Consider the following 57425-nt stretch of genomic DNA (forward strand, 5'->3'; position numbering starts at 1 on the left):
GACTCGCCGTTCAAGACCACCACGACCGCGGCCGACGGCACCTGGTCGTTCAGCAACCTCGATCCCGGCAAGTACATTGTCGAGGAGGTGCTGAGCGGCGGCTATGTCACCAAGGACAATGTCGACGTCGCGATCACGCTGGCGTCGGGCGAGACCCACGGGGTCGATGAAGGCACCACCTTCATGAACTACAAGCCGGCCTCGGTGAACGGCATCAAGCTGCTGGATGCGGACGCCGACGGCGTGCACGACGCCGGCGAGAACACCCCGATCTCGGGCATCACCATCAACCTGTACAAGGATCTGAACGGCGACGGCGTGCTGCAAGCCGACGAGCGCGACGGCGTGCTCGACAACGACAGCCAGGACTCGCCATTCAAGACCACGACCACCGCGGCCGACGGCACCTGGTCCTTCAGCAACCTCGATCCCGGCAAGTACATCGTCGAGGAGGTGCTGAGCGGCGGCTATGTCACCAAGGACAATGTCGACGTCGCCATCACGCTGGCCTCGGGCGAGACCCACGGGGTCGATGCCGGTACCACCTTCATGAACTACAAGCCGGCCTCGGTGAACGGCATCAAGTTGCTCGATGCGGACGCCGACGGCGTTCACGACGCCGGCGAGAACACGCCGATCTCCGGGATCACCATCAACCTGTACAAGGACCTCAATGGCGACGGCGTGCTGCAGGCCGACGAGCGCGACGGCGTGCTCGACAACGATAGCCAGGACTCGCCGTTCAAGACCACGACGACGGCGGCCGACGGCACCTGGTCGTTCAGCAACCTCGATCCCGGCAAGTACATCGTCGAGGAAGTGCTGAGTGGCGGCTATGTCACCAAGGACAATGTCGACGTCGCCATCACGCTGGCCTCCGGCGAGACCCATGGGGTCGATGAAGGCACCACCTTCATGAACTACAAGGCGGCTTCGATCAACGGCATCAAGCTGCTCGACGCTGACGCCGACGGCGTTCACGACGCCGGCGAGAACACGCCGATCTCGGGAATCACGATCAACCTATATAAGGATTTGAACGGCGACGGCGTGCTGCAGGCCGACGAGCGCGACGGCGTCCTTGACAGTGATACGGAAGATTCCCCGTTCAAGACCACGACGACGGCGGCTGACGGCACCTGGTCGTTCAACGGCCTCGATCCCGGCAAGTACATTGTCGAAGAGGTGCTGAGCGGCGGCTATGTGACCAAGGACAACGTCGACGTCGCCATCACGCTGGCCTCGGGCGAGACCCACGGGGTCGATGAAGGCACCACCTTCATGAACTACAAGCNGGCGTCGGTGAACGGCATCAAGCTGCTCGATGCCGATGCCGACGGCGTGCATGATGCCGGCGAGAACACGCCGATCTCCGGGATCACCATCAACCTGTACAAGGATTTGAACGGCGACGGCGTGCTGCAAGCCGACGAGCGCGACGGCGTGCTCGACAACGACACCCAGGACTCGCCGTTCAAGACCACGACGACCGCGGCCGACGGCACCTGGTCGTTCAGCAACCTCGACCCCGGCAANTACATCGTCGAGGAAGTGCTGAGTGGCGGCTATGTCACCAAGGACAATGTCGACGTCGCCATCACCCTGGCCTCGGGGGAAACCCACGGGGTCGATGAAGGCACGACCTTCATGAACTACAAGCCGGCCTCGGTGAACGGCATCAAGCTGCTCGATGCGGACGCCGACGGCGTCAAGGATGCCGGCGAGAACACGCCGATCGCCGGGATCACCATCAATCTGTACAAGGACTTGAANGGCGACGGCGTGCTGCAGGCCGACGAGCGCGACGGCGTGCTCGACAACGACAGCCAGGACTCGCCGTTCAAGACCACGACGACCGCGGCCGACGGCACCTGGTCGTTCANCAACCTCGACCCCGGCAAGTACATTGTCGAGGAGGTGCTGAGCGGTGGCTACGTCACCAAGGACAATGTCGACGTCGCCATCACGCTGGCTTCGGGCGAGACCCACGGGGTCGATGAAGGCACCACCTTCATGAACTACAAGCCGGCCTCGGTGAACGGCATCAAGCTGCTGGACCTCGATGCGGACGGCGTCAAGGATGCCGGTGAGAACACCCCGATCGCGGGGATCACGATCAACCTGTACAAGGACCTCAACGGCGACGGCATCCTGCAGGACGACGAGCGCGACGGCGTGATCGACAACGATGCCCAGGACTCGCCGTTCAAGACCACGACGACGGCAGCCAACGGTACCTGGTCGTTCACCGGTCTCGATCCCGGCAAATACCTCGTCCAGGAGGTGCTGAGCGGCGGCTATCTGTCGGCGGACAAGACGACGATCGCCCTGACCCTCGCGTCCGGGGAATCCCACGGCGTCGATGCCGACACCACCTTCATGAACTACCTCAACGGCTCGATCCACGGCTTTAAGTTCGAGGACGTGAACGCAGATGGTGTGTACGACGCGGATGGCGCCGACAACATCGCGAACACCGCCGACGATGAGAAGCCGATGGCCGGTGTCACCATCCAGTTGCAGGGTGATATTGACGGTAACGGGACCCAGGACACTATTACCACCACGACCGGTGCCGACGGCAAGTTCTCATTCCTGAACCTGCATCCGGGCATCTACACGGTCACCGAGCTGTTCACCGACGGCGGCCAGACCTGGGCGGCAACCGTCGATCACAACAATGACGGGATCGGCGACAATACGACGACGGTCACCATCCAGAGCGGCGAAGAACTGGTGGCCTTCGCGGGCGATGCCGGCCTCGGGGCCAGCGATCCGCAACATGAGGTCGTGGTCGGCGATGACCTGTTCTTCGGCAACCATGCGGTCGGGGCAGTCGGGCTTACGCCCGGCTTCTGGTGCAACCATCTCTACGTCTGGGACGGCATCGCCAACAACGGACCTTCGGACGGGCAGGGCCGGTTCCTTGCCGACAAGCTTGCCGCCGGCGGCACGATCGAGCAGGCAGACATACTCAACCTGCTGCCCAATCATTCCGACGCGAACAGCAACTTCGTCGACGTCGACAATGACGGCAAGAAGGACCTGGTATTCGAGGGTTCGAATGGTAAGTGCCTCGTCATCGAGTGGGATGACGCGCAGGAGGTCGTTTGTGGTTCCAATGGCACCGGCGGCGACAAGCTCGGTGACTTCGCTCGCTATGCGGTCACGACTTTGCTGAACGATGTCGGTGTGCCGGACTTCAACGCACCGGCCGGTCTCCTGACCGATATCGCCGATTGGCTGATCAAGTACGGCGGCACCAAGACGGACACTCTGAGTACGGGTGGGACGACTTGCGAGGTGTTGCAATACAACAACGCGGGCGAGCCCGGGAAGGACGGCTTTACCAAGGTCGTCAAGGCCAGCAGTGCTGCGTGGCAAGTTGGAGAATCCGACGACGGCATCCCGTCCGGCAGCGATATCTTTGCCGCGATGAATGCGCTCACCGATTCAGCTGGCAGTAAGCAGCTCGCGGTGTCGCAGAATCAGTCGATGGTTCTGCTCGGCGTCAACAATGGAGACTATCTCGGTGTCATCGACGCCTGGATCAACAAGGACAGCAGCTACGTGAATCTCGTCTGATTGACGCTGGCTTTCTTCGGACCAAGGCGCCGGCCGGGTAAACGGAGTACCTGGCCGGGTGCCGCGGGCGCAGTGGTAAAGTTTTTCGTTGGAGGGGCGGGTATCCTGCCGGATTGAGTGAGCGTACCGTTGAAGAGGCCGGACGAACTCCGGCAGTTGGTGCAGACCTGCCAAGGATATTTCCTGACCGCCGGGACCTTTAGCCTCGCGATCAACCTGCTGTACCTGGCCGGCCCTCTCTATATGTTGCAGGTCTACGACCGCGTGATCTCGAGCGCCAGCGAGATCACGCTGTTGATGCTCACCATCGCGCTGCTGCTGGCCTTCATGGCGCTCGCCGGGCTCGACGCGGTTCGCGCGCGGGTGCTGACCCGCGCCAGCATCCGGCTCGATCGTAAGATCGCCGCGCGGGTGATGACGGCGATCATCGATCGCTCGGCCGCTGCAGGCGGCGCCCGCAGCCAGGCGCTGCGGGACTTCGATACATTCCGCCAGTTCGTGACCGGCACCGGAATCCACGCAATCTTCGATCTGCCGTGGGCCCCGATCTACATCGCCGTGATCTTCGTGCTGCATCCCGCGCTGGGCGCCTTTGCGCTCGGCGGCTCGATCATCCTGGTGCTGATGGCGCTGCTCAGCGAATGGCTGGTGCGGCTGCCGCTGACGGAATCGAACGAGGCCGCCGCGCGCAGCTACAGCTTCACCGAAATGAGCCTGCGCAACACGGAAGTCGTGCGCGCGATGGGCATGACCAGGGGCTTGCTGCGGCGCTGGCGTCGCGATCGCGACCGGATGCTGGAGCGGCAGGTGGCCGCGAGCGACCGCGCCGCTACCGTCCAGAGCCTGATCCGGTTCCTGCGGCTCGCCATGCAATCGTTGATCCTGGGCCTCGGCGCCTATCTCGTTATCGAGCGGCTCACGACCGTCGGCTCGATGTTTGCCGCCAGCATCCTGCTGGGCCGTGCCTTGCAGCCGGTCGAGCAGATCGTTGGCTCGTGGCGCAGCCTGGTGTCGGCGCGGACTGCATTCCTGCGCATTCAGGAGCTTCTCACCGCCGATCCCGTCCGCGAGACCGGGCTTACCCTGCCGAGACCCAAGGGCCGGCTGTCGGTCGAGGCACTCACTTTTGTGCCGTATGGCAGCTCCAAGCCGATCCTGCGCGGCGTGACCTTCGCGATCGAGGCGGGAGAGGTGCTCGGCGTCATCGGCCCCTCCGGCGCGGGCAAGTCGACGCTGGCGCGTCACCTCGTTGGCGTGTTGACGCCGTCGGCCGGGGCGGTGCGCCTCGACGGCGCCGACGTGTCGACCTGGGTCAGGAAGGCGGTCGGCGACCATGTCGGCTATCTGCCTCAGGACATCGAGCTGTTCGCAGACACCGTTGCCGCCAATATCAGCCGCTTTGATGCGAGCTGCGACACTGAGGTGATCCACGCTGCCCAGCTCGCCGGTGTCCACGAGATGATCGTGCGGCTCCAGAGCGGCTACGACACCCAGGTCGGAGAGGGCGGGGCGATCCTGTCAGGGGGCTTCCGACAGCGCATCGGCCTGGCTCGCGCCGTCTACGGCAATCCGAGCTTCGTCGTCCTCGATGAGCCCAGCTCAAATCTCGATGCTGAAGGCGACAACGCGCTGGCCGATTGCATCGTGCAACTGAAGAAGCGCGGCACCACCGTCGTCATCATCTCGCACCGGCCGGCAACCATCAGCGTCGTCGACAAGATCCTCGTCCTCCGGGAGGGGACCGCCGAGATGTTCGGACCGCGTCTTGAGATCATGTCGCGTCTGACCCGCCCCGTGCCTGTGCACGCGGTGCAAAGCGCTGGCAGTTAGGCGGATCCCATGGACTTGGCCATTCTCGAAGGGAATCTCAGGAAGCTCCTCTCACTTGCCGCGCCCGCGCCGGCCCCCGCACGCGGAGCACTCAGCGATTCGATCGAGCACGTGGCGCTCGCCGGCTGGATCATGATCGCGGTCTTCTTCGGCGGCATCGGCACCTGGGCGGCAACCGCTCCGCTCAACGGCGCCGTGGTGGCGAATGCCGTCGTCAAGGTCGACGGCAACCGCAAGAGCGTCCAGCATCTGGACGGCGGCATCGTTAAGGAGCTGCACGTCAAGGAAGGCGACCAGGTTGGCGCCGGCGACCTGCTCATCGTGCTCGACGAGACCCAGGCGCGTGCGGAATTCGAGGTTCTCACCCAGCAACACGTCGTGCTCCGCGCGACGGAGGTTCGCCTTCTGACCGAGCTCGATCGCGGATCCAGGCTGACGATGCCTCTCGACCTCAAGGCCCGCTCCGAGGATCCGTATTTCAAGAGCGTGTGGAACGGGCAGGTCAGCCAGCTCGAGAGCCGTCTGGCGGCAATCGCGGGACAACGCAGCGTCATTCGCGAAAAGATCAACCAGCTTGGCTCGCAGATCGTCGGAGCCGAGGCGCAGGTCAAGGCATTCACCGATCAGGTCACGTCCGTTCACCGCGAGGCAAAGGATATCGCGCCGCTGGTTGAGCGGGGCCTGATCGCGCGCCCCCGCATCCTGCAGCTGGAGCGCACCGCGTATGGCCTCGAAGGCCAGATCGCCGATGCCAATGCCGGCATCGCCAAGGCGCGTCAGGCCATCGCCGAGCAGGAGCAGCAGATGGCCCAGCTCGACAACGACCGCATGACCGAGGTCACGCGGGATTTACGCGATACCCAGGCCAAGATCCTGGAGGTGATCCCGAAGGCGATGAATGCCAAGGCGGTGCTGGGCCGGATGGAGATTCGTGCGCCCTACAGCGGGCGCGTGGTCGGACTCAACGTGTTCTCGGTTGGCGGCGTCATCCAGCGCGGCGACAAGATCCTGGATATCGTGCCGCTCCAGGACGGATTGACGATCGAGGCCCAGGTCGCGGTGGAGGATATCAGCGACGTGCATCCAAACACCCGCGCGGAGGTGCATCTCACCGCCTACAAGCAGCGCATCGTGCCGATCATCCACGGCGACGTCACTCAGGTCTCGGCGGACCGGCTGACGGATCCCAAGACCAACAATCCCTACTACACCGCCTTCGTGCGGGTCGATCAGGACGAACTCGCGGCGATGCCGAACATTCGCCTCTACCCGGGCATGCCGGCAACGGTGATGATCCCGACCGTGCAGCGCACCGCGCTCGAATACATCGCCGGGCCGCTGATCATGTCGTTCAACCATTCGTTCCGGCAGAGATAGCGCACGGGACGTGGTACCGGTGCTAGAGCATGATGGGATTAGATTGAGCTGTAGCGGCATCGGAAGTTTACCTCTCCCTTGGGAGAGGTCGGCGCGCAGCGCCGGGTGAGGGGTTACGGTCTCTCGTGAGAGCTGCGGCCCCTCACCCGATTTGCTAACGCAAATCGACCTCTCCCCGTCGGGGAGAGGTGGACCGAAGCCGCGGCCATACCGATCAACCTACATCATCGCGCGCTAGCTAGTGGCCGATGCGCAAGATCACGTCATTGACGGCAAAACGCGACGCCACGGATGCGTCGCAACTGCCGCTGCGTGCATAGATGCAGGCATCGGCGTCACCCACGGGGGCGCAACTGCGCTTTGAATAGTTCGCCGGAAGATCACCCGCCGCCGCCGGCCGTGCGATGATGCGGTTGAACGCCGGGCTGGTCGCCTCGGTCAGCGCCGTCAGACGTCCTTCCGTCAACGGGTCTCTCGGATGCAGCAGATAGAGCGGCGCTGAACCGGCCAGTCGCTGTTGTCCGGGGAATGCCTGGAAGCGAATGGCGTACAATGCAAGACCGCAGCGCTGCGGATCGTCGCGCAACTCTGCCGCAAGACGCGCCGCGCCGATACCGCGCGTCCAGTATTCGCGGATGTCCGGGGCGGCGACGGCAACCCCCAGCGAGAGCAGGAGCCACCCGCCGGCGATCACCGGGAACGCCCAGGGCCGCCACCTGCGCCGCGCCCGCAGCGCCTGCAGCCAATCAGCCGATCCCAGCGCGGCCAGGATGATGAACAGCGCCGTCGACAGGAAGATGAAGCGGTCTTCCTTGTGGGCAATCAGGCTGTGAAAGACGAGGTTGACCAATGCCACGTCCAGCAGCAATGGTGCACGCCGCCGGCCGCGCCAGATCGCCGCCAGCGGAAGCACGATCGCCCACGACCAGAACATCAAAAAGTTTTCGAAGTAAGCAAGCGGCGGCGTCGCGCCGAATTCCGCTGCGCGATGTTGCACCAGGTTCTGTTCGATATTTGCGACCAGCCAGCCAAACGGCACGGCGCCGTGCGCAGCATCGATTGCAGCCCCGATCAGCAGTGCGACGAGCCCGCCGGCAACCAGCGGAATCAGATTTCGCCAGTACGATCTGCACGCGCCGACGACAAGGATGGCGATGGCCGGCGCATATTGGAAGCGGCAGACGAAAGCGAGGCCAAGCAGGGCACCGGCGGTGACAAGGCGGTTTCGCGAGGGACGATCGGTCAGCAGCAACGCCGCTGGCATGATCAGGGCGGTCGCCAAGGGTTCGCCCAAGGTGCGCGGCGCGAATATGATGAACTCGAACCAGATCGCGGCGACATAGGCGGCGATGACGGCATGGATTCGCGATACCCGCGCACCAAAGCACCAGGCGCTGATCACGATCGACAGCGACGCGCACACGGCAACCAGACGCGGCACCACGAAGGCGGCCTCGCCGCCGGGCGCGATCCAGTCGCCAAAGGCGACCGGTCCGGCCAACAGGGTCGGCAAAAACCAGCCGCGAATCCCTTCGCGCCACTCCCACGTGACGATGCTGTCGTGGCCGAGCATCCGCCAGGCCGGCTCGAGATACTGGAAGACCTCGTCGGGGTAGACGACGTTGGGCCAGAACGCGGCTGGAATCCGTATCGCCAGCGCCAGCACCACCAGAGCGATCAGCGGATGCAATGATCCGGCCGAAACACCGGCCGCGCGTGCACGGCCGGGCGCGGCACTGGCGCGCGTTCCGGTCACTGTGCCGTCGATCGTGTCGTGCAGCAGCATGCCGCGAACATAGCGCCCAGGCCCTTAAGATACCATAAGAGGACAGCCGCCTGCGGATGGTCGCTCCCCGGCTACAGGGAAATCAGCTTCGCTGCGAGCAACAGAATCGGCTTCGGCCGTTTAGTTCGGCAGCAGCACGGCATCGACGCGGCGGCTGTTTCGCGTGCTGATGATGATCGCGCCGTTGCGGGTCGCAAATCTTGCACCGACCAGTCGCGGCACTTTTTCGGTCAGCGAGGAGGGCAGTGGAATCATTCCGCCGGTGACGGGATCGCCGACCTTGGTTGTCACCGCAGCGGCACCCGCTGACGGGGCGGCCTTGATGTACTCCCTGATCAGCTGGATCTCGTCGCGCGACAGGCCGAGCATCGCCTGCTCGCCGCCGCTCTCGGACGCCTTCCTTTCAGCCTCGGCCTTGGCTTGTTGCGCTTCTTCCTGTTGGGCGGCCTCGCGGCGCGCGGCCTCGCTCTGCTCGAGCTTTGCCAGTCGCTCCCGCAGCGGCGCCTGCTCGCGGCGCAGCGCGGCGAGATCGGCCTTCAGCGAGGAGATCTGACCAAAGGCAATCGCCGCACCGACGCAGGCGATGATCGAAAGCGCGCTGAGGAAGGCCAGAGCCAGGCCGGTTTTTCCGGCCCTGCCTTCGACGTTCCGATCCGGAATATCGGCGATGGCGCGCCGCCGCCGCGCGCGGGCTGTTCCGGGCATCACCTTGCCGAACAGTCCGGCGAGAGCGGATAGCCGGGACTCGTTCCGGCTATCCGGCTGCACGGAGCCGAACGCCGGCGGGAGGACGATCGGGGCATCCCGCGCCGGTGGATCGGGCGCAGGCGGCGAAGGGCCCGCGTGCGACGTGACGCGATTGCCGTGGTCGTGGTCTGTGATCGGGGGGAGCTCAAGATCGATGATCTCGGGCTGTTCAACGATGGCCGCACGGCGCGTGCTGGTGGCAGCGGTGTCCAACGGTCCGGATCGGCGCTCGTCGCGTTGCTTTTCGATGCCGGCGGCCTCGAGCGAGCGCAACAGCGAGAGGCCGGTGTCGGTAATCTGCAGGCCGGCAGGATTGATCGAGGCCCAGCCGGACTGGAAAACATCGGCATTGCCGAGCTGCTCGGCTGATCGATCCAGTTGCGTGGCGGCATCGCCCGCCGCGATCATGCGCTTGACTTCGCGGCTGACCTCTTCAACCGGGATCCGTTGCTCGGGCCTTGCGGCAAGCACAGTCAGGATCGCCAAATTGAATCTCATGCGGCGTTCTCTCGATGCCCCGTCGGCGTGCTGCGGGCCGTGCCGGGCAGGGCGCAGCAGATACGCGGTGCCGGCCTAGGCGCGTCAACCGGAGAGTCGGCCGATTGTAGCTGCTCGTGTACGGGCAAACAATCCGGCGGCCCACGCGAGGCCGACGAGGGAGATCGTTCGCGGACCGCGGGCGTGCTCAAAGGAAATCCCGCAGCCTCGACAGCTCGACGATGTGTTCCGGCGACAGGATATCGCCGACCAGCGGTGCCTGCGGCGTGGTGCGGATTTCATAGAGGTGTCGAGACCGCTCCGGCTTGGCCATGAAGTCGCGGATGCATTCATCCAGCGTTCCCTCGGCAACCATGTATGGCGTACGATCCTCGCGTCGCAGATTGCCGAGCGAGGGCCATTTGTAGAGACGTGCGGCAGCCTCGAAGTTGAGCTGTGATAAGTCGTCAGACATGGGACATCGCAAGCTGGCGATCATCGCGCGGAGCGGCGGCGGGTCGCAGATGCGCTGGCCGGCATCCGATCGCGGGCAACCAGTTGGAGACGGCGAGCCGTCCCATCACGAGGATGAAGGTGGCCACAAGCCTGGCCAGGCGATCATCTGCCAAATTGCAACTCCAATAAGCATTCGCAAACGCAATGAATGAACTCGGGCACCGGGCAATTCGGCGCAGCATCGCCTGAGCGCCAGCGGCCGGACCGACCTGCAATCGGCCGGGCCGGCGACCATGATGAACGCATCTTATTACCAAAGCCCACACCTGCATTGCGTTGCGCAGCAGCCGGAGCGCTGCCCGACCTGCGGCAAACGCCGGTCATTCAAAAGGCTAGCTAAGCTATTGAAAATACAGAATGGCGGAGAGGGAGGGATTCGAACCCTCGATACAGCTTGAGACCGTATGACGCTTTAGCAAAGCGTTGCCTTCAGCCACTCGGCCACCTCTCCGGTGCGAGCCTTATGCATCGATTTTGTCGGCACGGTCAATTTGGAAGGGCGTGTTTGTGCTCGATTATTCTCAGTGATGTTGCAGTGGTGGGCCCTCAGATCGGTTTGCGTCTAGACCGAGAACGGATCGTCAGAAGAACGGACGCGGAACAACGGCCTTTGGCCTGTTCTAAAAGGAGGGTTCCGCGCACGGCAATTGCCGTCGGCTCGCTCAAGCTATTGATTTGACTTGAAGAAATTGGGCCGCCGCCGGCTCATTCCACGCTGGCGCCGCGGCGCAGGTCGGCCTCGATCTGCAGCTTGGTGCCGCCGCCGAAGCGCGCACGGTAGACCTGCAGGTTCTCCATGATCCGCTGCACGTAGTTCCGCGTTTCCGAGAAGGGAATCAGCTCGACCCAGTCGACCGCGTCGACCTTGGGGTCGCGCGGGTCGCCGTAGCGGTCGATCCACTTCTTCACGCTGCCGCGGCCGGCATTGTAGGCGGCGAAGGTCAGGATGTAGGAGCCGCGATAATCCTCGAGCAGGCCGCCGAGCTCGGCGGCGCCGAGCATCGCGTTGTAGACCGGATCGGTCTTCATCCGGTTGAGGTCGAAGCCGATGCCGGCGCGCTTGCAGACGTAGCGGCCGGCCTCCGGCGTCACCTGCATCAGGCCGTAGGCCTGGGCCGGCGACACCACCGCCGGATTGAACGCGCTCTCCTGGCGCGCGATCGCATAGACGATGCTGCGCTCGACCTCCGGCCCGACCTGGGTGAAGGACGGAATGCCGTTGATCGGGTAGGCGTAGTGGTCGAACGGCAGCCCGCGATTGAGCGCGGCTTTGCCCATCAGCAGCATGCCGCGGGCATCGCCGTGGCGCGCGGTCAGCTCGCCGAGGCCGGCCAGCGCCTCCGGATCGCCATTGTCGCCGAGGTCGCCGAAGATCGGGATCGCAAGCTCGCGCGCGCCGATCTCATAGAGCAGCCCCACCGCGCGCACGATCTCGAGCCGCTCGGCGCCGCGGCCGCGCGGCACGCCGTTGAGCTCGATCTGCGGCAGGCCGAGCTTGGCGCGCGCCAGCTGGCCGTAATAGCTGGTCGATTGCTCGGCGGCGCGGGAGTAGGCGGCACGGGCCTCCTGGCCGCGGCCGGCGGCCTCGGCGGCGCGGCCCTGCCAGTAGCCGGCACGCGCCAGCGCGGTCGGGTTGGCGCTGCCGACGCCGATCCGGGCGAAGTGCTGCGAGGCCAGCGCGGGATCGTTGAGGAAGCGCAGCGCGATCCAGCCCGAGGTGAATTCCTGCTCGGTCTTGTAGATGTCGCGGGCCGGCAGCGCCGCGTCGCGCGCGATCAGATAGGCGGTGCGGTACTCGCCGGTGTCGATCATCTTGCGGGCGAGCAGGCGCCGCTCGATCCACCATTCGTCGACATTGAAGAGGCGGGCGGCTTCTTTCGGCGCGCTCAGCATCAGCTGCGCGGCCTCGGTGAATTTCTCCTCGCGGCGGAGCAGCTGGATCTTGGCGAAGATATAGCCGGTGTCGCTCGAGAGCTCGTGCGGCACCGCTTCCAGCAGCGCACGTAAATTGCCGCCCTTGCGGTTGGCGGCGGCGCGCGCCTTCGCCAGCGCCACGTAGCCCGAGCCGAGGCGCTTGGCGGCTCGCATGCCGGCGGCCTCGTTGTCGGTGCCGTAGAGCATGGTCTCCATGCGCGCCTTGTGGTCGCCGCCGGTCAGGAACGAGCCGAACAGATCGAGCGCGGTGGTCTCGGTGTCCTCGCTCATCGGGTCGTTGCGCCAGGCCTCGCGCACCAGGCGCTCGGCATTGGCGCGGTCGCCGCGGCCGATCATCGCCTTGGCCAGCGCCAGCCGGCCCTTGGCCGAGACCGGGGATTCACTCTGGAACCAGGTCCAGACCGCGGAATCGTCGCGGCGGTCATCCCACAGCGCGGCCTCGATACGGCGGCGGAGGAAGGTCTGCGACGGCCAGCTCGGGTTGGCGTCCAGGAAACTCTTGTAGCGCTCGACCGAGGCGCCATTGTCCTCGCTGCGCAGGATCAGCCACTCCGCAAGCTTGCGCGCGACCGGATCGGACATCGAGGCTTCCACCTCGGTGGCATCGGCGGCCTTGCGCTTGCGCAACAGCTCGACGACGTTCTCGAGCGCATCCTTGTCCGCCTGTGGCGTCGACGAGGTCGCGGCGACTGCCGCGGGCGTGACCGGCTTGCGCACGGCCGGCGCGGCGTGCTGGCGGGTGGCGGGCACCAAAGCGGGCGCGATGGCGGTCGCTGGAGCCGGCTTGTGCGACACCGTTCCGGTGGCCTTGGGAGCTGTTGCCTTGGCGGCATCGGTTTTGGCGGTGCCGGCCTTGGAAGCGCTAACCTTGGGAGCGCCAGCCGTATCGCTCGTCTTGGCGTCGCTAGGCTTGGGAGCGCCCATCTTCGGAACGCTGGACTTGGCATCGCCAGGCTTGGCAGCCGTCGTCTTTGCAGCGCCGGGCTTGGAAGCCTCGTTCTTGGAAGCGTCGAGCTTGGAAGCGTCGGTCTTGGGGGCGGTCGTCTTTGCAGCGGTCGTCTTGGCTGGCGTAGTCTTGGCTGCAGCATCCTTGGCTGGTGCGTCCTTGCCCTTCGCATTCTTGGCCGGAGCACCTTTGGCTGCGGCGTCCTTGGCGACCGCGCCGTGCGCAGCCGGCTTCGCTGCTGGAACCTCCTCGGCGGCCCAGGCGCCGGCCGCGATCACGGCAACACCGAGCACGAGCGCCAGGCTCGTTGCCAGCGCTGTCGATCGCAATGTGCCTGCGCGGGCGGAGTGGATCACGAAGGTCCCCTGCGGCGCCGAATCATCCGGTCGTTCGCGCCATCCGTTCTTATTTGAATGAATGTGTGCACAAAATACTAAAGCGTCGGTGGTGCGGCTGTTTGCGCCAGCACCACGGCAAAATCGCGGCTGCCCAATTTCGGCCCGCAGCGGATCTCGGCCCGTGTCGAGAAAGCGCGTGAAAACAAGGCTCTAGGAGCCTCTGTTGTGACCCGGCCGGAACCGCTTCAGGTGCTGAAATGAGGTCGCTGGGAATAGGTACGGTGCGGCCCTTTCACAGCTCGGCCAGACCCGGTATGAATTGCCTTTCATGGTGATTTCGCGCGGGCCGGCCGTCGGTTACGCGGACGAGGAGCACGCCGAAGCGAAGGTCCATCGACCTAGCCTGAAGCCCGAAGCGTTTGGAGGAAGTCCATGGCAGCCAAAACAAAATTCCGGGGGTCATTCACCGCATTGGTGACGCCCTTCAAGAACGGCGCGGTGGATGAGGCGGCTTTTCGCAGCCTCGTGAACTGGCAGATCGCCGAGGGCACGCATGGCCTCGTCCCGGTCGGCACCACCGGCGAGAGCCCGACGCTGAGCCATGACGAGCACAAGCGGGTGGTCGAGTGGTGTATCGCGGAGGCCAAGGGCCGGGTGCCCGTGATCGCCGGCGCCGGCTCCAATTCGACCAAGGAAGCCATCGAGCTCGCCGAGCACGCCGAGAAGGCGGGCGCGACCGCGGTGCTGGTGGTGACGCCGTACTACAACAAGCCGACCCAGGAAGGCCTGTACCAGCACTTCAAGGCGATCAACGATGCGATCGGCATTCCGATCATCATCTACAACATCCCGCCGCGCTCGGTGATCGACATGTCGGTCGACACCATGAAGCGGCTGTTCGAGTTGAAGAACATCGCCGGCGTCAAGGACGCGACCGCGAGCATGGTGCGGGTCTCGCAGCAGCGCGCGGCGATGGGCGAGGACTTCAACCAGCTGTCGGGCGAGGATGCGACCATCATCGGCTACATGGCGCATGGCGGCCATGGCTGCATCTCGGTGACCTCGAACGTCGCGCCGCGGCTGTGCTCGGAGTTCCAAATCGCCTGGCAGAAGGGCGACGTCGCCACCGCGCTGAAGATCCACGACAAGCTGATGCCGCTGCACACCAACCTGTTCATCGAGAGCAATCCGGCACCGGTCAAATACGCGATGTCGCTGCTCGGCAAGCTCGACGAGAAGCTGCGCCTGCCCATGGTGCCGGTTGCCGAATCGACCCGCGCGGCGGTGCGCAGCGCCATGGTGCATGCCGGCCTGATCAACTGAGGCCGGCCGGCGCCGCCGCCGGCGCGACAGCGCGTAACGTCGAACAGTAGGGGATGGGCATGCTGAAGGAATTCCGCGAATTCGCAATGAAGGGCAATGTCGTCGACCTCGCCGTCGGCGTCATCATCGGCGCAGCCTTCGGCGCGATCGTCACCTCGCTGGTCGGCGACATCATCATGCCGATCATCGGCGCGATCACCGGCGGCCTCGACTTCTCCAACTATTTCACCGGACTTTCCAAGGCCGTGACCGCGACCAATCTGGCCGACGCCAAGAAGCAGGGCGCCGTGCTGGCCTGGGGCAACTTCCTGACCCTGACGCTCAACTTCCTGATCGTCGCCTTCGTGCTGTTCATGGTCATTCGCGCCATGAACCAGTTCAAGCGCAAGGAAGCGGTTGCGCCCGCCGAGCCGCCGAAGCCGACCGCCGAGGTCGCGCTGCTGACGGAAATCCGCGACCTGCTCAAGAAGGGCTAACGTGGCTGAGAAGAACGAACGCCCGATCAAGGTTGTCGCCGAAAACCGAAAGGCCCGCTTCAACTACGCAATCGAGGACACGATCGAGGCGGGCATCTCGCTGACCGGCACCGAGGTGAAGTCGATCCGCAGCGGCAAGAGCACGATCGCGGAATCCTATGCGGATTCCAAGAACGGAGAGCTGTGGCTGATCAATGCCAACATTCCGGAATATCTGCAGGCCAACCGCTTCAACCACGAGCCGAAGCGGCCGCGAAAGCTGCTGCTGCATCGCAGGCAGATCAACAAGCTGCTCGGCGCGGTCGACCGCGAGGGCATGACCCTCATTCCGCTAAAACTGTACTTCAACGAGCGCGGCCGTGCCAAACTGCTGCTCGCGGTCGCCAAGGGCAAGAAGCTGCACGACAAGCGCGAGACGGTGAAGAAGCGCGACTGGAGCCGCGAGAAGGGCCGTCTGATGCGGGCGCGGGGATGAACCGGAGCGAGTAGGGAATGGCGAATAGCGAACAGGGCAATTGAGGTTGCCCGCTCTTCCATTCGCTATTGGCCCAGGGGAATTCGACATGACTCAACCCAGCCTCACCGACGTGGACTGGAGCAAGATTCCGGCACCATCGGACGATGGCGGCGCGGCGCATCTGACCGGAATGACAATTCCGCCGGTCCGCCTGCGCGCCACCAACGACACCTCGGTGACGCTGTCCGCGCTCGCGGGCCGCACGGTCGTGTTCGGCTATCCCAGAACCGGCGAGCCGGGCAAGATCGGGCTGGTCGACGATTGGGACATGATCCCGGGCGCCCGCGGCTGCACGCCGCAGACCTGCGCGTTCCGCGACCTGTTCGCCGAATTGAAGGCGGCCGGCGCGTCGCACGTGTTCGGACTGTCGACCCAGAGCAATCAATACCAGACCGAGATGGCGTCGCGGCTGCATCTGCCGTTCCCGGTGCTGTCCGACGAGGCGCTGGAATTGACCGGCGCATTGAAGCTGCCGACGATGTCGGTCGCGGGACTGACGCTGATCAAGCGGCTCGCGCTCGTGATCGACGACGCGCGCATCACCCGCGTGTTCTATCCGGTGTTTCCCCCGGACCGGAATGCGAGCGACGTGCTGGCGTGGCTGAAGGACAATCCGCGGTAGGAGCTAGCCGAGATCCTTCCGCACGTTCGCAAACACCTTGCGGAACATGTCGGTGGTGAGCACGCCCGTGTTCGTGTTGTAGCGCGAGCAATGGTAGCTGTCGTAGAGCTTGATCTGCCCCGACATATGCACGGCACCATGCGCAAAGGGGGCGGCGGCCAGCCGAATCCCCAGCGCCTTCAACGTCGATTCGTGCGCGATGCGCCCGAGCAGCACAATCGCGCGCACGGTCGGCATCGTGGTGATGGTGGCGCGCAAGAATTGCCGGCAGGTGTTGATCTCGGCGGGCAGCGGTTTGTTCTGCGGCGGCACGCAACGCACCGCGTTGCTGATCCGGCAATCCACCAGCTTGAGGCCGTCGTCCGGCCGCGCCCGGTAGACGCCGCTGGCAAAGCCATACTCGAGCAAAGTCGCGTACAGCAGGTCGCCGGCGTAATCACCGGTGAACGGACGGCCGGTGCGGTTGGCGCCCTGAAGCCCCGGTGCGAGCCCGACAATGAGCAGCCGTGCATTGGGATCGCCGAACGAATCAACCGGCGAGTTGAACCAACCGGGTTCGCGCAAGCGGGCCTGTGCGCGGAAGTCGGCCAGCCGAGGACAAAGCGGGCAGTTGCTGTCGGGTAGGGTCGGGGCGGTGACGAGGTTACTCGTCGAAATCGTCATCGGCTCCCCGGGGCGCCACCGTCGTGGTCGTGCGCTGCAGGAACTGCGGCGAGTGGTGGCGCGGTTCGCGCGGTTCACGTGGCGCCGGACGTTCGGACGGATCGCGGCCAAGCTTGGATTGCAACTCGACGAGGTCGGTGAAGACATCGGCCTGACGACGCAACTCGTCGGCGATCATCGGCGGCTGGCTGGCGATGGTCGAGATCACGGTGACGCGGACGCCGCGGCGCTGCACGGCCTCGACCAGGGAACGGAAGTCGCCGTCGCCGGAGAACAGGATCATCTGGTCGATGTGCTCGGCGAGTTCCATGGCATCGACGGCGAGCTCGATGTCCATATTGCCCTTCACCTTGCGGCGGCCGCTGGCGTCGATGAATTCCTTGGTGGCCTTGGTGACGACGGTGTAGCCGTTGTAGTCGAGCCAGTCGATCAAGGGACGGATCGACGAATACTCCTGATCCTCGATGATCGCCGTGTAGTAGAACGCCCGCAGCAACGTACCCCGGCCCTGAAATTCCTTGAGAAGGCGCTTGTAATCGATGTCGAAGCCCAGGGTCTTTGCGGTGGCGTAAAGATTGGCGCCGTCAATGAAGAGCGCGATCTTGTTGGAAACAGGTGACGACATCAAAGTGTTCTCGCGTGGTTGTTAGTGTTCTTAGCGCAGCGGCAACCTACCGCGCGCAATTTTTCTGCGTTGCAGCCTAAAGTTCGGTGAATCTTCCCCACGACAGTCACCAACGCAATTATGGTGAGGCGAGGGCAGAAAGCCTAGTCTTTTGACGTTGCAATGAAGAGATTTACTTGTCTGGGACAGCAACATAGCCATGTCGTCAGACGCGCTCCGGCCGTTCTAGCCCCAGCACACCGGGTTATCAGAGCCTGTTCGGAAGGCAAATCACAAATTTTGCCTTGCGAAACCATGGCTGGGCCTATAACTAACCCTCATAATCAACATGTTCGGTCCATTTTACCACGGAGCGCCTCGACATGGCTCGCGTCACCGTTGAAGACTGCATTGACAAGGTCGACAATCGCTTCGACCTGGTCCTGTTGGCGGCGCATCGCGCCCGTATGATTTCGTCGGGCTCGCAACTCACGGTTGATCGCGACAACGACAAAAACCCGGTCGTATCGTTGCGGGAGATTGCTGATTCCACGATCTCGCCGGAAGACCTGAAAGAGGAACTGGTGCACTCGCTGCAGAAGTTCGTCGAGGTCGACGAGCCCGAGCCCGACACCGTGCCGCTGATCGGTTCCGCCGGCGCCAGCGTCGATGCCGACGACACCGAGGTCGCCGTGGAGCGGATGACCGAGGAAGAGCTGCTGAAGGGCCTCGAGGGCCTCGCTCCCCCGGAGGAGCAGCCCGAGGAAGACGAGTAAGCTCCGCTTCCAGTTTCGGATAAAATCGCCAAAGGCCCGGACATCGCTCCGGGCCTTTGCTTTTGTTGACAATTTCGCGGTTACGATGCGTCCTATGGGGGCGCGGGAAATTGAACGGTTCTGCTCCCGCCGGGGTGCTGCTTCATTCGAAAGCGGACTAGATTGAGTAGGGAGGGGCCATCCGGCTCCGTAAGAGGCATCGAATACATGGCGTACCGACGCCGCAGTTCCAGCCAGATGCAGGCTGCGACCGAGACGGTCGCGGTGGCGCCGGCTTCGTCCCGGGCCGAGAAGCCGGCCAGGCCGCGGGCGCGGATGATGCGGCAATATGACCTTGTCGAGCGCGTCCGCTCCTATAACCCCGACACCAACGAGGACCTGCTCAACCGCGCCTATGTCTACGCCATGAAGGCGCACGGCACCCAGACGCGCGCCTCCGGCGATCCCTATTTCTCCCATCCGCTCGAGGTTGCGGCGATCCTGACCAACCTCAAGCTCGACGACGCCACGATCGTGGCGGCCCTGCTGCACGACACCATCGAGGACACCGAGGCGACGCGGGCCGAGATCGACCACGTGTTCGGCCACGAGATCGGCGCGCTGGTCGAGGGCCTGACCAAGCTGAAGCGGCTGGAGCTGGTGTCGCGCGAGGCCAAGCAGGCAGAGAACCTGCGCAAGCTGCTTTTGGCGATCGCCGACGACGTCCGCGTGCTGCTGATCAAGTTCGCCGACCGCCTGCACAACATGCGCACGCTGGAGTTCGTGCCGCCGGCCTCGCGCCGCCGCATCGCCGAGGAGACGCTGGACATCTATGCGCCGCTTGCCGGCCGCATGGGTATGCATGAAATGCGCGAGGAACTGGAGGACCTGTCGTTCTTCGTGCTCGACCCCGAGGCCTATGCGGTGGTCAAGCAGCGCCTCGATGCGCTGGCCGACCGCAACCGCAATCTGATCGGCGAGATCGAAACCCAGCTTTCCAAGAACCTGCAGAAGAACGGCATCACCGCCCGGGTGTTCGGCCGCCGCAAGCAGCCGTTTTCGATCTGGACCAAGATGGAACGCAAGTCGGTCGGCTTCGAGCAGTTGTCCGACATCTACGGCTTCCGCATCATCCTCGACGACGTCGGCGCCTGCTACCGCGCGCTCGGCATCGTCCACACCACCTGGCCGGTGGTGCCGGGCCGCTTCAAGGACTACATCTCGACACCGAAGCAGAACGACTACCGCTCCATCCACACCACCGTGATCGGGCCGGGCAAGCAACGCGTCGAGCTGCAGATCCGCACCGAGGGGATGAACCAGATCGCCGAGTTCGGCATCGCGGCGCACGCCTTCTACAAGGAGGGCATGGGCTCGCCGAACGAGCGGCTAAAGCACGAATCCAACGCCTTCGCCTGGCTGCGCCATACCATCGGCATCCTCTCGGAAAGCGCCAACCCTGAGGAATTCCTCGAGCATACCAAGCTCGAGCTGTTCCACGACCAGGTGTTCTGCTTCACCCCGAAGGGCAAGCTGATCGCGCTGCCGCGCAACGCCAACGTGATCGATTTCGCCTATGCCGTGCACACCGCGGTCGGCAACAGCGCGGTCGGCTGCAAGATCAACGGCAAGTTCGCGCCGCTGTCCTCCGAATTGCAGAATGGCGACGAGGTCGAGGTGCTGACCTCGAAGGCGCAATCGGCGCCGCCGTCGGCCTGGGAGGCGCTCGCCCGCACCGGCAAGGCGCGTGCCGCGATCCGCCGCGCCACCCGCGATGCGGTGCGCGACCAGTATGCCGGGCTCGGCCGCCGCATCGTCGATCGCCTGTTTGCCCGCGCCAAGATCGAATATGCCGACGACAAGCTGAAGGGCGCGTTGCCGCGGCTGGCCCGCACCTCGATCGAGGACGTGATGGCCTCGGTCGGGCGCGGCGAGATCAAGGCCTCAGACGTCGCGCGCGCGATGTATCCCGACTACAAGGAAGAGCGGATGGTGCGCTACGGCGCCAGGAAGGGGCTCGCCACCAAGCTGAAGACCCAGACCCCGCCGCATCCGGCGCGTGCCGCCTCGGTGATCCCGGTGCGCGGCATCAATTCCGACCTGCCGGTGAAGTTCGCGCCGAACGGCGGCGCGGTGCCGGGCGATCGCATCGTCGGCATCGTCACGCCGGGCGAGGGGATCACGATCTATCCGATCCAGTCGCCGGCGCTGAAGGATTTCGAGGAGGAGCCGGAGCGCTGGCTCGACGTGCGCTGGGACATCGACGACACCATGCCGCAGCGTTTCCCGGCGCGGATCCTGGTCCACAATGTCAACGAGCCCGGCAGCCTCGCCCAGATCGCGACCGTGATCGCCGAGCACGACGGCAATATCGACAACATCCACATGTCGCGCCGCTCGCCCGATTTCACGGAGCTGACCATCGATCTCGAGGTCTATGACCTCAAGCATCTCAGCGCTATCATCGCGCAGTTGCGCGCCAAGGCCGTCGTCGCGCGGGTCGAGCGCGTCAACGGGTGAATTGCTGTCGTTGCCGGGCTTGACCCGGCAACCCATCTCTCGAAGATGGATGCGCGGGCATAGGCAAGCGGAAGCGACGCCGTCCTTCGGACGGCTACGCCCGCGCATGACGAGCTAGATTGTAGGTCAAAGAGATGTCCAAAACTCCTCCGCTGCGCCTCGGCGTCAATGTCGATCACGTCGCGACCCTGCGTAACGCGCGGGGCGGGGCGCGGCCCGATCCGGTGCGGCTGGCGCTGGCGGCGATCGCAGCAGGCGCCGACGGCATCACCGCGCATCTGCGCGAGGATCGCCGCCACATCCGCGACGAGGACATGGCGCGGCTGAAGGCCGAAATCTCCAAGCCGCTGAACTTCGAGATGGCGGCGACCGACGACATGCTGCGGATCTCGCTCGCCACCAAGCCGCACGCGGTTTGCCTGGTGCCGGAGCGGCGCCAGGAAGTGACCACCGAAGGCGGGCTCGACGTGGTCGGCCAGCACAACGCGCTAGCGCCGTTCATCGCCCGGCTGAGCGACGCCGGTATCCGCGTCTCGCTGTTCATCGCCGCCGATCCCCGGCAGATCGAAATGGCGGCCAAGCTGAAGGCGCCGGTGATCGAGATCCACACCGGCGGCTGGTGCGATGCCGTGGTCGACGGCCACAAGGACAAGGCCGAAGCCGAATGGAAGCGCATCGTCGAGGGGGCGAGGCTCGCCCATGCGGCAGGGCTCGAGGTCCATGCCGGCCACGGCCTCGACTATGACACCGCTGAGACGATCTCGGCGCTGCCGGAAATCCGCGAGCTCAACATCGGCTATTTCATGATGGGCGAGGCGCTGTTCGTCGGCATCGCCGAGACGGTGCACACGATGCGCGCGGCAATGGAGCGCGGCCGCACCCGGGCCGAAGCCGCAGGCCGCGCATGATCATCGGGATCGGCTCCGACCTGATCGACATCACCCGGGTCGCCAAGGTGATCGACCGCCATGGCGAGCGGTTCCTCGAGCGCATCTTCACCGATGCCGAACGCGCCAAGGCGGCGCGCCGCGCCAACAGTGAGAAGATGGTGGTCGCTACCTACGCCAAGCGCTTTGCGGCCAAGGAGGCCTGTTCCAAGGCGCTCGGCACCGGTATCCGGCGCGGGGTGTGGTGGAAGGACATGGGCGTGGTGAACCTGCCGGGCGGCCGTCCGACCATGCAGCTCACCGGCGGGGCGCTGGCGCGGCTGAAGGAACTGACGCCCGAGGGCATGGAGGCGCGGATCGATCTCTCGATCACCGACGACTGGCCGCTGGCGCAGGCTTTCGTCATAATTTCGGCGGTTGCCCCGGCCAAATGAGCGGGCGGACGCACTGGTCGCCGCAAAACTTTGGAAAACTAAAAAATCATTGATATTTCAATGAATTGCGAAGTTTTGACGCGGCGATTGATTGCGCCCCCGCGAACAACCGTCTAAAACGCCGCAGGGTTAACATCGAGCGAGACGCGGATTCGGGTTTGCGCCGGAATTTGCCCTCAAGATCAGAATCAAGGCCATTTTCCTCACGCGGGGACCAAGCGCTTCGCGCGAAGAGAACGTTCTGCCACCGCGCGGGCGCCAGAGCCCGCGGGAATTGGGAAAGCAATGAGCGCGACCACCGGCACCAAATCTGAAAGCGGCTTTGGCGAGACCATCCGCGTCGTCATTCACGCTCTTCTGATCGCGCTCGTCATTCGGACCTTTCTGTTCCAGCCGTTCAACATCCCCTCGGGATCGATGAAGGCGACGCTGCTGGTCGGCGACTATTTGTTCGTCTCGAAATATTCCTACGGCTATAGCCACTATTCGATCCCGTTCTCGCCGAACCTGTTTTCGGGGCGCATTTTCGGCTCGGAGCCGAACCGCGGCGATATCGTGGTGTTCCGGCTGCCGCGGGATGACTCCACCGACTACATCAAGCGCGTGGTCGGGTTGCCCGGCGACCGCATCGAGGTCAGGCACGGGATGCTCTACATCAACGACGAGCCGGTCAAGCGCGAGCGGTTGAGCGACTATGTCGGCGAGGACCCTTGCGGCTCGGCGGACGCCACCTCGCGGGTCAAGCGCTGGAAGGAGACGCTGCCGAACGGCGTCAGCTATGACACGCTCGACTGCACCGACAACAGCTATATGGACAACACCAACGTCTACACCGTGCCGCCCGGCAATTTCTTCATGATGGGCGATAACCGCGACAACTCAACCGACAGCCGCTTCCTCTCGCAGGTCGGCTATGTGCCGTTCGAAAACATCATCGGCCGCGCCCAGATGATCTTCTTCTCGGTCGCCGAGGGCGAGCAGGCCTGGATGTTCTGGCGCTGGCCGTTCACGGTGCGGTGGCATCGTCTATTCTCAATCGTGCGATGAACGACGAGACGCCAGCCATCACGGATCAACCGCCGCCGGGCGAGCCGAGCCAGACGCCTGCCGCGACGACGAGCACGGCCGCGCCGAAGAAGCGGCGCAGCAAGGCTGCCAAGGCCGCGGTTGAGAAGGCCGCGATCGCGGGCACCGAGGCGCGCATCGGCTACGCGTTCTCCAATCCGGTGCTGCTCACCACCGCGTTCACCCACGTCTCGGCGCTCAAGCCGGCCAGCCGCAACCGCGCCGACAGCTACCAGCGGCTGGAATTTCTCGGCGACCACGTGCTCGGGCTGATCGTCTCCGACATGCTGTTCCGGGCATTCCCGAAGGCGGACGAGGGCGAATTGTCGAAGCGGCTCGCCGATCTCGTGCGCAAGGAGAGCTGCGCCGACGTCGCCAAGTCGCTCGGGCTGGTCGACGACATCAAGCTCGGCATGGTGAAGGCGGTCGAGGGCGCGCGGCTGCGCAAATCCGTGCTCGGCGACATCTGCGAGGCGGTGATCGGCGCGATCTATCTCGACGGCGGTGTCGAGGCCGCGCGCCAGTTCGTCGAGCGCAACTGGACCGAGCGGATGAACAAGCCGCGCCGGCCGCTGCGCGATCCCAAGACCGTGCTGCAGGAATGGGCGCAGGGCAAGGGATTGCCGACACCAGTCTATCGCGAGGTCGAGCGCACCGGTCCGCACCACGATCCGCAATTCCGCGTCGCCGTCGATTTGCCCGGACTGCCCTCCGCCGAAGGCCTCGGCGGCAACAAGCGCGCCGCCGAGAAGGCCGCGGCATCGGTGATGATCGAGCGGGAAGGCGTCGGCACCCATGACTGACGAGGCCAACGCGCAGCCTGCCGCGACCCGCTGCGGCTTCGTCGCGCTGATCGGCGCCCCCAATGTCGGCAAGTCGACGCTGGTCAACGCGCTGGTCGGCTCCAAGGTCACGATCGTCTCGCGCAAGGTGCAGACCACCCGCGCGCTGATCCGCGGCATCGTGATCGAGGGCAATGCCCAGATCATCCTGGTCGATACGCCCGGCATCTTCGCGCCGCGGCGGCGGCTCGACCGCGCCATGGTGTCGACCGCCTGGAGCGGCGCCCACGATGCCGATCTCGTCTGCGTGCTGCTCGATGCCAAGGCCGGGATCGACGAGGAGGCGCAGGCGATCCTGGCCAAGCTCGAATCGGTCGCGCATCCGAAGATCCTGGTGCTGAACAAGGTCGACCTGGTTCAGCGGGAAAAACTGCTGGCGCTGGCGCAGGCGGCCAATGAGCGGATGCGCTTCGAGCACACCTTCATGATCTCGGCGCTGTCGGGCGACGGCGTCGACGATCTGCGGCGGACGCTGGCGCAGATGGTGCCGGAGGGGCCGTTCCTCTATCCCGAGGACCAGATGTCGGATGCGCCGATGCGGCATCTGGCGGCCGAGATCACCCGCGAGAAGATCTACAGCCATCTGCATCAGGAACTGCCGTATCAGTCGACGGTTGAGACCGACAGCTGGACCGACCGCAAGGACAAGTCGATCCGGATCGAGCAGACGATCTATGTCGAGCGCGAGAGCCAGCGCAAGATCGTGCTCGGCAAGGGCGGCGCCACCATCAAGTCGATCGGCGCGCAGGCGCGCACCGAACTCGCCGAGATCATGGGCGTGCCGGTGCATCTGTTCCTGTTCGTCAAGGTGCGCGAGAACTGGGGCGACGACCCCGACCGTTACCGCGAGATGGGCCTGGAATTCCCCAAGGAATGAGAGCTGGCGTTTGCAATGAGCGTGCCCAGAAACGTGCTTTGGTTTGAAGTGCTGCTCTACGCCTCGCTGACGCTGGACGCGCTGTCGGTGGCGTTCACGGATCGCACGGCACGCAGCGAGATGACCGAGCAGATGATCATGGTGGCGACGCTGATGGCGGGCTGCATGATCGTGCTGCTGATGTATTTCGTCTATTTGGCCGCGCGGCACCGCAAGAACTGGCCGCGCTGGGCGCTGGTTGCCGCGCTGGTGCTGTCGGCGATCTCGCTGGTGCAGGTGATCGGGGATCGCGGCGTCGAGCTCGACAGCGGCATCGAGGTGGTGTCCTGCATCCTGACCACGGCCGGGCTGTACTACTCCTTCACCGGCGACGCGCAGGGCTGGTTTAACGCGTAGCCCCAGCCGTCATTCCGGGATGGTCCGAAGGACCAGACCCGGAATCTCGAGATTCCGGGTTCGATGCTAACGCATCGCCCCGGAATGACGACTGCGGAGGCAACTGAAATCCTGTAATCTCTCTTTCATGGAATGGACCGACGAAGGCATCGTGCTGGGCGTGCGGCGGCATGGCGAATCCTCCGCCATCGTCGAGCTGATGACGCGCGAGCACGGCCGCCATCTCGGTCTGGTACGCGGCGGCGCCAGCTCGCGGATGCGGCCGCTGCTGCAGCCCGGCAACAGCGTCACCGCGGTGTGGCGGGCGCGGCTCGACGAGCATCTCGGCATGTACACCGTGGAGGGCACAAAACTGCGCGCAGCGACGCTGCTCGCTTCGTCGCATGCGGTCTACGGCGTGACCCATCTGGCGGCGCTGGCGCGGCTATTGCCGGAGCGCGATCCGCATGAAGAGATCTACCAGATGGTGCAGTGGATTCTCGACGATTTCGACGACGCCGGCACCGCCGCGGTGCATCTGATCCGGTTCGAGCTGGCGATGCTGGCCGAGCTCGGCTTCGGCCTCGACCTGGAAAACTGTGCGGCGACGGGCTCGACCACCGACCTCGTGTACGTCTCGCCGAAATCCGGCGGTGCGGTGTCGCGCGCGGCCGGCGAGCCATGGGCCGACCGGTTGCTGCCCTTGCCGGCGTTCCTGCGCGAAGGCGAGGGCGCCAGCAACAGCTGGTCGGAGCAGGACCTGCTCGACGGCTTTGAGATCACCGGCCTGTTCCTGCTCCGCCACGTGCTGGAGCCGCGCGGGCAGGGCCATTCCGACGCCCGCGACGGATTTATCAACGCTGTCACCAGGCGGCGGACCCGCGCGGCCATTCCGCAGGGCTGATTCGCGGCCTAAATTCCCTGTGATTCGCGGCTTGCCCGATTCACCGCGACGGTTTAACGCCTCCCCATGGGAAAACGACAGAAACCGCCGGAAGAGCCGGCCGAAATTCACGAGGTGCCGCTGCGTGATGCGCTCGAGGAGCGCTATCTCGCCTATGCGCTCTCGACCATCATGCATCGCGCGCTGCCGGATGCCCGCGACGGGCTGAAGCCGGTGCACCGGCGCATCCTCTACGGCATGCGGCTGCTGCGGCTCGACCCCGGCACCGCCTTCAAGAAATCCGCCAAGATCGTCGGCGACGTGATGGGCTCGTTCCATCCGCATGGCGACCAGGCGATCTATGACGCGATGGTGCGCCTGGCGCAGGATTTCTCCTCGCGCTACCCGCTGGTCGACGGCCAGGGCAATTTCGGCAATATCGACGGCGATAACCCCGCCGCCTACCGCTACACCGAAGCGCGCATGACCGAGGTCGCGCGGCTGCTGCTCGACGGCATCGATGAGGACGGCGTCGAGTTTCGTCTCAACTATGACGGCCAGTCGAGAGAGCCGGTGGTGCTGCCCGGCGGCTTCCCGAACCTGCTCGCCAACGGCGCCCAGGGCATCGCGGTCGGCATGGCGACCTCGATCCCGCCGCACAACGTGGCCGAGCTCTGCGACGCCGCGCTGCACCTGATCGAGAAGCCCGACGCCAAGTCGAAGACGCTGCTGCGCTGGGTCAAGGGTCCGGACTTTCCGACCGGTGGCATCATCGTCGATTCCAAGGAAGCGATCATCGAGGCCTACACCACGGGGCGTGGTTCGTTCCGCACCCGCGCGCGCTGGTCAGTGGAAGAGGGCGCCCGCGGCACCTGGGTGGTCGTCGTCACCGAGATCCCGTGGCTGGTGCAGAAGTCGCGGCTGGTCGAGAAGATCGCCGAGCTGCTCGAGCAGAAGAAGCTGCCGCTGGTCGCTGAGGCCAGGGATGAATCAGCGGGCGACATCCGCCTCGTCATCGAGCCGAAATCGCGCGCCGTCGATCCGGCGCTGATGATGGAGTCGCTGTTCCGGCTGACCGAGCTGGAAAGCAAGATCTCGCTGAACCTCAACGTGCTGGTGCAGGGCCGCATCCCCAAGGTGATCGGCCTCGCCGAATGCCTGCGCGAATGGCTCGACCATCTGCGCGACGTGCTGATCCGTCGAACCAACTTCCGCAAGGGCGAGATCGAGCACCGGCTGGAAATCCTCGGCGGCCAGCTGATCGCCTATCTGAACGTCGACAAGGTGATCAAGATCATCCGCACCGAGGACGAGCCGAAGCCGGTCTTGATGAAGACCTTCAAGCTCTCGGACATCCAGGCGGAAGCTATCCTCAATATGCGCCTGCGCAATTTGCGCCGGCTGGACGAGATGCAAATCCGCAAAGAGGATGAGGATTTGCGCAAGGAGCTGAAGGGCATCGAGGGTCTGCTCGGCTCGGAGGCGCAGCAATGGGCCAAGGTCGGCGAGCAGGTCACCAAGGTCCGCGACATCTTCGGGCCGAAGACCCCGCTCGGCAAGCGCCGCACCACCTTCGCCGACGCGCCCGAGCATGATCTCGCCGCGATCGAGGAGGCGTTCGTCGAGCGCGAGCCGTGCACTGTCGTGGTGTCCGAGAAGGGCTGGGTGCGGACGCTGAAGGGGCATGTCGAGGATCTCTCGGGGCTGGCCTTCAAGACCGACGACAAGCTCGAGCATTGGTTCTTCGCCGAGACCACCTCGAAGCTGCTGCTGTTCGCCACCAACGGCAAGTTCTACTCGCTCGACGTCGCCAAACTGCCGGGCGGCCGCGGCCACGGCGAGCCGATCCGCATGTTCATCGACCTCGAGCAGGACGCCGCGATCGTCTCGCTGTTCGTCAACAAGGGCGAGCGCAAGTTCCTGATCGCGAGCAGCGAAGGCCAGGGCTTTGTCGTCAAGGAAGAGGACTGTGTCAGCAACACCCGCAAGGGCAAGCAGGTGCTCAATGTCGAGATGCCGAACGAAGCCCGCGCGATCGCGACCGTATCGGGCGACACCATCGCCGTGATCGGCAGCAATCACAAGATGGTGCTGTTCGGCCTCGACCAGGTGCCGGAGATGGCCCGCGGTCGCGGCGTGCGCCTGCAGAAATACACCAGCGCCACGCTGTCCGACGTCGCGGTGTTCGACTCCAAGACCGGCCTGACCTGGAAGGATTCCGCCGGCCGCGAGCGCAGCATGACCATGAAGGAATTGGCCGACTGGCGCGGCAGTCGCGCCGACGCCGGCCGGCTCGCCCATGGCCTGCCGACCTCGAACAAGTTCAACCGCGGCGTGGAGTAGCGTGTAGCCCGGATGGAGCGCAGCGAAATCCGGGACACTTTCTCCGTAGAGCAAAGCCCCCGGATTGCGCTTCGCTCCATCGGGCTACGCGTTCTTCAGGCACGGTGTGATAGTATCCACATCTCACCGCGCTATAATTGTCGCCGACGACATCGGGCGACAGTTGCCATGGCGCACAATCACGACCACGACCATCACGATCATTCCGACGATCATTCCCATGCCGGGCACAGCCACGCGCCCGACAGCTTTGGCATGGCGTTTGCGATCGGCGCCTCGCTGAACGCGGCGTTGGTGATCGCGGAACTGATCTTCGGCTATGCCGCCAACTCGCTGGCGCTGGTCTCCGACGCCGTTCACAATTTCTCCGACGTGATCGCGCTGCTGCTCGCCTGGGGCGGGGCGTGGCTGGCGGGCAAGCGGCCGACCGATACTCACACCTACGGCTATCGCCGCGCCTCGATCCTGGCCGCGCTGTTCAATGCCGGGCTGCTCCTGATCGCTGTCGGCGGCATCGCGGTCGAGGCGATCAACCGCTTGCGCGAGCCGGCCGAGGTCGCGAGCTGGACCGTGGTCTGGGTCGCCGCGCTCGGCATTCTGATCAATGGCGGCACGGCGCTGCTGTTCATGCGCGGCCGCGATACCGACCTCAACGTCCGCGGCGCCTATCTGCATATGGCGGCGGATGCCGGCGTCTCGCTCGGCGTGGTCGTCGCCGCGCTCCTGATCATGGCGACCGGCTGGCAATGGCTCGATCCTGCGATCAGCCTCGTCATCGCCGTGGTCGTGCTGCTGAGCGGCTGGGAGCTCGCCCGCGACAGCGTCAATCTCGCCCTCGATGCGGTGCCGAAGGGCATTGATCTCAAGCAGGTGAGAGACTACCTCGTGACCGTCGAGGGCGTTACCGAGGTTCACGATCTGCACATCTGGGCGATGAGCACGAGCGAAACCGCGCTGACCGCGCATCTGGTCCGCCCCGGCGGCCATGACGATGTCTTCCTGCATCAGGTCTGCGCCGAGCTTTCCGCGCGGTTCAGCATCCATCATGCTACGCTGCAGGTCGAGATCAGCAGCGAAACCTGCCGGCTGGCGCCGGCCGAAATGGTCTAGTATGCGCGCGACGCGGCGCCCTTGAGTGACGTTCCGGAGACTTTTCATGCACTCGCATTCGATCGACCAATGGACCCATGATCACGTCTTCCTCGGCGGCGCGCATGCCCGTAACGAGCGCCGCACCTGGATCGTGGTCGGCCTGACCGCCGCGATGATGGTCGGCGAGATCGTCGCGGGATGGCTGTCCGGATCGATGGCGCTGCTGGCCGACGGCTGGCACATGGCGACCCACGCGGCCGCGCTCGGCATCGCAGGGCTTGCCTACCTGCTGGCGCGGCGGCAGGCGCGCAACGCACGCTTTTCGTTCGGCACCGGCAAGTTCGGCGATCTCGCCGCCTTCTCGAGCGCAATCATTCTGGCCATGATCGCGATCCAGGTCGCTTGGGAAAGCATCGACCGGCTGATGCACCCGGTGCCGATCGCCTACAGCGAGGCGATCGCGGTGGCGGCGCTCGGCCTTATCGTCAATCTCGGCAGCGCCTGGCTGCTGCGTGACGACCATGATCACCATCATCACGGTCACGGGCACGGTCATGATCATGCGCACGATCATCACCACCATCACCACGACAACAACCTGCGGGCCGCCTATGTCCACGTGCTGGCCGACGCCGCCACCTCGATCCTGGCGATTGCTGCGCTTGTGGTCGGGATGTCCGTCAACTGGGCTTGGGCCGACCCGCTGGTCGGCATCGTCGGCAGCCTTGTGATCGCGAGCTGGGCGTACGGCCTTATCCGCGCCGCCGGTGCCGTGCTGCTCGACGTCAACGCCGACGAAGCGCTGGAGACCACCATTCGCGAGCGCATCGAGACCAAGGGCGACCGCATCACCGACCTGCATCTGTGGCAGGTCGGCCCCGGCCATCGCGCCGCCGTCATCTCGGTGCTGTCGGATCACCCGCTGCCGCCGGCGACCTACAAGCGCCGGCTCGGCGGCCTGCGCGGCCTCAGCCACATCACCGTTGAGGTCCAGCTCTGCCCCGATCACGAACAGCATGCGCATTGAGCGGGACGAGCAGACCGGCTAGTTGCGTGGCGCTGATGGTGCGGCGGCCGGCGCCGGGGCTGGCGCGTGCTTGGGCTTCTGCGTGCCGGCGTAGAACGACAGGGTGAAGACCAGGATCAGGGCGACGAGGTAGACCGCATAGGATTGCGGTGGGGTGATTGCCCATTGCACGGCGCGTCGGATCGGGTTGTCGGGGCCGGGATCGTTATCCATGCCGTTTTGTGCGCGAAGGCCGGGCCAAAGGAAAGCAGAATCGCCGCCATTCGGTGGGCCTGTGCTGCGCGAAAGGGCGGCAATGGCCGGTCTTGCAATGCCATATGCGCGTCCGCATCTGTAAGGGACCGTCGCCACGGCATGCCTAGGTAATCTCTTGGCAAGTTCCTTGGCAGACGGACCAACCCTTCCTCCCGCACCAATTGCCCGGCATACTCCGCTCATGGAACTGACGCCCCGTTTGCGCCTCTCGAATTGGCTGGTCCGTCAGGGACTGATGGGCCTGCCGGAAAACGACCTGTTACGCGGCTTCTGCGAGCGCTGCCGGGCCGCCGGCATGCCGCTGTCGCGCGCCATCGTGTTCATCGACACCCTGCATCCGATCTTCGAGGGCCGCGGCTTCCGCTGGAATGACGGCGAGAGCAACGAGTCCGATGCCTTCGAATATGGCTCGACCAGCACCGGCGAGGCCAACCAGACCTGGCGGCGGTCGGCCTTCTATCACATGCTCGAAAACGGGCATGAGGAGATGGTGATCGATCTCGCCGACCCCTCGCACGATTTCTCGATGATCGGCGAGCTTGCCGAGAAGGGCCACAAACATTTTGCCGCTTTCGTGCATCGGTTCGGCGAGGCCGGCACGATCGGGGAGATGGACTGCTTCTATTCCTATTACACCACGCGCCATTCGGATGGCTTCGACGAGCACCATATGGCCGCGCTGCGCGACCTCGTGCCGGTGCTCGGGCTCGCGATCAAATCGGCGGCGCAGGTCGAGATCGCCCGCACGCTGGGCCGGGTCTATCTCGGCCGCGACACCGCCGAGCAGGTACTGCGCGGGCGCATGCAGCGCGGCGTCACCGAGAAGATCAAGGCCGTGCTGTGGTACTCCGACGTGCGCGGCTCGACCGCGATCAGCGCGCGCATCGGGCCGGACGAGATCATCCCGTTCCTCAACGACTATGCGCAGGCCTCGATCGACGCGATCCACGACGCCGGCGGCGAGGTGCTCAAGCTGATCGGCGACGGCGTGCTGGCGATGTTCACCAACGAGAACATGGCCGTCGCCAAGCGGGCGGCGCTGCGCGCCGAGCACCGCTTCCGCCACAACATCCGGGTGCTGAACGATCGCCGCGAGAATGAGGGGCGGCCGACCACGACGGCCTATGTCGGCCTCCACATCGGCGAGGTGTTTTACGGCAATATCGGCAGCGAGGACCGGCTGGATTTCACGGTGGTCGGCCCCGCGGTCAACGAGGTCTCGCGGATCGCCTCGATGTGCAACTCGGTCGACCGCGAGTTTCTGGTCTCAACCGCCTTCCGCACCGGGCTCGATAACGCCGGCCGCAACTACCTGGTCTCCACCGGCCGCTTCGTGCTGCGCGGCATCGGCCATGCGCAGGACTTGTACACCCTCGATCCGGCGGTGGCCGCCGACGAGGTCATCGGCGGCAAGTACGAGCGGTACTTGGCGGGTTAGGCTCTCACCCCGTCATTGCGAGCGAAACGAAGCAATCCATGTCTCCGCTTGTGGCGAAATGGATTGCTTCGCTGCGCTCGCAATGACGGTCGGCTAGCACCGCGCCGGTTCGCCGACCATGTCGGGCTGCCGCGTCAGCGACACCGCTGGAGAGATCAGGATCACGAGCGCCTGGGCGGCGAAGATCGCGGCGGCCAAATAGAGGCAGGCCTCGGCGCTGTAGAGGCCGCCGACGATGGCGCCGAGCGCGGAGCCGAGCGGGCGGGCGCCGTAGCTCATGATGTTGATCGCCGAGACGCGGCCGAGCAGCGAGGGCGGCGTCACCGACTGCCGCAGCGTGGTGGTCGAGATCACCCACAGGATCGGGCCGACGCCGAGCAGGAAGAAGCTGAGACCCGCGAGCAGCGGCGTCGGGATCCAGGTGGTCAGGGCCATCACGGCCGCGGCGACGAAACCGGTCACCGGGCCGAGCCCGATCACGGTGCCGAATGCCAGCCGCTGCATCACCCGGGTCGCAAACAGCGCGCCGACCACCATGCCGACGCCGTACATCGCGAGCACGGTGCCGACGCCGGTGGCGCTGAGGCCGAGATGGCGCACGGCGTAGGGCACGAACACGGCGAGCAGCAGGAACGACGCCGTGTTGAAGATGAACTGGGTGATGAACACCGGGCGCAGCAGCGCGTGATGGAACACGAAGGCGGCGCCTTCCTTGATGTCCTGCAGCGGATGGCGCTGCGGCGCCGGCTGCCGTACGGGCTCATAGATGCCCGCGAGCAGCACCACCGCGATCGCCGACAGCGCCGCCGCAAAACCGAACGCCGGCGCGGCACCGACCCAGCCGACCAGCACGCCGCCGAGCGCGGGGCCGCTGGCGAACGCGACGGTGCGTGCCAGCTCGATCCGCGCATTCGCGGCCGGCAGCTGTTGCGCGTTCACCAGCGAGGGGACCAGCGCGGGCGCGGCAACGCTGTAGGCCACCGTGCCGCAGACCGCGACGAAGCCGAGCAGCGCAAGCAGCGGCAAGGTCATCAGGCCGAGCCAGAGCAGCAGCAGGATCGCGGCCAGCGCCGCCGCGCGCAGTGCCTCGGCACCGGCCATCACCCAGCGGCGCGACACCCGGTCGGCGAGCAGGCCAGCGGGAATCGCGAACAGGATGAAGGGCAGCGTCAGCGCGGTCTGCAAGAGGCCGGTCTGGCCTTCGCCGACCCCGAGCAGCAGCACGGCGACGATGGGAGCTGCCGCAAGCGCGACCTGCTCGGCCGATTGCGCGGCGAGGTTGGACCAGGCCAGGCGATTGAAGGTGGCGGGCAGGCGAAGCGTCTCGGACGACATGGCAGATTCCCTGGAAATTTCGATCTGGCCACAGTGTGCGGATGGAAGGCGTCCGATCCCACCCGTTTTCCGACAAGGCATAGGGATAAGCCGCCGGGAATTCGGCAGCCTTTCCAGCAAATGCTGTCGTCATGGCCGGGGCAGATCCCGGCCTAACCAAAATGCCGAAAAACAACCCCATGCAAAGTAGCCGGCGGCTGTCCGTTCGAAACGGCGACTTGACACGTCGGGCAACTCAGTGGTAATCTTCTATCATTCCGAAATCGTGCGACGTCCTTTGCCCAAAGCCCGGGTATGACGGACTATCGGGCGTGGCCGATAGCCCTATGCGATAGCCTTGCGCTTGCGGCGGAGGCCGGCCGTTTCATGTCGCGAGAATGCGCAATTGTATCCCCACTCACAACTGTCATCGTCCGGCCTGTGCGCAATTGCGCACATGGACCGGGCGATCCAGTACGCCGCGGCCTCTCGGCTCAAGCACTGCCGTCTCTGGAATACTGGATCACCCGCTTTCGCGGGTGATGACACCGAGTTAGCTGTTTAACAGTTGAACTAGAAGCGGCCGCCGGAGGCGGCCCACGCTCCCCCCGCGCGCGGAAGAGGTGAAGCGCATCTGCCGTCAGACGGGGACCGCCTTACACCGATCAGTCGGTCACTGCGGTTTCGGACCCGGCGCGAGTTGCCCGGTGATCGTGCCGATCAGCGCCGTCGGCTGGCTGCCGTCGCCGCTTGCTGGCGTCTCGGCGACCTCGGCTTTCCGTTGCGCCAGCGCGCTGGTCAGGCTGGTGAGCGCGTCGGGCCCGGTCGGGAAACCGGCCTCGGAGAGGATCTTGTCGATCATCGGCTTGAACGCCGAGACCGACAGCAATTGCGCGGCGAGGCCGTCGCCGAGCCCGAGGCCGCCATTGCCGTTGGCATGACCGTTGGCGCCGCCGCGGCCGAGCATGCTGCCGGTGTCGAAGATCCTGATGTCGGAGATCTTCTCGATCGGCTTGACCGCCTCGGCGAGCGCGCTCGGGATCACGTTGATGCGGGCGAGGTTGAGATCGTAGGCGATCATGTCCGCGCTCAGCTTGTTGCGCGCTTCCGCCTTCATGGTCGCGACCTCGGCCTCGGCCTGGCCGAGCGCCTTGACGCCGGCGGCGCGGGTGGTGGCGGCGGCCGCATCGGCCTTGGCGAGCACGCTGGTGGCTTCCGCCTTGTTGGCGGCGGCCTGGCGCTCCGCCTCGGCCATCACGGTGACCGGCATCGCGTCGGTTTCGGCGACCTTGCGCGCGGCGATCACGTTGATGATCCTGTCGCGCTCGGCGACCTCGGTGGCGCGGGCGGTGGTGACCTTTTCCTCGGCCGCGATCGCAACCGCGCGCGCGGTCTCGGCGATGGTCTGGGCCTCCGACTGCTCCTTGTTCTTGTTGGCGACGACGATCGCGGCTTCCTGGGCCACGATCTGCAGATCGCGCTCCATCTCGGTGGTGCGGCGCTTCACCGCGAGATCGGCCTCGATCTTGCGGGTGTCGCGGGCTTGGTTGGCCTCGGTCTGCTTGTTGGCGACCGCGAGCTCCTGCTGGATGCGGTACTCGGCCTCGTTCTGCAGCGCGGTCTGCTCGACCTGCGCGGTCTGCGCCCGCATCGCCGCGGTCTTGTTGGCGATGTCGCGCTGCTGCGCCAGCTCGGCCTCGCGCTTGGTGCTTTCGATCTGCAGCGTGGTCTGCCGCGCCACCAGGTCCTGCTGCGCGATGTTGACCTCGGTGGTGCGGACGATCTGGTTACGCTCCTGCTCGCGCTGTTTCGTGATTTGGGTCAGCGTGGTCAGGCCGTGGGCGTCGAAGAAGTTGGTCGGGTTGAAGTGCTTGATGTCGCTCTGGTCGAGCCGCGTCAGCGACACCGATTCCAGCTCGAGACCGTTGTTCTGGATGTCGGCGCCGACGGCGTCCTGCACCGCCTTGACGAAGGTGGCGCGCTGTTCCTGCAATTCCTCGAGGTTCATGGTCGCGGCGACCGAGCGCAGGCCGTCGACGAATTTTGCTTCCACCAGCTCACGGAGCTCGGCCGCGTCATTGGTGCGGTTGCCGAGCGTCTGTGCGGCGAGCGCAATCGACGACGAGTCGGGCTTGACGCGCAGGTAGAACTCGGCGCCGATGTCGACGCGCATGCGGTCCTTGGTGATCAGCGAGTCCGGGCCGCCGCGCGCGACTTCGAGCCGCAACGTCTTCAGGTTCACCGCGGCGGTGGAATGGAAGATCGGCAGCACCACCGAGCCGCCGTCGAGCACCACCTTCTGGCCGCCGAGGCCGGTGCGGACATAGGCCTCATCGCGCGTCGAGCGCTTGTAGAGCCTTGCGAACAAGATGCCGATGACGAGGATGGCGATGACGGCAATGAGGACGGGTACAGCAAGTTCCCACATTTGATTATGCCCTGTTGGAAGATCGTCGTTGTTCTCTGAGATCGGCGGGAGCGGCAATCGCGACAAAACTTTTGGCGTCGCGATCGACCAGCTGCACGCTGGCGCCGACCGGCAACGCCTCGGAATCCGGACCGGCGCGCGCCGGCACGGTGTGCCAGTTGCCGAAGACATCCTTGAGACGGACCCGGCCGGGCAACCCGTGATCGAGCGGACCGACCGTGACTTCGCCGATATGACCGACGAAATCGGTTTCCTCGACCGCATAGCTCTCGTCGCGCGGGATGATGCGCGCGATCTTGCGGCTGGTGACACGGGTCAGCGGCAGGCTCCAGACCAGCGCAACCAGCGCGGCGACCCAGGCCGGCACCGGCAGGCCGATGCCGTGGGCGAACGCCTGGGTGACGAAGCCGATAATCGAGAAGTAGCCGAGCACCAGGATGAGCAGGATCAGCAGCGGCAGATGCCCGGCATTGACCCAGAGGAACAGCCCCTCGAGGGTTCCGTGGTTGTCGCCCTCGGCGGCGACCTCCTTGCCGAACAGTTCGCTGATCGAGAAACCGACCAGCATCGATACCAGCTCGATACCGCCGAGCGTTACCATGATCGCAGCCGCAATCGCGAACGGCCGTACGTCGGGGGCGAGCAGAAGATCGCCAATGACACTCATTGTTGTGACTTGATCCTTTCAAGCCGCGCCGCGATGTCGCGGTGCAGGCGATCCAGTTCGTCAAGCTCCTTGTCGTCGAGCACGCCGGAGGCGGGAACACCGGTGATGGGAATCGCCGTGGCGCGCAAAGCACTCGCTGTATTTGTCGCCGATGGGCGTCGACTGGTTTCGTTGTTGAGCCTCATATCCCGGCATCTTGAACGACACCAAGATGTGTCGGGCGACAGTGCTAATGGTCCATGAAGTTGGATCGTCGATCGCGAACAACTTGTCGTCGAGCGGTATCCGGCGGATGGAAGCCGCTGCGGTGGGCGCTGACGGGGGAGCTCGGCGCGGACAACAGTCGGTTCCAGGCCGCTGCGGTGGACCCCTCGGTCGCGGGGATGTCGTCGTCCGGGCGAGGGCGGTCGGGCAGGGGTTCCGCGATAGCGGCATCGTGAGCCTAGATGCAGTTGCAAATGAGTTGCATTAACGGGGTGGATCAGCCATCTTGTCCGTATGGACGCTCGTACGCCTGAAATGCCCACCGTTGCCCTCTCCACGGCCCTGCCGGCAGCCTCCGGCTGGCGGGGCGACGCCGGGCATGTCCAGAGCCTGCCCGAGGTCAATTCGACCGTCGCGGTACCCACCGGCGGGCTGTGGTGGCGTCGGCTGCTGGCCTTCGCCGGGCCGGGCTACCTGGTCTCCGTCGGCTACATGGACCCCGGCAACTGGGCCACCGACCTCGCGGGCGGCTCCAAGTTTGGCTACACGCTGCTGTCGGTCATCCTGCTCTCCAACCTGATGGCGATCCTGCTGCAGGCGCTGGCCGCCCGGCTCGGCATCGCCACCGACCGCGACCTGGCGCAGGCCTGCCGCGCGACCTATTCGCGCCCGGTCAACTTCATGCTGTGGCTGGCCTGCGAGGCGGCGATCATCGCCTGCGACCTCGCGGAAGTGATCGGCACCGCGATCGCGCTCAAGCTGCTGTTCGGCATTCCCCTGGTCGGCGGCGCGCTACTCGCGGCGCTCGATGCGTTCCTGCTGCTGCTCTTGATGAACCGCGGCTTCCGCTTCCTCGAAGCCTTCGTGATCGCGCTCCTGATCGTGATCGCGGTCTGCTTCGTGGTGCAGATCACAGCGGCGGCGCCGCCGGTGGCCGCCGTGCTCGGCGGCTTCGTGCCGTCGCGCCAGATCGTCACCAATCCGGAGATGCTGTACATCGCGATCGGCATTATCGGCGCCACCGTGATGCCGCATAACCTCTATCTGCACTCATCGATCGTGCAGACCCGCGCCTATCCGCGCACCGAGGAGGGCCGGCGCGACGCGATCAAATGGGCGACCACCGACTCCACCATCGCGCTGATGCTGGCGCTGTTCATCAACGCCGCGATCCTGGTGGTCGCCGCCGCGACCTTCCACAAGACCGGCCATGCCGATGTCGCCGAGATCGACCGCGCCTTCGAGCTGCTGTCGCCGCTGCTTGGGCTCGGCATCGCCTCGACGCTGTTCGCGGTGGCGCTGCTGGCCTCCGGCCTCAACTCGACGGTGACTGCGACACTCGCGGGCCAGATCGTGATGCAGGGTTTTCTGGACCTGCGGATGCCCAACTGGGCGCAGCGGCTGTTGACCCGCGGCATCGCGATCGTCCCGGTGGTGGTGGTCGCCGCGATCTATGGCGACAGCGGCACGGCGCAGCTCCTCGTATTCAGCCAGGTCGTGCTGTCGATGCAGCTGCCGTTCGCGGTGATCCCGCTGGTGCGGTTCGTCTCCGACAAGCGCAAGATGGGCGCGTTCGCGATCCCTATGCCGGTAGCCGCCGCGGCGTGGATCGTCGCCGGCGTGATCGTGATCCTGAACGTGAAGCTCTTGATCGATACGTTCTTCGGCTGAAACGGCGAATAGCGAATAGTGAGTAGCGAATAGGGGTCGTGACTATTCGCTATTGGCTACTCGCCATTCGCCCCTTTAGTCCTGCGGCTCCGCCAGCGCCTCGCTGGAGGCGTCGACGCGCAGCCAGCCGCTGGGGGCGAGCCGCTGCTGCGGCAGGAAGCGGCCCTTGTAGTCCATCTTCTTGGAGCCCTCGATCCAGTAGCCGAGATAGACGTAGGGCAGGCCCTGGCGGCGGGCGCGGGCGATGTGGTCGAGGATCATGAAGGTGCCGAGCGAGCGGGCCTCCTGCGACGGCTCGAAGAACGAATAGACCATCGACAGCCCGTCGCTGAGCACGTCGGTCAGCGCCACCGCCAGCAGCTCGTCGCCGCGGCCGGTGATGGCGCTGTCGACGTTGCGCTTGCGGTACTCGATGATCCTCGTCTCGACATGGCTGTCCTCGACCATCATCGCGTAGTCGAGCACGGTCATGTCGGCCATGCCACCGTTGCGGTGGCGGCGGTCGAGATAGGCCCGGAACACCGAATATTGCTCCGAGGTCGGCACCGCGCTGCGCTGCTCGCCGATGATGTCGGCGTTGCGGGCCTGGACCTTGCGGAAGTTGCGGGAGGGGCGGAATTCGTTGGCGATCACCCGGACCGAGACGCAGGCCCGGCACTGGTCGCAGGCCGGGCGGTAGGCGATTGACTGGCTGCGGCGGAAGCCGCCATGGGTCAATAAGTCGTTGAGATCGCCCGCTTTGTCGCCGACCAGATGCGTAAACACCTTGCGCTCATGCCGGCCCGGCAGATAGGGGCAGGGGGAGGGCGCGGTCAGATAGAACTGGGGAGTATCACGCGAGTGCTGGGTCACGTCTGATCGTCAGGCTCCGCAACAAAACAGTACAGGCAGCCGGGTAAGCATCGCCCTCCCGAGGGTAATGGTCAATTGGTTTAGGCGGGCCTAATAGGCCCGCGCGGCCGGCGCCGCCGGGGCCCGGACCGAGCTGTTGATAACCACTGTTCCGAGCACGAGGTCGTGCAGCAGCTGGCGGCGGCGGGTGATCAGGCCGACCAGGAGCACCAGCGGCGTCAGGAACGAGATCGTCACCCAGAACAGCACCGCGTGCACGGCGCCGAGCACGAAATAGCCGCGGGCGCCGTACCAGGTGCGCAGTTCCAGATCCATCATCCGCATGCCGATGGTCGCCGAGTGCTGCCCGCCGATCGAGGCGCCGTAATAGACGATGGCCCAGATGATCGAGAGCGGGGAGATCAGGCCGAACAAGGTCCAGCCCAGGAAGAAGGTGACGAAGCCGAGCAGGAAGATGAAGACCACGGCGAGGATCACCGGTATCGCAAGCACCACGAGGTCGATCAGGAAGGCGAACAGGCGCCGGGTCAGCACGCCGCGGAACAGGTCCGGCCGCGTCATCGGATCGAACGCATGCGGGGGAACGCCGCCGTCGTTGCGCCAGGTGCTGCCGCCGTCATTGCCGTAAGACATCGCCAACCTCCGAATCGGGTCCCGCGCAGGACATGGGAACAGGAGGCTCGCCTGCCAAGCCGGGGCGAACATCAACTTGCCGAAATATTCCGGCGATTCGGCGGCCGGATCGGCCCGTGATGTCGCCATCTCGTCAATGCGAGCCAACCGGTCGGCGCGAAGCGCCGCCGGATGACAGGCTCCGCGAAGCAATCCAGGCTTCCCCGAGCCGAGAAATGGATTGCTTCGCTGCGCTCGCAGTGACGAGGAGAGACCGTCAGCTCTCGGCCCTGATCTTCTCGGCGGCCTGCGGCGCAAAATAGGTCAAGATGCCGTCGGCGCCGGCGCGCTTGAAGCCGACCAGGCTCTCCATCATGGCGCGTTCGCCGTCGATCCAGCCATTGGCGGCGGCGCCCGCGATCATCGCGTACTCGCCGGACACCTGGTAGACGAAGGTCGGCATCGCAAAGGTGTCCTTCACGCGGCGGACGATGTCGAGATAAGGCATGCCCGGCTTCACCATCACCATGTCGGCGCCTTCGGCGATGTCGAGCTCGACCTCGCGCAGCGCCTCGTCGGAATTGGCGCTGTCCATCTGATAGGTGCGCTTGTCGCCGGTCAGCGTCTTGGCGGAGCCGATCGCGTCGCGGAACGGGCCGTAGAACGCGGAGGCGTACTTGGCCGCATACGACATGATCTGCACGTCGCCAAAACCGTTGTCGTCGAGCGCATCGCGGATCGCGCCGATCCGGCCGTCCATCATGTCCGACGGCGCGATCACGTCGCAGCCGGCCTCGGCCTGGGTCAGCGCTTGCTTCACCAGCACCGCGACCGTCTCGTCGTTGAGGATCTTGCCGTCTTCGAGCAGCCCGTCATGGCCGTGGCTGGTGAAGGGATCCAGCGCGACGTCGCAGAGCACGCCGATGTCGGGAAATTCTTTCTTGATCGCGCGCACCGACTGGCAGACCAGATTGTCAGGGTTGAGCGCCTCCGAGCCTTCCGCGTCGCGCAGCGCCGGCTCGGTGAACGGGAACAGCGCGATGCAGGGGATGTTGAGTTTCGCGGCGCGCTCGGCGTCGCGCACGATCTGGTCGACGGTGAGCCGTTCGACGCCGGGCATCGAGGCGACCGGCGTGCGGGTGTTGTGGCCGTCGACCACGAACATCGGCCAGATCAGGTCGTTGGTGGTCAAGACGTTCTCGCGCACCAGGCGGCGGGCCCACTCCGTCTTGCGGTTGCGGCGCAGGCGGATCGTGAGGTCGAGCGACGGGGCGGCGAGGGTTTCAGCCTGGCGGCGCGGCGCATCGCGCAATTCGATCGGGCGCCCGAATTTGATCGCCATGTCTCTATCTCCCCGGAAACGGCTGGTCTGGACCTGATATAAGTCCAGTTCTAGCACCTGTCAGGGGTGCCGTCATGGCGCCCCTGGTGGCCCCTGATTTGCCGTCACGGCAATTGATTTTGCCGGCTCCGCGGGCCAAGACTGGCCACCATGAAGACCTCACTGCAGCCGCTATCCGGCGATTCGCATGTCTGACACCTCGGCACGCGAGGCTGCGCGGGACAATGCCATCACACCCGGCGCGATCTCGTCCGACCGTATCGAGCCGGATGAGAATGCGTGGACGCGGCGGCTCGTCATCTTCCTGCGCATCATGGCCGTCGTCTCGATCGCCAAGGGCCTCTATCACTGGGCCCAGGTCACCGGCTTCGTCGGCGGCGAGGAGGAGGCGTTTGAGAACCAGTCGATGGCTTGGCAGACCGCGACGATCTATTTCGCGGTCATCGAGCTCGTCGCCGCGGTCGGCCTTTGGCTTGCGACGCCGTGGGGCGCCGTGGTGTGGCTGACGACCGTGGTGTCGATGGCGGTCATCGAGCTGATGTTTCCGGGCATCTATGGCGGCAGCCTCACCGTGGTCGCGCTCGAGGCGGTGATGCTCGCGGCCTATCTGGCGCTGGCGTGGATGGCGGCGCGCGAACGCCCGCCATAGCCAGGCAACGCGGTGTGGCCTCGCGGCGACAGCGCGGCGAAACCGCCGGCATCTTCATGTCCGTGCGCGCAGTGAGAAGACAGGACCGGCCGGTCTGGCTAGGTCGGTGCCACAGACCGCGCACCCTGCGACACTCCATCCCGGGAACACGCGCTTCTGCGGGAATCGCCGTCGGGACCGATTTTCTCGATCTCGGCGCGCAAGTGCCAGCCGGCTTTGCGCTGGTCGACGGCGTGACCCGGTCTTTCCGCGGCAGCGGGGAGGCCAGTTCCGGACGCCGCCCGCGCGCGCATCGCGGCCAGGGCGCCACGGCGCGACCCGAAAAAATTTCAAAGAATTTTCCGGTAACCCGCCGGTCACCGTAAAGGGTTCCCTCACACCCGTTACCCCAGCGTTTCGAATTCAAACGATGCTGTATCCGAATGTGACAGAGGGGCAGACGAAGCGTGAACAAAGGGCCTGCCACCGTCAATGAAATGTTGCGAGAAGCCCTTGATCCATGGGCTTAATCCGCGATTCACTGTCTTAAATTCATGATCTCTTTATTGTCTTATTTAAGCGGATCTTCAAACGGCCCCCTTAAGTTGCAGCTATCAGGCGGGACACAAGTTTCGTCGAATAAAGTCGATAAAAACGACAAACAGGGGAAGTGTCATGATGAAAGCCGTTGCGACAACGGCGGTGGATGCCGCTGATCGCGCTGCCGGTCAATCGCCGGTGCAGCCGCTCTATCTGGAAGCACTGACTTTGGTGGAGCGGCTGCATCGCCGGCTGCTCGACGTCATCAAGGACGAATTCGACCGCCGCGGCCGCGCCGACATCAACTCGGTGCAGGCACTGCTGCTGTACAACATCGGCGACAAGGAGCTGACCGCCGGCGAGCTGCGCACCCGCGGCTACTATCTCGGTTCCAACGTCTCCTACAATCTGAAGAAGCTCGTCGAGCTCGGCTTCCTCGATCACCAGCGCTCGCGCGTCGATCGCCGCTCGGTCCGCATCCGTCTGACCGCGCAGGGCCAGGAAGTCCGCCGCATCGTCGACGCGCTCTATCAGAAGCACGTCAAGACGGTCGAGCAGGTCGGCGGCATCTCGAACGAGGAGTTCGCCAGCCTCAACAAGTCGCTGCACCGCCTCGAGCGGTTCTGGACCGACCAGATCCTGTATCGCCTCTGAAACCCGACTTTCTTCGCCTGATGGCCCAAGCCGGCCGACCAGAAGACCGGCAGCCAATCTCCAGACAGCGCATCGGCCATGCCCGGCCGGTGCGCTTTGTCATGCTGCGCCTGCGAAAAAATACTCTCGCGCAGGAACCAAGGGGCTCCCGGCGGCTTATCTCCCGGTCGAGCATGATGGGTTCGCATCATGCTCTTCTGTTCTTGTTTGGACGCGTTTTCTTCACGCGAACCACTTCGCTGGAAAACGCTCTGATGGAGACGCAGGATATGTTGCTGGAGCGCGGGATCGAGGTGGTGAATGTCGAGGTGGTGGGCGATGCCTACGCGATCGCCTCGAATTACCTCCGCAAATCCGGTGCGATACCCGACACCTTCGCCACCAACGAGCGCCTGCTCGGCATCATCGTCAAGATGTTCCAGCACGGTGAGATGAACCGGCTCCGCCTCGCCAACAAGGCGATCGCGAAGTTCGAGGCCGAGACGCTGGTCGTCGCCTGAGCGTCAGTTCCCCCGGAGACGTCATGGAAGCCGCTATCGATCGCATCATGCAGACCTATGATCTGCTGCTCAACCGCACGGCTGCCGCCAGCGACGAGGCGCGCGCCAAGGTGACGGAATATGTGCGGACGCTGGTCGAGGCCGGCGAGACCGACACGCACCGGCTGACCGTGTGCGGCCTGACCTATCTGCGCCAGCTCGACGGCAGCACCGACCATGTGAAGGCCGGGTATACCGGGCTGTAGGGCGCCGCACCGCTGCTTCCCCGTCATTGCTTCGCTTCGCTGGCAGTGACGCGGCATGTGATTCACTTTTCCAACAGCCCGCCTGTGAGACCCGTCATCCTGAGGTGCGAGCTCTTGCGAGCCTCGAAGGATGCACGGCCCGGCTGGTGGCCGATTCATCCTTCGAGGCTCGCCAAGCGGCGCACTTGCGCCGCTTGGCGAGCACCTCAGGATGACGGGTGTTGGTTTGGTTCGCCTGTGAAAGCAGCCAAAGGTGCAACCGGAAACAACTGAAGCTGGCGCGGCGGGCAACCCGGTCCCGGTCATTCCGGTGGCGAAATCGTGATTTCGGGCGGCTTTGCGCCAGGCCACATGACGTGCGACAAGGAACCATGCACCTCAGGCGGCTGGCCAATCTCTGGATTTTGCTGTTCGTCGCGGCCGGGCTCTTGCTCGCGCCCGTGGCGCCGGCGTTTGCCAGGATGGCGCCGGATGCCGCAATGGGGGCGATGCCGGCGATGTCTGACGACATGCAGGCGATGTCCGACGACATGCCGTGCTGTCCGGACCAGAGCAAGAACAAGGCCTGCGACGATTGTCCGTTCGTCGCGCTGTGCATGCTGAGCGTCCCGCTGTCCGTCCCTGCGGGGGTGGCGTCACTGATCGAGCGCCATCCGCTGAAGAGCCGGTTCGGCGCGCATGATGATCGCCGGCACGACGGCCTCGGCGCCAAACCTCCCGACCATCCGCCTCGAACCGAGGTCTGAGGGGCGCGCAAGCGCCTGATCGCTGACGCGTGCGCCGGACGGCGTGCGCGCCGTTGCAAGCCGCTGACGCGGCCAATCAGACCTATCGAGGATTAGCAATGAAGACGTCCAACCTGGCGCGCGCCACCGTGGCCGCGCTGCTCGGCGTTGCCGTGGCGAGCCTGCCGGCGCGTGCCGAGATCAAGAACTACGAATTCCAGCTGACGCAGCCGACCGTCCAGGTCGGGGCCGACCGCATCGTCACGGTGCGGCTGGTCGACAAGACCACCGGAAAGCCGGTCCCGGACGCCGTGATCTTCGCGACACGGCTCGATATGGCGCCCGACGGCATGCAGGAGATGGTGACCAAGGTGACGCCGATGCCGGGCACCGAGCCGGGGACCTACCGCTTCAAGGCGACCTTCAGCATGGCGGGCCGCTGGCAGCTCTCGCTCGGCGCCAAGGTGCAGGGCGAGACCGGCACGGTCGACAACAAGCTCGTCGTCACGGCCGGGAAATGAACCGTCTCGGCCAGGCCGGCGCCGCCGCTGCGATTGTCGCAGCGGCGGGCGTCGCAATTGTCGGCCGCGGCCTGCCGACGCGTTCGATTGCAAATGTCGCAGCCTCCACCGCGCAGGCGGCGGAGACCGGCGCGCCGATCTATTTCCGCGATCCGGACGGCAAGCCGCTCTATTCGCTGACGCCGAAGCAGACGCCCGACGGCCGCGACTATCGGCCGGTGCCCGCCGGCGCCGATGTCAGCTTCGACGCGCCCGAACCGGCTGTGGAGATGCAGGCGGCGGCTCCCAAGGCCGATCGCAAGATCAAATACTACCGCAACCCGATGGGGCTTCCCGACACTTCGCCGGTGCCGAAGAAGGACTCCATGGGGATGGACTACATCGCGGTCTATGACGGCGATGACAGTGACGACGGCTCGATCACGCTGTCGCCCGGCAAGGTCCAGCGCACCGGCGTGACATCGGAGCCGGCGGAGCGGCGCCGCATCCGGACGCTGGTCCGCGCGCCCGGCACGATCCAGCTCGACGAACGGCGGGTGTCGGTGATCGCGATGCGTGCCGAAAGCTATGTGCAGAAGGTGGCCGACGTCACCACCGGCAGCCGGGTGAGCAAAGGCCAGCCGCTGATGGAGATCTACAGCCCGGCGGTGTCGTCCGCCGCGGCCGAATATCTGGCGACTATCACGTCGAAAGCGACCGCCGGGCTGGAGCCTTACGGACGCGGCTCGCGGCAGCGCCTGATGAACCTCGACGTGCCCGAGCCGGTGATCGCCGAGATGGAGAAGAGCCGAACCGTGCCGATCGCGATCCAGTGGTCGTCGCCGCGGGACGGCATCGTGCTTCAGCGCAACGCGATCGAGGGCATGCGCGCGCAGTCCGGCGACGTGCTGTTTCGGGTCGCCGACGTCTCGCTGGTGTGGGCCGTGATCGACGTCGCCGAGCGCGATCTGGGGACGATTGCGGTCGGGCAGCCGGTCACGGTGCGGGCGCGCAGCTATCCTGGCCGCGCGTTCGAAGGCCGCATCGGCGTGATCTATCCGCAGCTGAACCGGGAGACCCGCACCGCGCGGATCAGGATCGAACTGGCGAACGCCGATCTCGCGTTGCTCCCCGACATGTATGTCGATGCCGAAGTCGACACCGGCAGCCGCGAGCCGGTGGTTGCAGTCGCGGAAAGCGCGGTGCTCGACACCGGCAGCCGGCAGACCGTGCTGATCGACAAGGGCCGCGGCCGGTTCGAGCCGCGCGAGGTCAAGCTCGGGCGGCGCGGCGAGGGCTACGTCGAAATCCGCGACGGCCTCGCCGGCGGCGAAGCGGTCGTGACCTCGGCCAACTTCCTGATCGACGCCGAAAGCAACCTCAAGGCGGCGCTGAAGGGATTTGCCGAGCCCGCCGGCGCCCGCGCTGCCGACCTCTCCGGTGACGCGACCATGGAGGCCAAGCCATGATCGCCCGGATCATCGCCTGGTCGGCGCGCAACCTGCTGCTGGTGCTGTTCGGCAGCGGCTTTGCGGCGGCGGCCGGCTTCTACGCGCTGCTCCATCTGCCGCTGGACGCGATTCCCGATCTTTCCGACACCCAGGTGATCGTCTACACCGAGTACCCCGGCCAGGCGCCGCAGGTGATCGAGGATCAGGTCACCTATCCGCTGACCACGGCGATGCTGACGGTGCCGCGCTCGAAGGTGGTGCGCGGCTTCTCGTTCTTCGGCGTCTCCTTCGTCTACGTGATCTTCGAGGACGGCACCGACATCTACTGGGCGCGTTCGCGCGTGCTGGAATTCCTCAACGGCGCGGCCTCGCGATTGCCGGCCGGGGCGACGCCGACCATCGGTCCGGACGCGACCGGCGTCGGCTGGGTCTACCAGTACGCGGTGATGTCGAAGCAGTTGAACCTCGCCGACACCCGCACCATCCAGGACTGGAATTTGAAGTTTGCGCTCGCCAAGGCCGAGGGCGTCGCCGAGGTCGCCAGCGTCGGCGGCTTCGTCAAGCAGTACAATGTCATCCTCGATCCGCAGCGGATGCGCGATCGCGGCATCACAATGCAGAAGATGCGCGAGGCAATCCGCGCCAGCAACGCCGATGTCGGCGGCCGCACCGTCGAACTGTCCGAGTTCGAATATGTGATCCGCGGCAAGGGTTACCTGAAGAGCATCAACGATCTCGGCAATATCGTGCTGAAGACCGACAACGGCACGCCGGTGCTGCTGCGCGACGTCGCGCGCGTCGAGCTCGGGCCGGACGAGCGGCGCGGCATCGCCGAGCTGAACGGCGAAGGCGAGGTGGCCAGCGGCATCGTGCTGCAGCGCTTCGGCATGAACGCGCTCGACGTGATCGATAACGTCAAGAAGCGGTTCAAGGAGATCGCGAGCAGCCTGCCGCAGTCGGTCGAGATCGTGCCGGTCTACGACCGCTCGAACCTGATCCACGCGGCGATCGATACGTTGAAGCGCACCCTGACCGAGGAAAGCACCGTCGTCGCGCTGGTGTGCATCGTGTTCCTGCTGCATGTCCGCAGTGCGCTGGTTGCGATCCTGATGCTGCCGGTCGGCGTCCTGATGGCGTTCGGCGCCATGAAGTTTTTCGGGATCGGCTCCAACATCATGAGTCTCGGCGGCATCGCGATCGCGATCGGCGCCATGATCGACGCCGCGATCGTGATGATCGAGAATGCGCACAAGCATCTGGAGCGCGCCGAGCCCGGCCGGCCGCGGGTCGCGATCCTGATCGAGGCGGCGGCCGAGGTCGGCCCGGCGCTGTTCTTCAGCCTCTTGATCATCACCGTATCGTTCATGCCGATCTTCACGCTGGAATCCCAGGAGGGGCGGCTGTTCTCGCCGCTCGCGTTCACAAAAACCTTTGCGATGGCGGCAGCGGCGCTGCTGTCGGTGACGCTGGTGCCGGCGCTGATGGTGATCTTCGTCCGCGGCAAGATCGTCCCCGAGCACAAGAATCCGATCAACCGCTTCCTGATCTGGATCTACCGCCCGGTGATCAAAGGCGTGTTGCGCGCCAAGGCGCTGGTGATCGTGCTGGCGCTCGCCGTCCTCGCGGTCTCGATCTGGCCGGCGCGCCAGCTCGGGACCGAGTTCATGCCGAACCTGAATGAGGGCACGCTGCTGTACATGCCGACGACATTGCCGGGAATTTCGGTGACCAAGGCGGCCGAATTGATGCAGACCCAGGACCGCATCATCATGAGCTTTCCGGAGGTCGCCTCGGTCTATGGGAAGGCCGGCCGCGCCGCGACCGCGACCGATCCGGCGCCGTCGGAGATGTTCGAGACGGTCGTCAACCTCAAGCCGAAGCCGCAGTGGCGGGCCGGCGTGACGATCGACAGCCTGATCGCCGAGATGGACAAGGCACTGCAGTTTCCCGGCGTGTCCAACGCCTGGACGATGCCGATCAGGGCGCGCATCGACATGCTGTCGACCGGCATCCGCACTCCCGTCGGCGTCAAGGTGATCGGTCCGGACCTCGCCGGGATCGACAAGCTCGCGAAGCAGATCGAGCAGATCCTCAAAGCGGTGCCCGGGACCTCGTCGGCCTATGCCGAACGCGGCCTCGGCGGCTACTACCTCGAGATCACGCCGAACCGCGCGGCGCTGTCGCGCTACGGCATCATGGTGCAGGACGTGCAGGACACCATCGCAACGGCGCTCGGCGGCCAGAGCGTGACCACGACGATCGAGGGGCGGCAGCGCTTCACGGTCAACATGCGCTACCCGCGCGATCTCCGCGACAATCCGCAGGCGATCGCCAGCGACATCCTGGTGCCGATGCCGGCGGGCGGCGCGGTGCCGCTCGGCGAGGTCGCCGACGTCGTGCCGGCGCGCGGGCCGACCTCGATCAGGACCGAGAACGGACAACTCGCAACCTACATCTATGTCGATATCCGCGATCGCGATCTCGGCGGCTATGTCGCGGACGCGCAGCGCGCCGCGCAGGCGAGCGTCCAGTTTCCGCCGGGCAGCTATCTGGTCTGGAGCGGGCAGTACGAATATCTGGAACGCGCCGCGGCGCGGCTCAAGATCGTGGTGCCGGTGACGCTGGCGATCATCTTCGTGCTGCTCTACCTCAACTTCCGCTCGGTCGCCGAGACCATGATCGTGATGCTGTCGCTGCCGTTCGCGCTGGTCGGCGGCCTCTGGCTGATGTGGGCGCTCGGCTTCAACATGTCGGTTGCGGTCGCCGTCGGCTTCATCGCGCTCGCCGGCGTCGCCGCCGAGACCGGCGTGGTGATGCTGATCTACCTCAACCAGGCGCTGGCAGAGGCGATCAAGCGCCGCGCCGCCGCGGGGGCCGCGCTGGATCTCGACGATCTCCATGGCGCGATCATCGAGGGCGCGGTCGAGCGCGTCCGGCCGAAGATGATGACGGTGGTCGCCATCATGGCGGGACTGCTGCCGATCATGTGGAGCACCGGCACCGGGTCCGAGATCATGCAGCGCATCGCGGTGCCGATGATCGGCGGCATGATCTCCTCGACCTTGCTGACGCTGATCGTGATCCCAGCGATCTTCGCCATCGTGAAAGGCTTTGGGCTGCCGCCCACCGCCAGCAGCGGCAATCAACAGCCGACGACCGGTGTCGAGAATACGCAGACACGCGCTCGCGTGCTCGAGCGTACGGCGTAGGCGAGCCGGACTGCGATGGCCAGCCAATATGACCACCAATGAAAACGAGCTCAAGACGCTGATGCTGGCGAGCCAGCGTGGCGAAGCGGAAAGCCACGGCGTGCTGCTTGCGAGGCTCGCGCCGCGTCTTCGCGGCTACTACAAGCGCAGGCTGATGGGATTCGGACGCAGCGCGGAAGAGGCGGAAGACCTGGTCCAGGAAGCCTTGCTGGCGATCCATCTCAAGCGCCACACCTACGATCCCGAGGCGCTGTTTACGCCCTGGCTGCAGGCGATCGCACGCTACAAGCTGATCGATTACCTCCGCACCAACAGGAAAGCGCGGATGAACGTTCCGATCGACGACCATCACGAACTGATGGCGGCGGACGATCACGCCTCGACAGAGAGCACGCATGACATGGCAAAGCTGCTCGGTCGGCTACCGCGAAAGACGCGCCGGGCGATCGAGGCGGTCAAGCTGGATGGAAAGAGCGTAGCGGAGACCGCGGTACGCTATGGCATGTCGGAGTCCAACGTGAAAATCAGCGTTCATCGCGGCCTGAAGGCGCTGGCTTCTCTCATTCGCGCGGACGGCGACGCCTGATGGCAAACCCACCTTTCAACTCCGCGCGTGCTGCATCTTCACCTCAGCGTGAGCGTGTAACCCAGTGGAGAAAAGCTCCGAATTCCCTTGCAGGAGCGCGCATGGAGCGCCCTTCAAGGAAAACGGAGCAGACGATGCTGACGAAGTTCACCAAACCCATTTTCACGCTCTCACTTCTGACATCGCTGGTGGTGGCGACGTCCGCAACCGCGAATGCCGGAGCGACGAACTCCGCTAAGCGCAATTGGTCGAACGAAGTGGATCCCGCTTACCGCTCGATCGCTGCGCGACATGCAGGGCGTGACGCGTTCGCCGCGATCGGCCGGACGGCCGAGCCTGTCGCCGCGCTTACCGAGGATGGCAATGCCTGGCGCTATTCCGGCGGCCCGAAATCGCCTGTTCCGCCGTCGCGAGACTTCTAATGCAGGCCTTTGGCCTATGCTCGGTCCCCGGCAGTTGCGTTGGTGATGCCACGTTTTGAAGGTCTTGATCTGCCTTGGCCGCGGGTCGATATTGCGGGTGGAAGGGAGACTCATGAGCGACCGTTGCTGCCAGCAAGAAGCGACCGAGTGCTGCGCTCCTCCCGCACTTGTGCTGCCCCCGAAAGCCCAGGCAGGGTCACCGGCTCGTCTCGCCGACGTTTCGTGCTGCTGCGAAGGTGGCGTTCCGGTCTTCGACGGTCTTGATGTCAGCTACAAGCGGGTGCTGTGGACGGTCATCGGCATCAACGGCGCAATGTTTCTGGTGGAGACGATCGCGGGGCAGTTGGTCGGCTCGCAGGCGCTCAAAGCCGACGCGCTCGACTTCCTCGCCGATACCGTCACCTATGGACTGAGCCTTGCGGTGATCGGCGCCACCCTGCGGACGCGCGCGTCCGCAGCGCTCCTGAAGGGCGTGTCGCTCAGCCTGATGGCGTTGTGGGTGTTCGGCTCGACCGTCTACCAGACGCTGGTTCTTGGCGTTCCCAAGGCCGAGGTGATGGGGGCGGTCGGCATGCTGGCGCTGGCGGCCAACCTGACCTCGGTGCTGCTTCTGCTGTCCTACAAGGACGGCGACGCCAATGTCCGCTCGGTCTGGCTCTGTTCGCGCAACGACGCGATCGGAAACATCATCGTGATGGTTGCCGCCCTCGGCGTCTGGGGAACGGCCACGGCGTGGCCTGATCTCGCGGTGGCCGCGGTGATGGCGGGCATCTTCCTCACCTCATCGATCCAGATTCTGCGGCAGGCGTGGGCCGAGTATCGCGGGGGCACGACGGGCATGCCGACGGCGGCGTCTCGCTGACCGAGCCGCGCGCGTGATGCTGACGCGAGTCGGTCTGGCCAGCCGGGGCGCCCTGCACGAATGCAAGCGGAAAGCCCTCGTGGTGGGTGCGACGATTTGCAGCACCACCTTGTCGGGCCGCTGACTTGCCGAAGGCTGTGGCGAATGGTCGCTAGGAGACTCCAACGCGACCTCGGCAAGCGATTCCTCCACCAGGGTGCCGCTTCCGGTTGACGCTGCGACCACGCAAGAAGGCTGCGGCCAATGATTGATCGGCCGCTTCGTAAATCAGGAGGAAGCCCCATGATCTCGTCCCACATGCGCCTGTTCGGCGCGGTCGTCGCGCTGTTGCTCGGGGCGAGCGGTCCGGCGCCGGCCCAGCAACTCGAACTGAAGATCATGGCGCCGGCAGCGCCCGGCGGCGGATGGGATCAGACCGCGCGTGCGATGCAGCAGGCGCTGGTCGCCGCCGGTGTCGCGCGCAGCGTCCAGGTCACCAATGTCGCCGGCGCCGGCGGCAGCGTCGGCATCGCGCAGTTCGTCAACGGCGCCAAGGGCGACGGTAACCAGATGATGGTGAACGGCTTCGTCATGGTCGGCGCGCTCGCCATGAACAAGTCGCCGGTGACGCTCGAGCAGGTGACGCCGATCGCGCGCCTCACCGAGGAAATCCAGGTCATCGTGGTGCCGGCGAATTCGCCGCTCAAGACCGCGCAGGATCTCGCGGCCGCGCTCAAGGCCGACATCGCCAAGGTGACCTTTGCCGGCGGCTCGGCCGGCGGTGTCGACCACGTGATGGCGGCGCTATTCGCCGGCACGGTCGGCGCCGACGCCAAGAAGATCAACTACATTCCGTTCTCGGGCGGCGGTGAATCGCTCGCCGCGATTCTCGGCGGCAAGGTCACCGCGGGCATCTCGGGCCTCAGCGAATACGAGGGCCAGATCAAGGCCGGCAAGCTGCGCGCGCTCGGCGTGACCTCGGAGAAGCGCCTGCCGGGCTCCGACATTCCGACCTTCAAGGAGCAGGGCATCGATCTCGTGCTCGCGAACTGGCGCTCGGTGGTCGCACCGCCCGGCATCACGCCGGAGCAGCGCAAGACGCTGAGCGACGCCGTGGAGAAAATGGCCAAGTCCGACGCCTGGAAGGAGATCCTCAAGCAGAAGGGCTGGGATGACGCCTATCTCAGCGGCGATGCGTTTAGCGATTTCCTGAAGAAGGAGATCGTCCGCGTCACCGACGTGCTGAAGTCGGTCGGCCTCGTCAAGTCATGAGCTCGGAGGGCGCTCCCGGCGATCATCCGGGCGGGGCGGGGCGGCGCGTCGATCGCGCCGGCCTCGTCATCGCGGCGGCGCTGGCCGCGCTCGCTGCGGTGCTGGTGTGGGACGCGAACAAGCTGCCGGCCACCTCGATGTACGGGATGGGGCCGGAGGCGATGCCGGTCGTCATCGCCGTCGGCCTCGTGCTGCTCGCGATCGGCAATCTGATCGACGCGCTGCGCGGCAACCTGCCGCCGCGCGAGAGCATGGATCCCAAACCGGTGTGGCTGATCATCGTTGGCCTGGCGCTGTTGATCGGCATCATCGGCTTCGGCGGCGGCTTCATCCTCGCCACCTCGGCGCTGTTCGTCACCACGTCGGCGGCGTTCGGCCGCCGCGCCGTCGTGGCCGACAGCGTGATTGCGCTCGTGCTGACCACGCTGATCTATCTCGCGTTCGACAAGCTGTTGACGCTGAGCCTTCCCGCCGGGCCCCTGGAGCGACTGCTGTGATCGATACTTTTGCCGCGTTGGCGCATGGCATGGCGGTCGCCCTCCAGCCGATGAATCTGCTGTATGCCCTGATCGGCGTGTTCCTCGGCACCGCGGTCGGCGTGCTGCCCGGCATCGGCCCGGCGCTGACCGTCGCGCTGCTGCTGCCGGTGACCTACAAGCTCGATCCCGGCGGCTCGCTGATCATGTTCGCCGGCATCTATTACGGCGGCATGTATGGCGGATCGACCACCGCGATCCTGATCAACACGCCGGGCGAGAGCGCCTCGATGGCGACCGCGCTCGAGGGCAACAAGATGGCCAAGGCCGGCCGCGGCGGGCCGGCGCTGGCGACCTCGGCGATCGGCTCGTTCGTCGCCGGCACCATCGCCACCATCGGGCTCGCGTTCCTCGCGCCATGGCTGGTGGATTTCGCGGTGCGCTTCGGCCCGGAGGATTATTTCGCGCTGATGTGCGTCGCCTTCGTCACGGTGTCCGCCACCTTCGGCGACTCGCCGGTCCGCGGCCTGACCAGCCTGTTCATCGGGCTGACGCTGGGGCTGATCGGCATCGACAAGCTGACCGGGCAGGCGCGGCTGGCGTTCGGCATCCCCGAGCTGCTCGACGGCGTCGAGGTGACGACGCTCGCGGTCGGGCTGTTTGCGGTCGGGGAGGCGCTTTATGTCGCCTCGCGCCGGCATCACGCCGAGGAGAAGCTCGAGCCGGTGCGCGGCTCGCTGTGGATGACCAGGGAGGACTGGAAGCGGTCTTGGAAGCCGTGGCTGCGCGGCACGCTGTTCGGCTTCCCGATCGGCGCGCTGCCCGCAGGCGGCGCCGAGATCCCGACTTTCCTTTCGTATTCGACCGAGCGGCGATTGACAAAACATCCCGAGGAATTCGGCAAGGGCGCGATCGAAGGCGTCGCCGGACCCGAGGCCGCCAACAACGCATCGGCCGCCGGCACGCTGGTGCCGCTGTTGACGCTCGGGCTGCCGACCTCGGCCACCGCCGCGATGATGCTGGCGGGCTTTCAGCAATACGGCCTCAACCCCGGGCCGCTGCTGTTCGCCGAACGGCCCGATCTGGTGTGGGGCCTGATCGCCAGCCTGTTCATCGCCAACGGCATGCTGCTGGTGCTCAATTTGCCGCTGGTCGGACTGTGGGTGCGGCTGCTCGCGATCCCGCAGCCCTGGCTCTATGCCGGCATTCTGGTGTTCGCGACCATGGGCACCATCGCCGCAAAGCCGTCGGTGGTCGAGCTGTCGATGCTGGCCGGCTTCGGCATCATGGGCTTTCTGATGCGCCGGTTCGATTTCCCGATCGCGCCCGTGGTGATTGGATTGATCCTCGGCCCGATTGCGGAAAGCCAGCTGCGCCGCGCGCTGGCGATCAGCCTCGGCGATCCGATGGTGCTGCTGCAAAGCCCGATGTCGGCGACGCTGCTCGGCATCGCCCTGATCGCGCTCGTGGCACCGTTCGTGCTGAAGGAGCTGCGGCGGTTCAAGGCCAACGAGGATTAAGGGCGCCCGCAATCCCGTGACGTCGTGCCGATCAAAAAAGGCGGTCTCTGACGCCGCCTTACCGCTTCCTTGTGTCGAGGCCTGCGGGTGGTCGCTATTCAGCCGAGCATCCGGAGCCTAGCCAGAGTTTGCGCAGGATCCTATCATCGGGCGACCGCCAGCAAATCGGCGGAATCCAGGGAGGAGTCGATCATGCCAATGCGACTGCAGCGTTCATTGCTATGTGCTCTTGTCCTCGTCGCCTCGGGTTTCGCCGTGCTGCCGCAGACCAAAGCCGAGGAGGCGGGCTGGATCACGCTGTTCGACGGCAAAAACCTCGAACAATGGGATCAGGTCGGCAAATCCAATTGGCATCTGGCGGACGAGGTGGTGGTTGCCGACAAGATGGACGGCAAGGATGCCGGTTATCTCGTCAGCAAGAAGCCGTACAAGGACTTCGTGCTGCGCGTCGAATTCTGGCCGAGTGACGATGCAAACAGCGGCATTTATTTCCGCTGCCTCGATGCCACGAAGATCACCGACCGTACCTGCTATGAAGCCAATATCTTCGACCAGCGCCCCGATCCGAGTTACGGCACTGGCGCTATCACACGCTACGTCGAGATCAAGACCATGCCGAAGGCCGGCGGCAAGTGGAATACGTTCGAGATCACGGCGAAGGGGCGCGACATCACGGTGGTGCTCAACGGAGAGAAGACGGCTGAACTGAAGAACGGCATGTTCGATGAAGGCGCGATCGCCCTGCAGCACGGCGCGGGAACGATCAAGTTCCGCAAGGTTCAGATCAGGCCATTGTAAGGGGCGCCATTGATTTCAGTTCGTTGTGTACCCGCGAAGGCTATTCTGGAAGACCAGCCTTGCGAAGTCCCTCGTGCAAACGAGCCTCGTCATCTGACTGCGCAAGCGCGATCGACGCAAGAAATCGCGAGATCGTAAAGTTAGGCCGAAGCCTCAAGGTCGCGGAGGCGGCCGCCTTCGCCTCGTCTTCAAGGCCGAGCCGCGCTGCTGCAGCGGCGTGCCACACGCGTGCCTGATAGACTGCCGGCAGGCGATCCACGGCCGTGCGGCTTGCCTCCAGCGACTCCTGGTAGCGGCCGGCGAGATAATAGGAATTGGCGAGATAACTGTAGTAGATCGGTCGATGCAGCGGATCGAGACGAAATATCTGCCCTAGCATCGCGATGCTCTCCTCCGAGCGGCCGGCGTGAGCAAGCGCGAGCGCGTAGCGACCATCCGCCATATTGGGGTTAAGGTCAGCCGCGCGCCGAAAGGCGCTCAGTGCGTCAAGCCGCCGCTGTCTCCAGTGGAGAACCCAAGCGAGCTGCGAATGCGCCTCCGGAAGCGTCGGGTCGGCCGTGATCGCGCGCTCCGCCAGGGCCAGAGCCTCGTCGCTCGCGACGGGACTTTGAAACTCGTCGGCAAGCTCCGCCTCATTGTTGGAGACAAGCCATGCGCGGTTGTAGGTGTCGGAAAGCGCCGTGAGAGTTGGCGCGTAGCCTGGGTCAAGCCGCACAGCCTCGTTGAGGGCTCGCCTGGCGCTCAGCAGGCGCCGACCATACTCTGCTGCCGTCGGGCTGGAATCGACGCTGGCGAGCAGGGCGCGGCCGCGCAGAAAGAAATCGTAGGCTCCGAGAGACCGCGGTCCCTTCCGTTCGGCGCGTTCAAGTTCAACCTGCGTGATCCGGGAGAGCAGAACACCGACAATGCGGCGGGCCAGGTCATCCTGCAGGGCTACGACATCAGCAGGCGGGCGTTCATAAAGGTCGGCCCACCGTTGCACACCGGTCTCGGCTTCCACCAAACGAGCCGACACCCGCAATTGTCCCTGGTCGCGCCGCACCGCCCCAAGAAGAAGGTAGCGCACGCCCAACCGCCGTGCTGTCCCACGCAGATCCGTCGTGCCCTTGAAAGAGGACGCAGATTCGTTCGCGATGACAAAGAGTTCGGAAAACTTGGATAAGCGAACCGCAATGTCTTCGGTAAGCCCGTCGCTGAAATAGTCTTGCTCCTTGTCGCCTGCGACGTTGGTAAAGGGCAGAACCGCGATCGAGGGACGCTCCTGCTGTGCGTCCCCGCTTGCCATCTTCTGCCAAACGCCAATACCAACGAGCAGCAGGCATGCCAGCACTCCGCCAACCAGTGCCAGCAGGGCAGGGCGTCCGCGCCCAATGATCCATGGAGGCCTCTTCTCCGCCGCGACCTTGGCGACGATCGTCTCGGCAGCTTCACTT

At 65.2% G+C, this 57425-nt stretch carries 52 protein-coding genes and 1 tRNA gene (1 of these 53 running past the window's edge); 36 read left to right on the forward strand and 17 right to left on the reverse strand.

The window, feature by feature from the left end; translation table 11 throughout:
* Positions 1-183: 183 nt before the first annotated feature.
* From CI41S_RS28670 to CI41S_RS28680, 3 genes are all read left to right on the forward strand, one after another.
* The gene (locus CI41S_RS28670) at positions 184-3585 is read left to right on the forward strand and encodes an SdrD B-like domain-containing protein (RefSeq protein ID WP_430650050.1); all 3402 of its coding nucleotides are present in this window, start codon (positions 184-186) and stop codon (positions 3583-3585) included.
* 129 nt (positions 3586-3714) lie between these two features.
* Entirely contained in the window at positions 3715-5415 is a 1701-nt protein-coding gene (locus tag CI41S_RS28675) for a type I secretion system permease/ATPase (RefSeq protein WP_244626724.1), read from the forward strand.
* A gap of 9 nt (positions 5416-5424) precedes the next feature.
* Complete coding sequence (locus CI41S_RS28680; RefSeq protein ID WP_139862630.1) at positions 5425-6792, forward strand: HlyD family type I secretion periplasmic adaptor subunit; 1368 nt, start codon at positions 5425-5427, stop codon at positions 6790-6792.
* A 238-nt stretch (positions 6793-7030) separates the two neighbouring features.
* Here the strand turns inward: CI41S_RS28680 and CI41S_RS28685 are convergent, their stop codons facing one another.
* The 6 genes from CI41S_RS28685 to CI41S_RS28705 form a co-directional block, all read right to left on the reverse strand.
* Positions 7031-8578 (reverse strand): glycosyltransferase family protein, encoded by a 1548-nt coding sequence (locus CI41S_RS28685; protein WP_139862631.1) that lies wholly within the window; start codon positions 8576-8578, stop codon positions 7031-7033.
* Between the two features lie 120 nt (positions 8579-8698).
* On the reverse strand, positions 8699-9823 hold the full coding sequence (locus tag CI41S_RS28690; RefSeq protein WP_139862632.1) for a hypothetical protein: 1125 nt from the start codon (positions 9821-9823) through the stop codon (positions 8699-8701).
* A 187-nt stretch (positions 9824-10010) separates the two neighbouring features.
* Positions 10011-10277, reverse strand: coding sequence for a hypothetical protein (locus CI41S_RS28695; protein WP_139862633.1), 267 nt, complete (start codon positions 10275-10277; stop codon positions 10011-10013).
* Entirely contained in the window at positions 10270-10431 is a 162-nt protein-coding gene (locus CI41S_RS43735; RefSeq protein ID WP_172628230.1) for a hypothetical protein, read from the reverse strand. Before CI41S_RS43735 ends, CI41S_RS28695 begins: the two co-directional genes overlap by 8 nt.
* A 245-nt stretch (positions 10432-10676) precedes the next feature.
* Positions 10677-10769 (reverse strand) — tRNA-Ser (locus CI41S_RS28700).
* A gap of 254 nt (positions 10770-11023) precedes the next feature.
* Positions 11024-13528: a lytic transglycosylase domain-containing protein gene (locus tag CI41S_RS28705; protein WP_172628238.1), complete on the reverse strand. Its 2505-nt coding sequence runs from the start codon at positions 13526-13528 to the stop codon at positions 11024-11026.
* 441 nt (positions 13529-13969) lie between these two features.
* Between CI41S_RS28705 and dapA the strand changes: the two genes are divergently transcribed.
* The 4 genes from dapA to CI41S_RS28725 all read left to right on the forward strand — a co-directional run bounded on the left by dapA (position 13970) and on the right by CI41S_RS28725 (position 16475).
* A complete protein-coding gene (gene dapA, locus CI41S_RS28710; RefSeq protein WP_139862634.1) occupies positions 13970-14860 on the forward strand; it encodes a 4-hydroxy-tetrahydrodipicolinate synthase in 891 nt (296 codons plus the stop codon).
* Positions 14861-14919: 59 nt separating this feature from the next.
* Entirely contained in the window at positions 14920-15336 is a 417-nt protein-coding gene (gene mscL, locus CI41S_RS28715; RefSeq protein ID WP_139862635.1) for a large conductance mechanosensitive channel protein MscL, read from the forward strand.
* 1 nt (position 15337) lies between these two features.
* Complete coding sequence (gene smpB, locus CI41S_RS28720) at positions 15338-15811, forward strand: SsrA-binding protein SmpB (RefSeq protein WP_139862636.1); 474 nt, start codon at positions 15338-15340, stop codon at positions 15809-15811.
* 88 nt (positions 15812-15899) lie between these two features.
* Complete coding sequence (locus CI41S_RS28725; protein WP_139862637.1) at positions 15900-16475, forward strand: peroxiredoxin; 576 nt, start codon at positions 15900-15902, stop codon at positions 16473-16475.
* A 3-nt stretch (positions 16476-16478) separates the two neighbouring features.
* Here the strand turns inward: CI41S_RS28725 and CI41S_RS28730 are convergent, their stop codons facing one another.
* Together CI41S_RS28730 and CI41S_RS28735 are read right to left on the reverse strand one after the other, a co-directional pair.
* Positions 16479-17138: a uracil-DNA glycosylase gene (locus tag CI41S_RS28730; RefSeq protein WP_139862638.1), complete on the reverse strand. Its 660-nt coding sequence runs from the start codon at positions 17136-17138 to the stop codon at positions 16479-16481.
* Positions 17119-17763, reverse strand: coding sequence for a LabA-like NYN domain-containing protein (locus tag CI41S_RS28735; protein ID WP_139483112.1), 645 nt, complete (start codon positions 17761-17763; stop codon positions 17119-17121). Before CI41S_RS28735 ends, CI41S_RS28730 begins: the two co-directional genes overlap by 20 nt.
* A gap of 362 nt (positions 17764-18125) precedes the next feature.
* Between CI41S_RS28735 and rpoZ the strand changes: the two genes are divergently transcribed.
* The 12 genes from rpoZ to dmeF all read left to right on the forward strand — a co-directional run bounded on the left by rpoZ (position 18126) and on the right by dmeF (position 30842).
* A complete protein-coding gene (gene rpoZ / locus CI41S_RS28740; protein ID WP_016844003.1) occupies positions 18126-18518 on the forward strand; it encodes a DNA-directed RNA polymerase subunit omega in 393 nt (130 codons plus the stop codon).
* A 207-nt stretch (positions 18519-18725) separates the two neighbouring features.
* Entirely contained in the window at positions 18726-21017 is a 2292-nt protein-coding gene (locus tag CI41S_RS28745; protein WP_139483113.1) for a RelA/SpoT family protein, read from the forward strand.
* 134 nt (positions 21018-21151) lie between these two features.
* Positions 21152-21925 carry a pyridoxine 5'-phosphate synthase gene (locus tag CI41S_RS28750; RefSeq protein ID WP_139483114.1) on the forward strand — a complete coding sequence of 258 codons (774 nt, stop codon included), beginning with the start codon at positions 21152-21154 and terminating at the stop codon, positions 21923-21925.
* On the forward strand, positions 21922-22338 hold the full coding sequence (gene acpS, locus CI41S_RS28755) for a holo-ACP synthase (protein ID WP_139483115.1): 417 nt from the start codon (positions 21922-21924) through the stop codon (positions 22336-22338). Before CI41S_RS28750 ends, acpS begins: the two co-directional genes overlap by 4 nt.
* A 285-nt stretch (positions 22339-22623) precedes the next feature.
* Positions 22624-23385: a signal peptidase I gene (gene lepB / locus CI41S_RS28760; RefSeq protein ID WP_139862639.1), complete on the forward strand. Its 762-nt coding sequence runs from the start codon at positions 22624-22626 to the stop codon at positions 23383-23385.
* Positions 23382-24206 carry a ribonuclease III gene (rnc, locus tag CI41S_RS28765; RefSeq protein ID WP_139483117.1) on the forward strand — a complete coding sequence of 275 codons (825 nt, stop codon included), beginning with the start codon at positions 23382-23384 and terminating at the stop codon, positions 24204-24206. Before lepB ends, rnc begins: the two co-directional genes overlap by 4 nt.
* On the forward strand, positions 24199-25122 hold the full coding sequence (gene era / locus CI41S_RS28770) for a GTPase Era (protein WP_139483118.1): 924 nt from the start codon (positions 24199-24201) through the stop codon (positions 25120-25122). The genes rnc and era overlap by 8 nt, the downstream gene beginning before the upstream one ends.
* 15 nt (positions 25123-25137) lie before the next feature.
* Positions 25138-25518 carry a hypothetical protein gene (locus CI41S_RS28775; RefSeq protein WP_139862640.1) on the forward strand — a complete coding sequence of 127 codons (381 nt, stop codon included), beginning with the start codon at positions 25138-25140 and terminating at the stop codon, positions 25516-25518.
* A gap of 127 nt (positions 25519-25645) precedes the next feature.
* Positions 25646-26401: a DNA repair protein RecO gene (gene recO / locus CI41S_RS28780; RefSeq protein ID WP_139483120.1), complete on the forward strand. Its 756-nt coding sequence runs from the start codon at positions 25646-25648 to the stop codon at positions 26399-26401.
* 66 nt (positions 26402-26467) lie between these two features.
* Positions 26468-28723, forward strand: coding sequence for a DNA topoisomerase IV subunit A (gene parC, locus CI41S_RS28785; protein ID WP_139862641.1), 2256 nt, complete (start codon positions 26468-26470; stop codon positions 28721-28723).
* A 168-nt stretch (positions 28724-28891) separates the two neighbouring features.
* The gene (locus CI41S_RS28790) at positions 28892-29833 is read left to right on the forward strand and encodes a cation diffusion facilitator family transporter (protein WP_139862642.1); all 942 of its coding nucleotides are present in this window, start codon (positions 28892-28894) and stop codon (positions 29831-29833) included.
* A gap of 46 nt (positions 29834-29879) precedes the next feature.
* Entirely contained in the window at positions 29880-30842 is a 963-nt protein-coding gene (dmeF, locus tag CI41S_RS28795) for a CDF family Co(II)/Ni(II) efflux transporter DmeF (protein WP_139862643.1), read from the forward strand.
* 18 nt (positions 30843-30860) lie between these two features.
* On the opposite strand, the gene CI41S_RS28800 is transcribed toward dmeF, so the two are convergent.
* A complete protein-coding gene (locus CI41S_RS28800) occupies positions 30861-31055 on the reverse strand; it encodes a hypothetical protein (protein WP_139483125.1) in 195 nt (64 codons plus the stop codon).
* Positions 31056-31278: 223 nt separating this feature from the next.
* Between CI41S_RS28800 and CI41S_RS28805 the strand changes: the two genes are divergently transcribed.
* The gene (locus tag CI41S_RS28805; RefSeq protein WP_139862644.1) at positions 31279-32535 is read left to right on the forward strand and encodes an adenylate/guanylate cyclase domain-containing protein; all 1257 of its coding nucleotides are present in this window, start codon (positions 31279-31281) and stop codon (positions 32533-32535) included.
* Between the two features lie 93 nt (positions 32536-32628).
* On the opposite strand, the gene CI41S_RS28810 is transcribed toward CI41S_RS28805, so the two are convergent.
* From CI41S_RS28810 to CI41S_RS28825, 4 genes are all read right to left on the reverse strand, one after another.
* On the reverse strand, positions 32629-33870 hold the full coding sequence (locus CI41S_RS28810; protein ID WP_139862645.1) for an MFS transporter: 1242 nt from the start codon (positions 33868-33870) through the stop codon (positions 32629-32631).
* A 652-nt stretch (positions 33871-34522) separates the two neighbouring features.
* Positions 34523-36277 (reverse strand): flotillin family protein, encoded by a 1755-nt coding sequence (locus CI41S_RS28815; protein WP_139862646.1) that lies wholly within the window; start codon positions 36275-36277, stop codon positions 34523-34525.
* Positions 36278-36281: 4 nt separating this feature from the next.
* Positions 36282-36944, reverse strand: coding sequence for an OB-fold-containig protein (locus tag CI41S_RS28820; RefSeq protein WP_139483129.1), 663 nt, complete (start codon positions 36942-36944; stop codon positions 36282-36284).
* Positions 36941-37129, reverse strand: coding sequence for a hypothetical protein (locus CI41S_RS28825; RefSeq protein ID WP_175607165.1), 189 nt, complete (start codon positions 37127-37129; stop codon positions 36941-36943). The genes CI41S_RS28820 and CI41S_RS28825 overlap by 4 nt, the downstream gene beginning before the upstream one ends.
* Positions 37130-37442: 313 nt before the next feature.
* Between CI41S_RS28825 and CI41S_RS28830 the strand changes: the two genes are divergently transcribed.
* Positions 37443-38819 carry an Nramp family divalent metal transporter gene (locus CI41S_RS28830; protein ID WP_139862647.1) on the forward strand — a complete coding sequence of 459 codons (1377 nt, stop codon included), beginning with the start codon at positions 37443-37445 and terminating at the stop codon, positions 38817-38819.
* Between the two features lie 75 nt (positions 38820-38894).
* Here CI41S_RS28830 and CI41S_RS28835 read toward each other — a convergent pair whose 3' ends face one another.
* The 3 genes from CI41S_RS28835 to hemB all read right to left on the reverse strand — a co-directional run bounded on the left by CI41S_RS28835 (position 38895) and on the right by hemB (position 41625).
* Positions 38895-39671: an arginyltransferase gene (locus CI41S_RS28835; protein WP_139483131.1), complete on the reverse strand. Its 777-nt coding sequence runs from the start codon at positions 39669-39671 to the stop codon at positions 38895-38897.
* 90 nt (positions 39672-39761) lie between these two features.
* On the reverse strand, positions 39762-40304 hold the full coding sequence (locus CI41S_RS28840; protein ID WP_139483132.1) for an RDD family protein: 543 nt from the start codon (positions 40302-40304) through the stop codon (positions 39762-39764).
* Between the two features lie 256 nt (positions 40305-40560).
* On the reverse strand, positions 40561-41625 hold the full coding sequence (gene hemB, locus CI41S_RS28845; protein WP_139483133.1) for a porphobilinogen synthase: 1065 nt from the start codon (positions 41623-41625) through the stop codon (positions 40561-40563).
* Positions 41626-41812: 187 nt separating this feature from the next.
* On the opposite strand from hemB, the gene CI41S_RS28850 reads away from it, so the two are divergent.
* The 15 genes from CI41S_RS28850 (at position 41813) to CI41S_RS28920 (ending at position 55992) form a co-directional block, all read left to right on the forward strand.
* Positions 41813-42274 carry a DUF6163 family protein gene (locus CI41S_RS28850; protein ID WP_139483134.1) on the forward strand — a complete coding sequence of 154 codons (462 nt, stop codon included), beginning with the start codon at positions 41813-41815 and terminating at the stop codon, positions 42272-42274.
* Between the two features lie 654 nt (positions 42275-42928).
* Entirely contained in the window at positions 42929-43447 is a 519-nt protein-coding gene (gene ldtR, locus CI41S_RS28855) for a transcriptional regulator LdtR (RefSeq protein WP_139483135.1), read from the forward strand.
* A 269-nt stretch (positions 43448-43716) separates the two neighbouring features.
* On the forward strand, positions 43717-43947 hold the full coding sequence (locus CI41S_RS28860) for a hypothetical protein (protein ID WP_139483387.1): 231 nt from the start codon (positions 43717-43719) through the stop codon (positions 43945-43947).
* 23 nt (positions 43948-43970) lie between these two features.
* Positions 43971-44192 (forward strand): hypothetical protein, encoded by a 222-nt coding sequence (locus CI41S_RS28865; RefSeq protein ID WP_139483136.1) that lies wholly within the window; start codon positions 43971-43973, stop codon positions 44190-44192.
* 371 nt (positions 44193-44563) lie between these two features.
* Complete coding sequence (locus tag CI41S_RS28870) at positions 44564-44938, forward strand: hypothetical protein (RefSeq protein ID WP_139862648.1); 375 nt, start codon at positions 44564-44566, stop codon at positions 44936-44938.
* 98 nt (positions 44939-45036) lie between these two features.
* A complete protein-coding gene (locus tag CI41S_RS28875; RefSeq protein WP_139862649.1) occupies positions 45037-45438 on the forward strand; it encodes a FixH family protein in 402 nt (133 codons plus the stop codon).
* The gene (locus tag CI41S_RS28880; protein ID WP_139862650.1) at positions 45435-46886 is read left to right on the forward strand and encodes an efflux RND transporter periplasmic adaptor subunit; all 1452 of its coding nucleotides are present in this window, start codon (positions 45435-45437) and stop codon (positions 46884-46886) included. The genes CI41S_RS28875 and CI41S_RS28880 overlap by 4 nt, the downstream gene beginning before the upstream one ends.
* A complete protein-coding gene (locus tag CI41S_RS28885) occupies positions 46883-50077 on the forward strand; it encodes an efflux RND transporter permease subunit (RefSeq protein ID WP_244626726.1) in 3195 nt (1064 codons plus the stop codon). The genes CI41S_RS28880 and CI41S_RS28885 overlap by 4 nt, the downstream gene beginning before the upstream one ends.
* Positions 50078-50105: 28 nt before the next feature.
* Positions 50106-50663, forward strand: coding sequence for a sigma-70 family RNA polymerase sigma factor (locus CI41S_RS28890; protein ID WP_139862651.1), 558 nt, complete (start codon positions 50106-50108; stop codon positions 50661-50663).
* 134 nt (positions 50664-50797) lie between these two features.
* A complete protein-coding gene (locus CI41S_RS28895; RefSeq protein ID WP_139862652.1) occupies positions 50798-51085 on the forward strand; it encodes a hypothetical protein in 288 nt (95 codons plus the stop codon).
* Positions 51086-51197: 112 nt separating this feature from the next.
* Positions 51198-51947 carry a cation efflux transmembrane domain-containing protein gene (locus CI41S_RS28900; protein WP_139862761.1) on the forward strand — a complete coding sequence of 250 codons (750 nt, stop codon included), beginning with the start codon at positions 51198-51200 and terminating at the stop codon, positions 51945-51947.
* A 282-nt stretch (positions 51948-52229) separates the two neighbouring features.
* Positions 52230-53198: a Bug family tripartite tricarboxylate transporter substrate binding protein gene (locus CI41S_RS28905; protein ID WP_139862653.1), complete on the forward strand. Its 969-nt coding sequence runs from the start codon at positions 52230-52232 to the stop codon at positions 53196-53198.
* Positions 53195-53695, forward strand: a complete 501-nt coding sequence (locus CI41S_RS28910) for a tripartite tricarboxylate transporter TctB family protein (protein ID WP_139862654.1) — start codon at positions 53195-53197, stop codon at positions 53693-53695. Before CI41S_RS28905 ends, CI41S_RS28910 begins: the two co-directional genes overlap by 4 nt.
* A 29-nt stretch (positions 53696-53724) precedes the next feature.
* A complete protein-coding gene (locus tag CI41S_RS28915; RefSeq protein ID WP_172628240.1) occupies positions 53725-55194 on the forward strand; it encodes a tripartite tricarboxylate transporter permease in 1470 nt (489 codons plus the stop codon).
* Positions 55195-55386: 192 nt separating this feature from the next.
* The gene (locus CI41S_RS28920) at positions 55387-55992 is read left to right on the forward strand and encodes a 3-keto-disaccharide hydrolase (protein ID WP_244626727.1); all 606 of its coding nucleotides are present in this window, start codon (positions 55387-55389) and stop codon (positions 55990-55992) included.
* Positions 55993-56032: 40 nt separating this feature from the next.
* Here the strand turns inward: CI41S_RS28920 and CI41S_RS28925 are convergent, their stop codons facing one another.
* Positions 56033-57425, reverse strand: partial view of a winged helix-turn-helix domain-containing protein gene (locus CI41S_RS28925; RefSeq protein WP_139862656.1) — the 3' portion only. Its footprint extends 347 nt past the window's final position; the window shows 1393 of its 1740 coding nt (coding positions 348-1740); its start codon lies beyond the right edge, outside the window; it ends in the stop codon at positions 56033-56035.

This window comes from Bradyrhizobium ivorense (assembly GCF_900696085.1).
In the GTDB taxonomy this organism is placed as follows: Bacteria; Pseudomonadota; Alphaproteobacteria; order Rhizobiales; family Xanthobacteraceae; genus Bradyrhizobium; species Bradyrhizobium ivorense.

What these genes read in the sequence shown, in the direction of transcription:
- CI41S_RS28900 (WP_139862761.1), top strand. Translation starts at nt 51,198, where the DNA reads ATGAGCGACCGTTGCTGCCAGCAAGAAGCGACCGAGTGCTGCGCTCCT.
- parC (WP_139862641.1), top strand. Translation starts at nt 26,468, where the DNA reads ATGGGAAAACGACAGAAACCGCCGGAAGAGCCGGCCGAAATTCACGAG.
- CI41S_RS28910 (WP_139862654.1), top strand. Translation starts at nt 53,195, where the DNA reads ATGAGCTCGGAGGGCGCTCCCGGCGATCATCCGGGCGGGGCGGGGCGG.
- CI41S_RS28920 (WP_244626727.1), top strand. Translation starts at nt 55,387, where the DNA reads ATGCCAATGCGACTGCAGCGTTCATTGCTATGTGCTCTTGTCCTCGTC.
- CI41S_RS28830 (WP_139862647.1), top strand. Translation starts at nt 37,443, where the DNA reads ATGGACGCTCGTACGCCTGAAATGCCCACCGTTGCCCTCTCCACGGCC.
- CI41S_RS28805 (WP_139862644.1), top strand. Translation starts at nt 31,279, where the DNA reads ATGGAACTGACGCCCCGTTTGCGCCTCTCGAATTGGCTGGTCCGTCAG.
- CI41S_RS28725 (WP_139862637.1), top strand. Translation starts at nt 15,900, where the DNA reads ATGACTCAACCCAGCCTCACCGACGTGGACTGGAGCAAGATTCCGGCA.
- CI41S_RS28735 (WP_139483112.1), bottom strand. Translation starts at nt 17,763, where the DNA reads ATGTCGTCACCTGTTTCCAACAAGATCGCGCTCTTCATTGACGGCGCC.
- rpoZ (WP_016844003.1), top strand. Translation starts at nt 18,126, where the DNA reads ATGGCTCGCGTCACCGTTGAAGACTGCATTGACAAGGTCGACAATCGC.
- CI41S_RS28810 (WP_139862645.1), bottom strand. Translation starts at nt 33,870, where the DNA reads ATGTCGTCCGAGACGCTTCGCCTGCCCGCCACCTTCAATCGCCTGGCC.
- CI41S_RS28690 (WP_139862632.1), bottom strand. Translation starts at nt 9,823, where the DNA reads ATGAGATTCAATTTGGCGATCCTGACTGTGCTTGCCGCAAGGCCCGAG.
- CI41S_RS28730 (WP_139862638.1), bottom strand. Translation starts at nt 17,138, where the DNA reads ATGACGATTTCGACGAGTAACCTCGTCACCGCCCCGACCCTACCCGAC.
- CI41S_RS28860 (WP_139483387.1), top strand. Translation starts at nt 43,717, where the DNA reads ATGTTGCTGGAGCGCGGGATCGAGGTGGTGAATGTCGAGGTGGTGGGC.
- CI41S_RS28850 (WP_139483134.1), top strand. Translation starts at nt 41,813, where the DNA reads ATGTCTGACACCTCGGCACGCGAGGCTGCGCGGGACAATGCCATCACA.
- CI41S_RS28885 (WP_244626726.1), top strand. Translation starts at nt 46,883, where the DNA reads ATGATCGCCCGGATCATCGCCTGGTCGGCGCGCAACCTGCTGCTGGTG.
- CI41S_RS28745 (WP_139483113.1), top strand. Translation starts at nt 18,726, where the DNA reads ATGGCGTACCGACGCCGCAGTTCCAGCCAGATGCAGGCTGCGACCGAG.
- CI41S_RS28915 (WP_172628240.1), top strand. Translation starts at nt 53,725, where the DNA reads ATGGCGGTCGCCCTCCAGCCGATGAATCTGCTGTATGCCCTGATCGGC.
- lepB (WP_139862639.1), top strand. Translation starts at nt 22,624, where the DNA reads ATGAGCGCGACCACCGGCACCAAATCTGAAAGCGGCTTTGGCGAGACC.
- CI41S_RS28685 (WP_139862631.1), bottom strand. Translation starts at nt 8,578, where the DNA reads ATGCTGCTGCACGACACGATCGACGGCACAGTGACCGGAACGCGCGCC.
- CI41S_RS28695 (WP_139862633.1), bottom strand. Translation starts at nt 10,277, where the DNA reads ATGTCTGACGACTTATCACAGCTCAACTTCGAGGCTGCCGCACGTCTC.
- recO (WP_139483120.1), top strand. Translation starts at nt 25,646, where the DNA reads ATGGAATGGACCGACGAAGGCATCGTGCTGGGCGTGCGGCGGCATGGC.
- era (WP_139483118.1), top strand. Translation starts at nt 24,199, where the DNA reads ATGACTGACGAGGCCAACGCGCAGCCTGCCGCGACCCGCTGCGGCTTC.
- dmeF (WP_139862643.1), top strand. Translation starts at nt 29,880, where the DNA reads ATGCACTCGCATTCGATCGACCAATGGACCCATGATCACGTCTTCCTC.
- CI41S_RS28800 (WP_139483125.1), bottom strand. Translation starts at nt 31,055, where the DNA reads ATGGATAACGATCCCGGCCCCGACAACCCGATCCGACGCGCCGTGCAA.
- CI41S_RS28895 (WP_139862652.1), top strand. Translation starts at nt 50,798, where the DNA reads ATGCTGACGAAGTTCACCAAACCCATTTTCACGCTCTCACTTCTGACA.
- CI41S_RS28790 (WP_139862642.1), top strand. Translation starts at nt 28,892, where the DNA reads ATGGCGCACAATCACGACCACGACCATCACGATCATTCCGACGATCAT.
- acpS (WP_139483115.1), top strand. Translation starts at nt 21,922, where the DNA reads ATGATCATCGGGATCGGCTCCGACCTGATCGACATCACCCGGGTCGCC.
- CI41S_RS28865 (WP_139483136.1), top strand. Translation starts at nt 43,971, where the DNA reads ATGGAAGCCGCTATCGATCGCATCATGCAGACCTATGATCTGCTGCTC.
- dapA (WP_139862634.1), top strand. Translation starts at nt 13,970, where the DNA reads ATGGCAGCCAAAACAAAATTCCGGGGGTCATTCACCGCATTGGTGACG.
- hemB (WP_139483133.1), bottom strand. Translation starts at nt 41,625, where the DNA reads ATGGCGATCAAATTCGGGCGCCCGATCGAATTGCGCGATGCGCCGCGC.
- CI41S_RS28825 (WP_175607165.1), bottom strand. Translation starts at nt 37,129, where the DNA reads ATGAGGCTCAACAACGAAACCAGTCGACGCCCATCGGCGACAAATACA.
- CI41S_RS28870 (WP_139862648.1), top strand. Translation starts at nt 44,564, where the DNA reads ATGCACCTCAGGCGGCTGGCCAATCTCTGGATTTTGCTGTTCGTCGCG.
- CI41S_RS28815 (WP_139862646.1), bottom strand. Translation starts at nt 36,277, where the DNA reads ATGTGGGAACTTGCTGTACCCGTCCTCATTGCCGTCATCGCCATCCTC.
- ldtR (WP_139483135.1), top strand. Translation starts at nt 42,929, where the DNA reads ATGATGAAAGCCGTTGCGACAACGGCGGTGGATGCCGCTGATCGCGCT.
- CI41S_RS28820 (WP_139483129.1), bottom strand. Translation starts at nt 36,944, where the DNA reads ATGAGTGTCATTGGCGATCTTCTGCTCGCCCCCGACGTACGGCCGTTC.
- CI41S_RS28750 (WP_139483114.1), top strand. Translation starts at nt 21,152, where the DNA reads ATGTCCAAAACTCCTCCGCTGCGCCTCGGCGTCAATGTCGATCACGTC.
- rnc (WP_139483117.1), top strand. Translation starts at nt 23,382, where the DNA reads ATGAACGACGAGACGCCAGCCATCACGGATCAACCGCCGCCGGGCGAG.
- CI41S_RS28840 (WP_139483132.1), bottom strand. Translation starts at nt 40,304, where the DNA reads ATGTCTTACGGCAATGACGGCGGCAGCACCTGGCGCAACGACGGCGGC.
- CI41S_RS28775 (WP_139862640.1), top strand. Translation starts at nt 25,138, where the DNA reads ATGAGCGTGCCCAGAAACGTGCTTTGGTTTGAAGTGCTGCTCTACGCC.
- mscL (WP_139862635.1), top strand. Translation starts at nt 14,920, where the DNA reads ATGCTGAAGGAATTCCGCGAATTCGCAATGAAGGGCAATGTCGTCGAC.
- CI41S_RS28890 (WP_139862651.1), top strand. Translation starts at nt 50,106, where the DNA reads ATGACCACCAATGAAAACGAGCTCAAGACGCTGATGCTGGCGAGCCAG.
- CI41S_RS28880 (WP_139862650.1), top strand. Translation starts at nt 45,435, where the DNA reads ATGAACCGTCTCGGCCAGGCCGGCGCCGCCGCTGCGATTGTCGCAGCG.
- CI41S_RS28905 (WP_139862653.1), top strand. Translation starts at nt 52,230, where the DNA reads ATGATCTCGTCCCACATGCGCCTGTTCGGCGCGGTCGTCGCGCTGTTG.
- CI41S_RS28680 (WP_139862630.1), top strand. Translation starts at nt 5,425, where the DNA reads ATGGACTTGGCCATTCTCGAAGGGAATCTCAGGAAGCTCCTCTCACTT.
- CI41S_RS28875 (WP_139862649.1), top strand. Translation starts at nt 45,037, where the DNA reads ATGAAGACGTCCAACCTGGCGCGCGCCACCGTGGCCGCGCTGCTCGGC.